The organism is Roseateles sp. 22389 (assembly GCF_052044995.1).
GTDB lineage: Bacteria > Pseudomonadota > Gammaproteobacteria > Burkholderiales > Burkholderiaceae_C > Roseateles.
Window position 1 is genome coordinate 1 of record NZ_JBQEOF010000011.1, and the last position, 52,159, is coordinate 52,159.

Here is a 52,159-nt window from a genome sequence, read left to right on the forward strand (position 1 = left end):
AAGTTTGAACGTACCAAGCCGCACGTGAACGTGGGCACGATTGGTCACGTTGACCACGGCAAGACGACGCTGACGGCCGCGATCGCGACCGTGCTGGCGGCCAAGTTCGGCGGCGAAGCCAAGGCCTACGACCAGATCGACGCGGCGCCGGAAGAAAAGGCCCGCGGCATCACGATCAACACCGCGCACGTCGAGTACGAGACGGCCAACCGCCACTACGCGCACGTTGACTGCCCGGGCCACGCCGACTATGTGAAGAACATGATCACGGGCGCGGCGCAGATGGACGGCGCGATCCTGGTGTGCTCGGCCGCTGACGGCCCGATGCCCCAGACCCGCGAGCACATCCTGCTGGCTCGTCAGGTTGGCGTGAAGTACATCATCGTCTTCCTGAACAAGTGCGACATGGTGGACGACGCCGAGCTGCTGGAGCTGGTGGAAATGGAAGTCCGCGAGCTGCTGAGCAAGTACGACTTCCCGGGCGACGACACCCCGATCATCAAGGGTTCGGCCAAGCTGGCGCTGGAAGGCGACAAGGGCGACCTGGGCGAGCAGGCGATCATGCGCCTGGCCGACGCGCTGGACAGCTACATCCCCACGCCTGAGCGCGCGGTGGACGGTGCGTTCCTGCTGCCGGTGGAAGACGTGTTCTCGATCTCGGGTCGTGGCACGGTGGTGACCGGTCGCGTCGAGCGCGGCATCATCAAGGTCGGCGAGGAAATCGAGATCGTGGGCATCCGCGATCTGCAGAAGACCACCGTCACCGGCGTGGAAATGTTCCGCAAGCTGCTGGACCAGGGCCAGGCGGGCGACAACGTGGGCATCCTGCTGCGCGGCACCAAGCGCGAGGACGTCGAGCGCGGCCAAGTGCTGGCCAAGCCGGGCACGATCAAGCCGCACACGCACTTCACTGCTGAGATCTACGTGCTGAGCAAGGAAGAAGGCGGCCGTCACACCCCGTTCTTCAACAACTACCGTCCCCAGTTCTACTTCCGCACGACGGACGTGACTGGTGCCGTGGAGCTGCCGAAGGACAAGGAAATGGTCATGCCGGGCGACAACGTCAGCATCACCGTGAAGCTGATCGCCCCGATCGCCATGGAAGAAGGTCTGCGCTTCGCCATCCGTGAAGGCGGTCGTACCGTCGGCTCGGGCGTCGTGGCCACCATCATCGAGTAAATCTTTTGCTGGTACCCGCTGGGTGCCGGTGAAGGGCGCCGCCAGCTTCGGCGAGCGGCGCGCTCGGTGCTCGGCGGCGCCAATGCTGCCTCCGCGATGCCTGTGGCATTGCGTCGCTCTTTGAAGGAAAAGTCATGTCTACCAAGCAAAAGATCCGCATCCGGCTGAAGGCCTTCGATTACAAGCTGATCGACCAATCGGCGCTGGAAATCGTGGACACCGCCAAGCGCACCGGCGCGATCGTCAAGGGCCCCGTGCCCCTGCCGACCCGCAAGGAGCGTTTCGACATCCTGCGTTCGCCGCACGTCAACAAGACGTCGCGCGACCAGTTTGAAATCCGCACCCACCAGCGTCTGATGGACATCGTCGATCCGACCGACAAGACGGTCGACGCGCTGATGAAGCTGGACCTGCCGGCTGGCGTGGACGTCGAGATCAAGCTGCAGTAATGCGGCCAGGCCGCCGGAGCGATCCGGCCGCCCTCAGGAAGGCGACCTTCGGGTCGCCTTTTTCTTTGGAGCGCGAAGCGGCTCGCTTGCGGTGCGATCAGGGTTGACGCTATACTCCGCAGCTTTTCCGCGCCGGGGTTTCCTGGTGCGGCTTCGTCGCATCGCCGTCGGAGGGGTGTCGGGGCCTTTACCCCTGTCCTCAACGAAGGAGCGGTGCTTGTCGGCCCGGCCAATCGATGTCGGGTGTGTGAAATGACTTCAGGCGCGGGGCGGTGTCTCCGTCGGCGCGTTCGGGGTCAGGAGAAAACCATGAGTCTTAGCAATCGTCTCGGATTGCTGGGCCGCAAGGTGGGCATGATGCGTGTGTTCACGGTCGACGGCGATACCGTCCCCGTGACCGTGCTGGACGTGTCCAACAACCGCGTGACCCAGATCAAGACCGAAGAGTCCGACGGCTACAGCGCCATTCAAGTGACCTACGGCGCGCGCAAGGCGTCCCGTGTCACGAAGCCGGAAGCGGGTCACCTCGCCAAGGCTGGCGTCGAAGCCGGTGAAATCATCAAGGAATTCCGCGTGGATGCCGCGGTCGCCGCCGAATACAAGGCCGGCGCTCAAGTCCCCGTGACGCTGTTCGCCGCCGGCCAACTGGTCGACGTGCAGGGCACCTCGATCGGCAAGGGCTTCGCAGGCACCATCAAGCGCCACAACTTCGGTTCGCAGCGCGCTTCGCACGGTAACAGCCGCTCGCACAACGTTCCTGGCTCCATCTCGATGGCGCAGGATCCGGGCCGCGTGTTCCCGGGCAAGAAGATGTCCGGCCACCTCGGCGACGTCACCGTGACCGTCCAGAACCTGGACGTGGTCCGTATCGACGAAGCCCGCCAGCTGGTGCTGGTCCGTGGTGCCGTTCCTGGCGCGAAGGAAGGATTCGTCGTGATCCGTCCGGCCGTCAAGGTCAAGGTCAAGAAGGGAGCCAACTGATGCAACTCGAGCTCCTGAATGAGCAGGGTCAGGCGACGTCGAAGGTCGACGCTCCCGACACCCTTTTCGCTCGTGATTACAACGAAGCCCTGGTGCACCAGGTGGTCGTGGCTTATCAGGCCAACGCCCGTCAAGGCACCCGCGCTCAGCTGACCCGCGCTGAAGTCCGTCACTCGACGAAGAAGCCGTTCCGTCAGAAGGGCACTGGCAACGCGCGTGCTGGTATGACGTCCTCGCCGCTGTGGCGTGGGGGCGGTCGCATCTTCCCGAACAAGCCGGACGAGAACTTCTCGCACAAGCTGAACAAGAAGATGTACCGCGCCGGCATGGCCGCGATCCTGTCGCAACTGGCCCGCGAAGGCCGCCTGGCTGTCGTGGATTCGATCTCGATCGAAGCCCCGAAGACCAAGCTGCTGGCAGCCAAGCTCAAGGGCATGGGTCTGGACCACGTCATGGTCATCTCCGATCAGGTCGATGACAACCTGCTGCTGGCTTCGCGCAACCTGGCCAACGTGCTGGTCGTCGAGCCGCGCTATGTCGATCCGCTGTCCCTGGTCTTCTACAAGAAGGTCCTGGTGACGAAGGCCGCGATCGAGCAACTGAAGGAGATGCTGGCATGAGCGCGCCCAAGTTTGCTGACGGCCGTCTGGCCAAGGTGCTGCTCGCTCCGATCGTGTCCGAGAAGGCCACGATGGCTGGCGAAAAGCACAACCAAGTCCTGTTCAAGGTCCTGCGCGACGCGACGAAGCCTGAAGTCAAGGCCGCCGTTGAACTGATGTTCAAGGTTGAAGTCGAGGCGGTGAACATCGTCAACGTCAAGGGCAAGACCAAGCGCTTCGGTGGCTGTCTGGGCCGTCGTGACCACGTCAAGAAGGCGTATGTGTCGCTGAAGGCTGGCCAGGAGCTCAACTTCTCCGGGGAGGCTGCGTAATGGCCGTCGTTAAAGTCAAGCCGACTTCGCCAGGCCGTCGTGGCGTGGTGAAGGTGGTGCACAAGCACCTGCACAAGGGCGCTCCCGAGGCTTCGCTGCTCGAGCCCCAGAAGCAAAAGTCTGGCCGTAACAACAACGGTCACATCACGATGCGCCACAAGGGCGGTGGTCACAAGCACCACTACCGCGTGGTGGACTTCCGTCGCAACAAGGACGGCATCCCGGCGAAGGTCGAGCGCATCGAGTACGACCCGAACCGCACGGCTCACATCGCCCTGGTGTGCTATGCCGACGGCGAGCGTCGCTACATCATCGCCCCGCGCAACCTGGAAGTCGGTTCTTCGATCCTGAGCGGCGCGGAAGCCCCGATCAAGGTCGGCAACACGCTGCCCATCCGCAACATTCCCGTGGGTTCGACGATCCACTGCGTGGAACTGCTGCCGAGCAAGGGTGCCCAGATCGCTCGTTCCGCCGGTACGTCGGTCGTGCTGATGGCCCGTGACGGCATGTACGCCCAGATCCGTCTGCGCTCCGGCGAAGTCCGCCGCGTGCACATCGACTGCCGCGCCACCATCGGTGAAGTGAGCAACGAAGAGCACAGCCTGCGCCAGTACGGCAAGGCCGGCGCCATCCGCTGGAAGGGCATCCGCCCGACCGTGCGTGGTACCGCCATGAACCCGGTCGACCACCCGCACGGTGGTGGTGAGGGTCGTACGGGTGAAGGTCAGGCCCCTGTGTCGCCGTGGAACACCCTGACGAAGGGCTACCGCACTCGCAACAACAAGCGCACGCAGACCTTCATCGTCTCGCGTCGCAAGAAGTAAGGGGTTGACCACATGACTCGTTCCCTCAAGAAGGGTCCCTTCGTGGATCACCACCTGATGGCCAAGGTCGACAAGGCCGTTGCCATCAAGGACAAGAAGCCCATCAAGACCTGGTCGCGTCGCTCGACGATCCTGCCCGAGTTCATCGGTCTGACGATCGCCGTGCACAACGGCAAGCAGCACGTGCCGGTCTACGTGTCTGACCAGATGGTCGGCCACAAGCTGGGTGAATTCGCTCTGACCCGCACCTTCAAGGGCCACCCGGCCGACAAGAAGGCCGGTAAGAAGTAAGGATGACGACGATGGAAACCAAAGCAATCGTTCGTGGCGTCCGCCTGTCGTTCGATAAGGGCCGCCTGGTGGCGGACCTGATCCGTGGCAAGAAGGTGGATCAAGCGCTGAACATCCTGGAGTTCACCCAGAAGAAGGCCGCGCTGATCATCAAGAAGGCGCTGGAATCGGCCATCGCCAATGCCGAGCACAACGACGGTGCCGACATTGACGAGCTGAAGGTCACTTCGATCTACGTGGAGCAGGGCACCACGCTGAAGCGGTTCTCCGCGCGCGCCAAGGGCCGCGGCAATCGCATCAGCAAGCCGACCTGCCATATCTACGTGACCGTCGGCAACTGAGCCTGAAGGAAGACTATGGGACAGAAAATTCATCCGACTGGCTTCCGCCTGCCCGTCACCCGTAACTGGGCGTCGCGCTGGTACGCGAACAACCAGAACTTCGCCAGCATGCTGGCCGAAGATCTGCAAGTGCGCGACTTCCTGAAGGCCAAGCTGAAGAACGCCGCCGTTTCGCGCATCCTGATCGAGCGTCCTGCGAAGAACGCCCGCATCACGATCTTCTCGGCCCGTCCGGGCGTGGTGATCGGCAAGAAGGGCGAGGACATCGAGAACCTGAAGGCCGAGCTGGCCAAGCGTCTGGGCGTGCCCGTCGCGGTCAACATCGAAGAAGTGCGCAAGCCCGAGATCGATGCCCAGCTGATCGCCGACTCGATCACCCAGCAGCTCGAGAAGCGCATCATGTTCCGCCGCGCGATGAAGCGCGCGATGCAGAACGCGATGCGCCTGGGCGCGCAGGGCATCAAGATCATGTCCGCCGGCCGTCTGAACGGCATCGAAATCGCTCGTACCGAGTGGTATCGCGAAGGTCGTGTGCCGCTGCACACCCTGAAGGCCGACATCGATTACGGCTTCTCCGAAGCCAAGACCACCTACGGCGTGATCGGCGTCAAGGTGTGGGTGTACCGCGGCGACCGCCTGGCCAATGGCGAGGCTCCCGTGATCAACACCCCCCCGGGTGCCGAAGATGATCGTCGTCCCCGTCGCAATGCCCGTCCGGGCGCGCCGGGTGGCCGTGGTCGTGGCGACAAGCCTGCCGAAGGCGGCGACAAGCCTGCTGCGAAGCGTGTGGTGCGCAAGCCCGCCGCTGACGGCGGCCAGGCGTAAGGAGAACTCAACATGCTGCAACCCGCTCGTCGCAAATATCGCAAGGAGCAAAAGGGCCGCAACACTGGTGTTGCGACCCGCGGCGCGACCGTCGCTTTCGGTGACTTCGGCCTGAAGGCCACCGAGCGCGGCCGCATCACGGCCCGCCAGATCGAAGCGGCTCGCCGTGCCATCTCGCGTCACATCAAGCGCGGTGGCCGGATCTTCATCCGCATCTTCCCGGACAAGCCGATCTCGCAAAAGCCTGCCGAAGTCCGTATGGGTAACGGCAAGGGCAACCCGGAGTACTACGTGGCTGAGATCCAGCCCGGCAAGGTGCTCTACGAGGTCAATGGCGTGCCTGAGGCTCTGGCGCGCGAAGCGTTCACGCTGGCCGCTGCCAAGCTGCCCCTGCGCTGCACCTTCGTGACCCGCCAGCTCGGCGCCTGATTGGAGAACACCCCATGAAAGCATCTGAACTGCGCGCGAAGGACGTGGCTGCCCTGAAGAAGGAAGTCACCGATCTGCTGAAGGCCCACTTTGGTCTGCGCATGCAAAAGGCGACGCAACAACTGACCAACACCTCGGTGCTGGGCAAGACGCGTCGTGACATCGCCCGCGCCAAGACCATCCTGGCCGAGAAGAAGGGAGCCGCGAAATGACGCAAGCTCAAGAGAAGAACACCCGCACCCTGATCGGTCGCGTCGTCAGCGACAAGCGCGCCAAGACCGTCACCGTGCTGGTCGAGCGCCGTGCCAAGCACGAGCTCTACGGCAAGATCGTGGCTCGTTCCCGCAAGTACCACGCCCATGACGAAAAGGGCGAGTACAAGATGGGTGACGTGGTCGAGATCGCCGAAGGCCGTCCGCTGTCCAAGACCAAGAGCTGGGTGGTGACCCGCCTGGTCGAGAAGGCTCAGCTGGTCTGATCGCCTGCGCCGCCGTCGTGGCGGTGCCTGCCGGGAGCGCCCCGTTCTCTGGCACATGAATGGCTGTACGCCGGTAATCCCGGTGTGCAGCCATTTTTCATTTTTCGCGGCACACTCTGCCGCTTTCCTTTTCTTCACAACATCTACCAGGAGTGCGTCATGCTGAAAGTGGGCGATCGACTGCCGGCCGGCAATCTGCAGGAATTCATCGAAGTCGAGGGCGAGGGCTGCTCGCTCGGTCCGAACAGCTTTGACATCGAGAAGCTGACCGCAGGCAAGACCGTGGCGATCTTCGCGCTGCCGGGTGCTTTCACGCCGACATGCTCCGCGCAGCACGTTCCGGGCTATGTGGCCCAAGCCGACGCATTCAAGGCCGCGGGCGTCGACGAGGTCTGGTGCATCTCGGTGAATGACGCATTCGTGATGGGCGCTTGGGGCCGCGAACAGAAGACAGCGGGCAAGGTTCGCATGATGGCTGACGGCAGCGCGGCTTTCACGCAGGCCACGGGTCTGACGCTGGACCTGGTCGCCCGCGGCATGGGCCTGCGCTCGCAGCGCTACTCGATGCTGGTCAAGGACGGCGTCGTCAAGACGCTGAACATCGAGGCGCCCGGCAAGTTCGAGGTCAGTGACGCCGGCACGCTGCTCAAGCAGGCGCAGGCGCTCTGACAGCTATATCCGTCAGTTGACAGGCGGATTGTGCTTCGCGCATAATCCGCAGCTTCGCCGAATGGTGGCTCCGTTGCTCAACGGGGTTTCGGGGCCCGCTCCTGAAACGCGCCGCCTTCGGTTCTAGGTTTCTTGCCCATTTAGGCCAGACGCGGGTCGCCGCAAGGTGACAGGTGATTGGCTTACGGGCCCAAGACTGACCGCTCTCTGGATGGCTGCGATGGTCGCAGTTGCCTGAGCGGGAAAAGTTGGGGACAGACATGATCCAAATGCAATCGCGACTCGACGTCGCGGACAACACTGGCGCCAAGTCCGTCATGTGCATCAAGGTGCTTGGTGGTTCCAAGCGTCGCTATGCGCATATTGGCGACATCATCAAGGTCAGCATCAAGGAAGCTGCTCCGCGCGGCCGCGTCAAGAAGGGCGAGGTCTACAACGCGGTGGTCGTGCGCACTGCCAAGGGTGTGCGCCGCCAGGACGGCTCCCTGGTCAAGTTCGACGGCAATGCCGCCGTGCTGCTGAACGCCAAGCTGGAGCCCATCGGCACCCGCATCTTCGGCCCGGTCACGCGTGAACTGCGTACCGAGCGCTTCATGAAGATCGTGTCGCTGGCGCCTGAGGTGCTCTAAGCCCCGCTCAGACAAAGGTATTGCCATGAACAAGATTCGCACAGGCGACGAGGTCATCGTCCTGACCGGCCGCGACAAGGGTAAGCGCGGAACCGTGACGCTGCGCGTCGATGCCGACCATGTCGTCGTCGAAGGCATCAACGTCGTCAAGAAGCACGTCAAGCCGAACCCGCTGAAGGGCACGACTGGCGGCATCGTCGACAAGTCCATGCCCATCCATCAATCCAACGTGGCGATCTTCAACGCCGCTGCCGGCAAGGCCGATCGCGTGGGCATCAAGCTCGGCGCGGATGGCAAGCGGGTGCGCGTGTTCAAGTCGACCGGCGAAGAGATCAAGGCCTAAGGGGTAAGACATGGCTCGTTTGCAAGAGTTCTATCGCGAGAAGGTCGTCCCGGGTCTGACCGAGAAGTTCGGCTACAAGTCCGTCATGGAAGTGCCGCGCATCACCAAGATCACGCTGAACATGGGCGTGAGCGAGGCGGTCGCCGACAAGAAGGTCATGGACCACGCCGTGGGCGACCTGACCAAGATCGCCGGCCAGAAGCCTGTCGTCACCAAGTCGAAGAAGGCGATCGCCGGCTTCAAGATCCGTGACGGTGTGCCCATCGGCTGCATGGTGACCCTGCGTGGCGCCACGATGTACGAATTCCTGGACCGTTTCGTCACCGTGGCCCTGCCGCGCGTGCGTGACTTCCGCGGTATCTCCGGTCGCTCGTTCGACGGTCGCGGCAACTACAACATCGGCGTCAAGGAACAGATCATCTTCCCCGAAATCGAGTACGACAAGGTGGATGCTCTGCGTGGTCTGAACATCAGCATCACGACGACGGCCAAGACGGACGACGAAGCCAAGGCTCTGCTGGCTGCGTTCAAGTTCCCGTTCAAGAACTGAGGTGACCCGTGGCAAAACTCTCGATCAAGCAACGTGAGCTGAAGCGCGCCCAACTGGTCGCCAAGTACGCCAAGAAGTACGCGGAACTGAAGGCCATCATCGACGACAGCAAGAAGTCGGACGAAGAGCGCTATCTGGCCCGTCTGGAGCTGCAGAAGCTGCCCCGGAATGCCAACCCGACCCGCCAGCGCAACCGCTGTGAACTGACCGGCCGCCCCCGTGGCACGTTCCGCAAGTTCGGCCTGGCTCGTAACAAGATTCGTGAGCTGGCCTTCAAGGGCGACATCCCCGGTGTCGTCAAGGCCAGCTGGTAATCGGCAGGTTTAGGAGATTTCGTATGAGCATGAGTGATCCTATCGCCGATATGCTGACCCGCATTCGCAACGCCCAGAGCGTTGAGAAGGCCAGCGTCGTGATGCCTTCGTCGAAGCTGAAGGTCGCGATCGCCAAGGTCCTGAAGGATGAAGGCTATATCGACGATTTCGCGGTGCGTGGCGATGCTGCCCGCCCCGAGCTCGAGATCGCGCTGAAGTATTACGCCGGTCGTCCGGTGATCGAGCGCATCGAGCGCGTGAGCCGTCCCGGCCTGCGCATCTACAAGGGCCGCCACGACATTCCCCAGGTCATGAATGGCCTGGGCGTGGCGATCGTCACGACCCCGAAGGGCGTGATGACCGACCGCAAGGCACGTCAAGCCGGTGTCGGCGGCGAAGTGCTTTGCTACGTCGCCTAAGCCAAGGAGAGACAGACAATGTCCCGCGTTGGAAAAATGCCGGTCGTCCTCCCGCAAGGCGTGGAAGCGACGATCGCCGCTGAGAAGATCAGCGTCAAGGGTGCCCAGGGCACCCTGTTCGTGGCCGCGAATCCGCTGGTCACGGTCAAGCTGGAAGGCGGCAAGCTGACTTTCGTCCCGGTCAACGAATCGGCTGAAGCCGATGCGATGAGCGGCACGATGCGCGCGCTGCTGAACAACATGGTCAACGGCGTCAGCAAGGGCTTCGAGAAGAAGCTGAACCTGGTTGGCGTGGGCTTCCGTGCCCAGGCCCAAGGCCAGAAGCTGAACCTGCAGATCGGTTTCTCGCATCCGGTGGTCAAGGACATGCCGGCTGGTATCAAGGTCGAGTGCCCGACCCAGACGGAAATCCTGATCAAGGGTGCGGATCGCCAGGTCGTCGGCCAGATCGCTGCCGAAGTGCGCGCGATCCGTCCGCCGGAGCCCTACAAGGGCAAGGGCATCCGTTACGCCGACGAGAAGGTCTCCCTCAAAGAGACCAAGAAGAAGTAAGGAGCCGCGCCATGCTGAACAAGAAGGAACAACGCCTGCGTCGTTCGCGTCAAACGCGTGCCCGCATCGCCCTGCAGCGCGTGGCCCGTCTGACGGTCTTCCGCTCGAACCTGCACATCTACGCCTCGGTCATCTCCGAAGACGGTCAGCGCGTGCTGGCTTCCGCTTCGACCGCCGAGAAGGAAGTGCGCACGCAGCTGTCCGGCAAGGGCGGCAACGTGGCCGCCGCGAGCCTGATCGGCAAGCGCATCGCCGAGAAGGCGAAGGCCGCTGGCGTCGAGAAGGTGGCTTTCGACCGTTCGGGCTTCGCCTACCACGGCCGTGTCAAGGCCCTGGCTGAAGCCGCTCGCGAAGCCGGCCTGCAGTTCTGACGCTCAAAGGATTAGGAAATGGCAAAGTTTCAACCCCGCGCTCAGACCGAAGGCAACGACGACGGCCTGAAGGAAAAGATGATCGCGGTCAACCGCGTCACGAAAGTTGTGAAGGGCGGCCGCACGCTGTCCTTCGCTGCGCTGACCGTGGTCGGTGACGGCGATGGCCGCATCGGCATGGGCAAGGGCAAGGCCAAGGAAGTGCCCGTCGCCGTGCAGAAGGCGATGGAATCGGCCCGCCGCAACATGATCAAGGTCGCCCTGAAGAACGGCACCATCCAGCACAACGTGGTGGGTGAGCACGGCGCGGCGCACGTGATCATGGCTCCGGCTCCCGCCGGTACCGGCGTGATCGCTGGCGGCCCGATGCGCGCTGTCTTCGAGGTGATGGGCGTGACCGACATCGTGACCAAGAGCCACGGTTCGACCAACCCCTACAACATGGTTCGTGCCACGCTGGACGCGCTCAAGCGCTGTTCCACGCCCGCCCAAGTGGCGGCCAAGCGCGGCAAGACGGTTGAAGAAATCTTCAACTGAGCGCCAGGAGATCGAGATGTCTGACAAGAAAACGCTCACGGTCAAGCTGGTCCGCAGCCCGATCGGCTGCCGCGCCGACCATCGCGCGACGGTCGTCGGCCTGGGTCTTCGCAAGCTGAACAGCACGAAGACGCTGGAAGACACGCCCGCGGTGCGCGGCATGATCAACAAGATCGCCTACCTGGTGCAGGTGCTGTAAGCACAGCATCGACGAGGAATAGAAGATGCAACTCAATACCATCAAGCCCGCCGCTGGTGCCAAGCACGCCAAGCGTCGCGTGGGCCGTGGCATCGGCTCGGGTCTGGGTAAGACCGCCGGCCGTGGTCACAAGGGTCAGAAGTCGCGCGCCGGTGGCTTCCACAAGGTCGGCTTCGAAGGCGGCCAGATGCCGCTGCAGCGTCGCCTGCCCAAGCGTGGTTTCAAGTCCCTGGCTCGTCCGTTCAACGCGGAAGTGACGCTGTCGGAACTGAACCAGCTGACCGGCGACGAAATCGACCTGCTGACGCTGAAGGCTGTCGGCCTGGTGTCGGAGCTGGCGAAGTCGGTGAAGGTCATCAAGTCCGGCGAGATCACCCGCAAGGTGTCGATCAAGGGTCTGGGCGTGACGGCCGGCGCGAAGGCGGCGATCGAAGCCGCCGGCGGCTCCGTCGCTTAATCAGCCAAGCACAGGACTAGGCGGCAGTGGCAAGCAACGCATCCCAGTTGGCCAAGAGCGGCAAGTTCGGCGACCTGCGTCGCCGGCTGGTGTTCCTGGTCCTCGCGCTGGTGGTTTACCGCATCGGGGCGCACATCCCCGTGCCCGGTATCGATCCTGCGCAGCTTCAGCAGCTGTTCAAGGGCCAGCAGGGCGGGATCCTGAGCCTGTTCAACATGTTCTCGGGCGGTGCGCTGTCGCGCTTCACCGTCTTCGCGCTGGGCATCATGCCCTACATCTCGGCCTCGATCGTCATGCAGCTCATGACCTACGTGGTGCCGAGCCTGGAAGCGCTGAAGAAGGAAGGCGAGGCGGGGCGTCGCAAGATCACGCAGTACACGCGCTACGGCACGCTGGGCCTGGCGATCTTCCAGAGTCTGAGCATCGCGTTCGCTCTGGAGAGCTCTCCGGGGCTGGTGTTGAGCCCGGGCTTCGGGTTCCGCATCACTGCGGTGACCAGTCTGGTGGCCGGCACGATGTTCCTGATGTGGCTGGGTGAGCAGATCACCGAGCGCGGTCTGGGCAACGGCATCTCGATCCTGATCTTCGGCGGCATCGCCGCTGGTCTGCCAGGCGCCATCGGCGGCCTGCTCGAGCTGGTTCGTACCGGTGCGATGAGCGTGTTCTCGTGCCTGATCGTGATCGTGATCGTGGCCGCGGTGACTTACCTGGTCGTGTTCGTCGAACGTGGCCAGCGCAAGATCCTGGTGAACTACGCGAAGCGTCAGGTCGGGAACAAGGTCTACGGCGGCCAGAGTTCGCATCTGCCGCTGAAGCTGAACATGTCGGGTGTGATTCCGCCGATCTTCGCGTCGTCGATCATCTTGCTGCCCACCACGCTGGTGAGCTGGTTCGCGACTGGCGACAGCATGCGCTGGCTGAAGGACATCGCGGATGCGCTGCGTCCGGGACAACCGATCTATGTGCTGCTGTATTCGGCTGCGATCGTGTTCTTCTGCTTCTTCTACACGGCGCTGGTGTTCAACAGCCGTGAGACCGCAGACAACCTGAAGAAGAGCGGTGCGTTCATCCCCGGGATCCGTCCCGGTGACCAGACGGCTCGGCACATCGACAAGATCCTGTCCCGGCTGACGCTGGCCGGGGCGGTGTACATCACCGGCGTGTGCCTGCTGCCTGAGTTCCTGACGCTGAAGTACAACGTCCCGTTCTATTTCGGTGGCACGTCGCTGTTGATCATCGTGGTCGTCACGATGGACTTCTGGGCCCAGGTCCAGTCCTATGTGATGAGCCAGCAGTATGAGTCCCTGCTGAAGAAGGCCAGCTTCAAGGCCAACTGATGCACCAGGCTAGGTAAACATTCAGACCCAATTCGGCAAGTATCGAAGGTATGGCGAAAGACGACGTCATTCAGATGCAAGGCGAGATTCTCGAGAACCTCCCGAATGCAACCTTCCGAGTCAAGCTGGAGAACGGTCACGTCGTTCTCGGTCACATTTCCGGGAAGATGCGGATGCACTACATCCGAATCCTCCCAGGCGACAAGGTGACTGTGGAATTGACGCCGTACGATTTGAGTCGTGCTCGCATCGTGTTCCGGGCGAAGTGAGCTTTTTAGCAACCCCCCGGATTAACGCTGATTGAGCGAACAGAGTAGGTCAAGGAGCAGACCATGAAAGTTTCGGCATCCGTCAAGAAGATGTGCCGCAATTGCAAGATCATCCGTCGTAATGGCGTGGTGCGTGTGATCTGTACCGATCCCCGCCACAAGCAGCGCCAAGGCTGATTGGCCTCACGACTGCAAGCGAATTAGAGGACGCACATGGCACGTATTGCTGGTATCAACATTCCGCCGCACAAGCACACCGAGATCGGTCTGACCTCGATCTACGGCATTGGCCGTACGACCGCGCAGAAGATCTGCAACAGCTGCGGCATTCCGCTGGACAAGAAGGTCAAGGACCTGACCGACTCCGATCTGGAAAAGATCCGTGAGGAAGTGGGCCGCCTGACCATCGAAGGCGACCTGCGTCGCGAGATGTCCATCAACATCAAGCGCCTGATGGACCTGGGTTGCTATCGTGGCTTCCGCCATCGCCGTGGCCTGCCGGTGCGCGGCCAGCGTACCCGCACGAACGCCCGTACCCGCAAGGGTCCGCGCAAGTCGGCGGCGACCGGCAAGAAGTAATCGGCGGCATCTGAAGAAAGCAAACCATGGCAAAAGCACCCAATAACTCGGCTGCCCAGCGCGTTCGCAAGAAGGTTCGGAAGAACGTTGCCGACGGCATCGCCCACGTGCACGCGTCGTTCAACAACACCATCATCACGATCACCGATCGTCAAGGTGGTGCGCTGTCCTGGGCCTCCTCGGGCGGCCAGGGCTTCAAGGGCTCGCGCAAGTCGACTCCTTTCGCGGCCCAGGTGGCTGCCGAAGTGGCCGGCCGTGCCGCTCAGGAGCAGGGCATCAAGAACCTGGACGTCAAGATCAAGGGCCCCGGCCCGGGTCGCGAATCCTCGGTGCGTGCCCTGGCCGCGCTGGGCATCCGCATCAACTCGATCTCCGACGTGACGCCGGTGCCGCACAACGGCTGCCGTCCGCAGAAGCGTCGCCGCATCTAAGCGCTTGCGCAGAGCGATCGCAATCAGTGCGATAATCGCTGATTCGATCAGATCCAGCCGGCTGGCGCGTCAGTGCCAGCCGGCCGTTTTGCTGAGGATGGTGGAAACGCCCCTCAGCCGAAGTCTTCGACTTCTTGAAGCCCACCGTCCGAGCCTACAAAAACACTGGCCGGACTCGCGCGCAGCCTGGAATGTCTCCGGGCGCGCGTCAGATTGATGAAGGACACGCAAAGTGGCACGTTACCTCGGCCCGAAGGCCAAACTTTCCCGCCGTGAAGGCACCGACCTGTTCCTGAAGAGCGCCCGCCGCGCCATCAGCGACAAGGCCAAGTTCGACACCAAGCCCGGCCAGCACGGCCGTACTTCGGGCCAGCGCACCTCCGACTTCGGTCTGCAGCTGCGCGAGAAGCAGAAGGTCAAGCGCATGTACGGCGTGCTGGAGCGCCAGTTCCGCCGCTACTTCGCCGAAGCCGAGCGCCGCAAGGGCTCGACCGGTGTGAACCTGCTGGTCCTGCTGGAATCGCGCCTGGACAACGTCGTCTATCGCATGGGCTTCGGCTCGACGCGCGCGGAAGCCCGCCAGCTGGTCTCGCACAAGAGCATCACGGTGAACGGCGAGGTCGTGAACATCGCTTCCTACCTGGTGAAGGCCGGCGACGTCGTCGCCGTGCGCGAGAAGGCCAAGAAGCAGCTGCGCATCGTCGACAGCCTGAAGCTGGCCGAGTCGATCGGCCTGCCGGCCTGGGTGGCCGTCGACGCCACCAAGATGGAAGGCGTCTTCAAGAAGACGCCGGATCGCGACGAGTTCGGCGCCGAGATCAACGAATCGCTGATCGTTGAGTTGTACTCGCGTTAATTCTTTCGTGCCTGCCGAGCGGCCCCGCAGGGGCCTGCTCGGCTTTTCCTCGTCCGGGCGTCGTCAGCTGTATTGGGCGCGCCTGGTTGGTCCCTCAGCCTTATCGGTGTAACGAACCGAGGGTATTGAAAGAAAGACCTCATGCAAACGAATCTGCTCAAACCCAAATCCATCACTGTGGAGCCCCTGGGCGGTCATCGCGCCAAGGTGATCCTGGAGCCGTTCGAACGCGGCTATGGCCACACCCTGGGCAACGCCCTGCGCCGTGTGCTGCTGTCCTCGATGGTGGGTTATGCGCCGACGGAAGTGACGATCGCGGGCGTGCTGCACGAGTACTCCGCCATCGACGGCGTTCAGGAAGATGTGGTCCACATCATGCTGAACCTGAAGGGCGTGGTGTTCCGCCTGCACAACCGTGAGGAAGTGACGCTGGTCCTGCGCAAGGAAGGCGAAGGCCCCGTCACCGCCGCTGACATCCAGACCCCGCACGACGTCGAGATCATCAACCCTGAGCACGTCATCGCCCACCTGTCGCAAGGCGGCAAGCTGGACATGCAGATCAAGGTCGAAAAGGGCCGCGGCTACGTGCCTGGCAACATGCGCCGCTACGGCGACGAGCCGACCAAGGCCATCGGTCGCATCGTGCTGGACGCCTCGTTCAGCCCGGTCAAGCGCGTCAGCTATGCCGTCGAGAACGCCCGCGTCGAGCAGCGTACCGACCTGGACAAGCTGGTCATGGAGATCGAGACCAACGGCGCGATCAGCCCGGAAGAAGCGATCCGCGCCTCGGCCAAGATCCTGGTCGAGCAGATGGCCGTCTTCGCCCAGCTGCAAGGCACCGATCTGGTCGACGTCTTCGACCAGGCGCCGGCCGCCCGTTCCAGCAGCTTCGATCCGATCCTGCTGCGTCCGGTCGACGAGCTCGAGCTGACCGTGCGCTCGGCCAACTGCCTGAAGGCCGAGAACATCTATTACATCGGTGACCTGATCCAGCGCACCGAGACCGAGCTGCTGAAGACCCCGAACCTGGGTCGCAAGTCGCTCAACGAGATCAAGGAAGTGCTCGCCTCGCGCGGCCTGACCCTGGGCTCGCGTCTCGAGAACTGGCCGCCCCAAGGTCTCGACAAGCGTTGATTTTTTGAAAGAGGGCGGGTCTGAGGACCCGTCCGGTGCCCCTGGCAGTACCTGATCCGGCTGCCGGCAATAACTGAAGGAAAGGAAAGCACCATGCGCCACCGTAACGGCCTCCGCAAACTGAACCGTACCAGCGAACACCGCGCCGCGATGTTCCGCAACATGGCGGTCTCGCTGCTGCAACACGAAGCGATCAAGACCACGCTGCCCAAGGCGAAGGAACTGCGTCGCATCGTCGAGCCGCTGATCACCCTGGCCAAGGAACCGACCGTCGCCAACCGTCGCCTGGCGTTCAACCGCCTGCGTGACCGCGACATCGTCGTCAAGCTGTTCAACGAGCTGGGCCCCCGTTTCGCCACCCGTCCGGGCGGCTACACCCGCATCCTGAAGATGGGCTTCCGTGTCGGCGACAACGCTCCGATGGCGTACGTCGAACTGGTTGATCGTCCGGAAGCGGCTGAAGGCGACGCCGCTGAATAATCAGCGACCCGCCCAAGCGCATGAAGGCCAGCAGCAATGCTGGCCTTTTTTCTTGTGTATCCGCGATACGCGCAGCGCAGGCCGGACATGGCGCCGGTCCAACGACAGGGCGTGCCGCTTGGCGCTAAGCTTCGCGCCTTTCCGATCTCTCGACGACGCGGTCCACGAAGCCGCACGCGTCCCGCGTTCATGACCCCTCTTGCCTTGATGCGACGCCTGATGCCGGCGCTGGTCCTGTTGCTGACCCTGGCCTCGGCGCTGCTCGCCGTCCCGGCCCGCGCCGACGATTTCCTCGACCCGGACCAGGCCTTCAAGGTCGACGTGCAGTTGACCGGCGATCGCGAGTTCCAGCTGAACTTCACGATCGCGCCCGGCTATTACATGTACCGCGACCAGTTCAAGCTGGAACCGGCGGGCGCGACGCTGGGCGACATCGCCTGGCCGACGCCCAAGCGCAAGTTCGATGAGACCTTCCAGAAGGAAGTCGAGACCTACCGCGACCGGCTGAGCATCAAGGTGCCGGTGACGGCGCTGCAGGCGGCGCCGCTGAAGCTGGTGCTGACCGGCCAAGGCTGCGCGGACAAGGGCTTGTGCTATCCGCCGATGAAGAGCGAGCTGACGCTGGGCCTGAAGGGCTTCGGCGGCGACGGCGGCGTGAAGATCGGTGCGGCGCCGGACGCGCTGAGCGGTTTCGGCGTATCGAACGCAGTGGCATCGACGCCGGCCGCCGCGGCGACCGGCAACGCCGAAGGCGCGGTCGCAGGCGCCGCGGCGTCTCGTTCGAGCTCGCCGCTGGACGAGGTGCTGGCTTCCGGCCGCCTGTGGCTGGTCATCGGCGCGTTCTTCGCGGCCGGCGTGCTGTTGTCGCTGACGCCGTGCGTGCTGCCGATGCTCCCCATCCTGTCGTCGATCATCGTCGGCCAAGGCGGCACGCCGTCGCGGGCGCGCGGCTTCTTCCTGGCCTTCAGCTACTCGCTGGGCATGGCGCTGCTGTACACGGCGCTGGGCGTCGCGGCGGGCCTCGCGGGTGGCGGCCTGGCGGCTTACCTCCAGAAACCCTGGGTACTGACGCTGTTCGCGCTGCTCCTGATCGGCTTCTCGCTGTCGATGTTCGGGGTCTACGAGATCCAGTTGCCGAGCCGCTTCACCGGCGGCGTGTCCGATGCGACCCAGCGCTTGCCCGCCGGTAAGTTCTTCAGCGTCTTCGTGATGGGGGCGCTGTCCGCGCTGATCGTGAGCCCCTGCGTCGCGGCGCCGCTGGCCGGCGCGCTGCTCTACATCAGCCAGACCGGCAATGTGGCGGTCGGCGGCCTGGCGCTGTTCGCGCTGGCCTGGGGCATGAGCGTCCCGCTGCTGCTGCTCGGCCTGTCGGCGGGCACGCTCCTGCCGCGCGCCGGGCCCTGGATGGAAACGGTCAAGTATTTCTTCGGGCTGCTGCTGCTGTCGGTCGCGCTGTGGATCGTGCAGCCGGTGCTGCCTGCGGTCGTCGCGCAGCTGCTCTGGGGGGCGCTGTTGATCGCGCTGGCCGCGCTGCTGGGGCTTTTCCAGCGCGTCGAGGCCAACACGCCCCGCGTGTGGCTGCGCAAGAGCGCCGCCGTCGCGGCGATGGTGTTCGGCGTGTCGCAGTTCATTGGCGTCGCGGCTGGAGGCACCGACACGCTGAAGCCCTTGGCGGGTGTCGTGGGCGCGGGCAAGGGCGCAGCGGCGGCGGTGTCCGCTGGCGAGCCGGTCGCGGTGAACTTCCACAAGGTCAAGAGCGTCGCCGAGCTCGACGAGGCGCTGCGCACCGCCGGCAAGCCGGTGATGCTGGATTTCTACGCCGACTGGTGTGTGTCCTGCAAGGAGATGGAGCGCTTCACCTTCACCGATGCGCGCGTGCAGGCGAAGCTCGCCGGCGCGCTGTTGCTGAAGGCTGATGTCACGGCGAACAACGCCGAAGACCGCGAACTGCTCAAGCGCTTCAAGCTGTTCGGTCCCCCCGGCACGATCTTTTTCGACCCCAAGGGGGAGGAACTGGCTGGCGCGCGAGTCATCGGCTTCCAGGACGCTGATCGCTTCCTCCAGTCGTTGCAGGCGGCCGGCCTTTGAATCTTGCGAAGACTGTCGTCAGAAGTTGAGACGACGGTCGGTTCCGTGCTACACTCTCTTTCTTCGATCGCGGGGTGGAGCAGTCTGGTAGCTCGTTGGGCTCATAACCCAAAGGTCGTAGGTTCAAATCCTGCCCCCGCAACCAATCGAACAAGGGCCCTCATGCGAGGGCCCTTTGTTCTTTTCAGCGCCGTTCAGGTCACGCGCAGCTTCGGACCTTCTCCCGATGCCGTGACGCGGCCGATGACCGCCGCCGCGTCGAACCCGTGACGCGCGAAGACGGCGAGTACCGCGTCCACCGCAGCCGGTGCGCACGACACGAGCAAGCCACCGCTGGTCTGCGGATCGCTCAGGAGCGCTTGCGCCTGCGAGGGCAGCGAGCCGGCCAAGGCCACCTCCGCGCCGTAGGCGGCCCAGTTGCGGCCCGATGCGCCGGTCACGAAGCCATCGCCCGCCAGCGAGGGCACGCCTTCGAGCAGCGGTACCGCCCGCCAATCGATCTCCACCGCGCAGCCCGATCCGCGCGCGATCTCCAAGGCGTGCCCTGCCAAACCAAAGCCGGTGACGTCGGTGAGCGCATGGACGCCGTCGAGCGCGGCCAGCTCCGGCCCGGGCGTGTTCAGCTTGGTCGTGGTCGCGAGCATCCGCTGATAGGCCGCGTCGTCGAGCTTCCCCTTCTTGAGCGCTGCCGACATCACGCCGACGCCCAGCGCCTTGCCCAGCACCAGCACATCGCCGGCGCGGGCATCCGCGTTGCGCTTCACCCGGGAGGGATGCACCAGTCCCAACGCCACCAGGCCATAGATCGGCTCGACCGAATCGATCGTGTGTCCGCCCGCGATCGGGATGCCCGCCTCGCGACAGACCGACGCACCGCCTTCGAGGATCCTGCCGATGGTCGCCGTGCTCAGGACCGCGACCGGCATGCCGACCAGGGCCAGCGCCATGATGGGCTTGCCGCCCATGGCATAGACGTCGCTGATCGCGTTGGTCGCGGCGATGCGACCGAAGTCATTCGGGTCGTCGACGATCGGCATGAAGAAGTCGGTGGTGGCGATCAGCGCCTGTTCGTCGTTGAGCCGATAGACGGCAGCGTCGTCCGCCGTCTCTATCCCGACGAGCAGTTCGCGGGGGACGGGTAGGGCACTCGTCCCCTGGAGGATTTCCGAGAGCACGCCCGGCGCGATCTTGCAGCCGCAGCCGCCGCCGTGCGACAGCGAGGTGAGTCGGGGCTCGGAAGGGGGATTGGCGGGGGAGGAAGGATTCATGGCCGGGCAGCTTACCGCGCGCCGGCTCCACCGACCGGGGGAGCGCGCTCAGCCAGCCCTTGCTGAAGGGCGATGAATGCGTCCATGGCGGCCCAGAGGGGTGCGTAGCGCGACTCGTCGCCGTCGAGCTGTGCCAACGCGAGGGCGCTGGCCTCGAGCGTGCTGCGTTGCGATGCCGCGTGCGCGCGCCGGATGGCGTAGCGCGAAGGCGGCGGCGCATCGAGCGCCATCCGTGGGAGCGCCTGCAGCCAGGGGTTCTCATGAAGCAGCCGTCGACTGCGGCGCCAGGTCCCGTCCAGGACAACCAGGGTGGTGAGCGGCGGCGTACCAGCGAGCGGATATCCATGGCGCGCCTCACCGTGGCGCGCAGGCGCTGGTTCCACGGTCGCGGCGTTGCCGGGCGCCGCCGGATAAAGCAACACGAGCCCGGCGGTCGAGGCCGGCGGATCGAATCGTTCGCCGATACGCAGTTCGACGCGAGACAGGCAGCGCGCCAGCAGGCTCGCCGTGCCCTTGGCCTGTCCGGCCTCGTCGCGGTCCTGGAGGATCAGCAGCGGGGTGAGGTTGTCGACCGGCCGCACGCACGCGCACCAACAGCCGACCGACGGTCGGCTGCAGCCATCGCAATGCGCGCGGCGCCCGGCGCGTTCGCTGCGCGGCGGGCGCTCGTCGGCAACCATGGTGGGAGCGCGTCAGCGCGCGGTCAGCCGATCAGCGCGGTTGGCGCGGCGGCTTGCGGCCTTCGTTCGGGCGGCCATCACGGCGGGGTCCATCGCCGCGCGGTGCCTGGCCGGGACCGCCAGGTCGTTCTTCGCCACGAGGGCCACCACGACGATGCTCCTGGCCTCTGGGCGGCCGGTCATGGCGCTCCTGACGCGGCGGCTGTTGCGCCTCCTCCTCGCGCGCCAGCTTCAGCTGGGCATCGAGCTGTTCCTGCGTCAGGCCCTTGAGCGCACAGAAGTTGGCCGGCGTCAGCGTGGTGCGCGAGAAGTCGCGCAGCAACTGCGCGCGTTCCTGGCGTCCGCGGTCTTCCTCGGCGCGACGCGCCTCGGTGATGCCACGTCGGCGAGTCAGCTCTTCCTGGGCGGCGTTGCGGTGCTCGTCGCTCAGCTCGCCGGCGGGCTGGCCGTCCAGGTCGAAGCGGGTCTTGGCCCGAGTCAGCGCGATCAGATAGCCGGTGCCGCCGGTATAGCGGCGCAGGAAGGCCGACAGCTGGGCCTTCGTGAACTGGCCCGGGGCGCGCTGCTGGATGTCGGACTGGACCCGCAGCTTCAGCGGCTTCGCGCCGCCGCCGAACAGGGCCGGGAAGAGCTCCTTCAGCTTGGCGGCGACCGCCTGGACGTCGACGCGTCCGCCCTCGGCCGGCTTGGCCGGACTCGGCGCGGCGCTCGCGTCGGGCGGGCTGGCCTCGCCGGCGGCATCTCCCGCTTCCGGGGCAGGCGCGGCGTCGGCTTGCGGCGCCGTCAGCGCGGCATCAGTCGTCTCGGCGACGGGGGCCTTCGGGTCCGGGACTTCGGGGGAGGTCACTTCGCCTTGCGGCGGGGTGCTGGAGGACATGCATCAAGCGGCGCGGGGCCGGCCTTCGGGAAAAAGGGGGATTGTGCCCATAGCCGCGCGGGCGTGGCAATTCGCGCCGATCGACGGCGGCCGTCCGTCCTGCCTGAAGACGGCCGCCGGGAAGGGGAATCAGGTCTTGGGTTCGCAGGCGGGCTTGCAGACCAGTTCGGTCCGGCCCAGGATGCGCTTGGACTGCAGGCTGCTCGGAGGACGGTGCCGACCGCACTTGAAGCAGGAACGGGTCTGGCCGCTGCCCTGGAACGGCGACCCTCCCAGCTTGGAGGCGTAGCGCAGGCCGTCTTCCCGAACGGCGGTGCTGGTGTCTTTGCTCATGGTCTCGCTTCGCTTGGCGCTCTTGTTCGCACCGGCGGGGTCGTGTCCCGGCGGTGCATCGATTCCCTCGCAATCCATATTAGGTGGGGCGTATGACGCCCCGCTACATCGCTTGCCCGGGGGTGAAAGCACCGGCCGACGAACGGTCGCAATTGCACCGACAATCGCCCGCTGCCCGGCAGGACCGGGCGTGCAAGGACCATGGCCAAACTGTTTTTTCGCTACGCCGCGATGAATGCCGGCAAGTCCACCGCATTGCTGCAGGTGGCGCACAACTACGAGGAGCGCGGCCATGCGGTGCGCCTGTTCACCGCCGGGGTCGACGACCGCTACGGCAAGGGATTCATCACCTCGCGGCTGGGGCCGCAGCGCGTGGCGGAGGTGTTCACCGCCGAGACGGACTTCCGCGCGCTGATCACGCAGTCGCCGGGCATCGCCTGCATCCTGCTGGACGAGGCGCAGTTCCTCACGCAGGACCAGGTCTGGTCGCTCCACGAGATCGCGCACATGCGCCATGTGCCCGTGATCTGCTACGGGCTGCGGACCGACTTCCGCGGCGCCTTGTTCACCGGTTCGGCGGCGCTGCTGGCGCTGGCCGACGAGATGGACGAGATGAAGACCATCTGCGACTGCGGCCGCAAGGCGACGATGAACATGCGCGTCGACGCCGCCGGCCGAAAGCTGACCGAAGGCGCGCAGGTCGAGATCGGCGGCAACTCCCGTTACCGCGCGGTCTGTGGACGCTGCTTCAGGGCGTCTTGAGGGCGCCCGGTAAGCCTGGGCTTACTTCTTGGTTGCCAGCTGCTCTTCCAGTTCCTTGCAGGACGGAGCGCAGACGGGTTGGGACTTGCCCAGCAACTTGCGGGACTTCAGCAGCGCGCGGGGGCGATGCTTACCGCAAAGGAAGCACGACATGGTTGCCGCGCCAAACGAAGAGGTCGCCGCGAAGGGCGAGCCGGGAGCTTTAGAGCGATAGCGCAGACCATCGGCTTCGATGGTCGTCTTGGTCGTATCCTTGGCCACGCTGATCCTGATCCTGATAAGAGTTTGAAATGCCGCGCCGACCACCCCAAGTTCCCCCCAGGGGCGGACGGCGAAACCCGTATTTTCCTATAAGCCGGCCCCTCCCCGTACCGGGGCATCGCTAATGACCTCGCGCGAAGGTCGCCCGAATCGGTTGCAAGAGACATTCGCCGCACGGATGGGCCGGTAACACAGCCTCCCGGCGGCTTGGCAGCGTTTAGGGAAAACACCTAGAATGCCGCCCGCGCCGTTCACCGTGGCGTCAATGACAAGGACACATGAGGGAGCGAGCGCAACGATGGAAAGGATCGAGGGGCTGTTTGCCGCCATGCGGGCGGCCAGTCAGGAACTGGAATGGCCGGCGACCGAGGCCCGCGACAGCGGCCTGGACACCGCCGGCGAACTGGCCGAGCGCTACGCGCAGGCCATCAGCGAGGCCCTGTGCGGCCACTTCCGCAGTTCGCACGCCAGCCTGTGGCTGCTGGACGGCGAACCGGGCGCCTACCGCCTGCGCTGCCTCGGCGCCCATGCGATCGACGGACCGAGCCGCCAACCGCCGGTCTGCGAGCAGCGCGCCTATCCCGGTTATTTCGACACCTTGCTGTCCGAAGGCGTTTTCAACTGCGCCGATGCGCGCACCGATCCCCGTCTGAGCACCCTGCAGCCGCCGCCCACCTGGCGCGCGATGCTGGACGTCAGCGGCCAGATCAACGGCAGGACCTTTGGCGTGATCGCGCTGGGGGAGCGCGACCAGGCCCGCGTGTGGACCAAACGCGAGGAACTCGACCTGCGCCGCGCCACCGCGAAGGCTTGCCTGCACCTGCATGCCTGGCGCCACGAGCTGGAAACCGTCTGACCACCGCCTGACCTCGCCGGCGGCGGCCGTCCCCCTCATTCCCCGTCGTTCCCCCGTCGTTCCCTCTTCAGGGCGTGGATCAGCGGCCATTGAACCTGGGCGCGCGTTTCTCCTGCCAGGCGCGAACGCCTTCCGCCAGATCCTCCGACGCGTTCGACACCGCGATGTCCGCGCGCAGCGCCTCGGTGTCGAGCCGGCCGTTGGCGATCGCGTTCAGATGGCGCTTCATGCCGGCGAGCGCCAGCGGCGCGAAGCCGCAGAGCCGCTCGCACAGGGACTGCGCCGCCGCCTGGAGCGCCTCGCCGTCGTCCAGCAGGTGATCCAGGAAACCGCTGGCGTGCATCGCCTCGGCGTCCAGGGTCTCGCCGGCCAGCAGCACCCGCTTGGCCATCGACAGCCCCAGCCGGTTCACGTACCGCTCCATGCCGCCGCGATAGAAGTGCAGCCCCAATCGCGCGGCGGGCACGAACATCTCGCACTGCCGCACGCCGAGCCGGAAATCGCAGGCCAACGCGAGGTCCGTGGCGCCGCCGTAGACACCGCCCTGCAGGGCCGCGACCGTCACCGGCCGCGCCTGTTCCCAGGCGTCGGTGAGCGACTCGAACAAGGCGCCCGCGTCCACGCCGGGCACCGCGTCGATGTTGAAGCCGCTGCAGAAATGCCGGCCCTCGGCGCGGAGCAACAGCACGCGGACCGAGGGCGTGGCCTCGACCTCGCGCAGGTGGGCCTGCAGCGTCTGCAGGTCGATCAGCTCGAGGCGGTTGGCGACATGCGGCCGCCGCAGCGTCACGCGGGCGAGCGGTCCGTCGATCTCCAGCGCGGGGATGTGTTGAGGCATGGCGGCGCAGTCTAGCGAAGCGGCGCGTAGCACAAACCGTCCCAACGAGCCTCAACTTCGACCGACCGGTCGGATTAATCAATTGCGAAATGTCAATGCGGCATCCACTGACGGAGCGCCGAGGGCTTCCCGCTAGAGTCGGTCGCCACACGTCGCATGAACGACCAACCCCGGGCGATGGCCTTCGGAGCGTTCGCGACGCCGCCGGCACGCATCGGCGGCGCGCGATCAACGGCCCCGCCCGGCACCACGACAGGAGACAAGGTGGACGGGGCGATTGCAAGCATCCTGGTGCTGGACGGGGTGACCAACGGCGCGATCTACGCGCTGCTGGCACTGGCCCTGGTCCTCGTGTTCGCGGTCACGCGGGTGATCTTCATTCCTCAGGGGGAATTCGTCGCTTTCGGCGCGCTGACGCTGGCGGGACTGCAGCTCGGCCACACGCCGCTGACGATCCACTTCCTGATCGCGATGGCGCTGCTGGCGGCGGTGCTGGACCTGATCGCCGCCGCGCGCGCCGGACGCCTCGCGGCGGAACTGGTGCCGATCGCGCTGCGCGCCGTGCCCGGCGTCGCGATCGGGCTGTGCGCGCTCTGGCTGGCGCCGATGAAGCTGCCGCTGGTGGCGCAGGCGCTGCTGACGCTGGCGGTGGTCACGCCGATGGGCGGGCTGCTGTACCGCCTGGCCTACCAGTCGCTGGCCGACGCCTCGGTGCTGGTGCTGCTGATCGTCTCGGTCGGCGTGCACTTCGCGCTGACCGGGCTGGGCCTGGTGTTCTTCGGCGCGGAGGGCTCGCGCAATCCGAGCTTCTGGGACGCGAGCTACGCGGCCGGGCCGCTGATGTTCTCGGGCCAGACGCTGATCATCGTGATGGCCTCGGCCGCGCTGATCGTGGCGCTGTGGCTGTTCTTCGAGAAAAGCCTCTACGGCAAGGCGCTGCGCGCGACCGCGGTGAACCGGCTCGGCGCGCGGCTGATGGGCATCTCCAGCACCTCGGCCGGGCGGCTCTCGTTCACGCTGGCGGCCTTCATCGGCGCGCTGTCCGGCATCCTGATCAGCCCGACCACGACGATCTTCTACGACAGCGGTTTCCTCATCGGCCTGAAGGGCTTCGTGGCCGCGGTCTTCGCCGGGCTCTCCAGCTACCCCGGCGCGGCGCTGGGCGCGCTGCTCGTCGGCCTGATCGAGTCCTTCAGCTCCTTCTGGGCCAGCGCCTTCAAGGAGGTCATCGTCTTCACCACCATCCTGCCGGTGCTGCTGTGGCGCAGCTGGCGCGACCCGCACCATGAAGAGCATTGACGTGAGCTCCGACCGAGCCGCCATGAAGGCCTCGCCCCCCGTGCCCCCCGTGCCCGCCGCGGCGCGCCCATGGTCGCGCCGCCTCGCGCCGGCGCTGCTGCTGGCGGTGCTCGCGGTACTGCCGCTGCTGCCCGTGCCCGAGTTCTGGATCACGCAGCTGAACTACATCGGCATGTTCGCGCTGGTCGCGCTCGGCCTGGTGCTGCTGACTGGCGTCGGCGGCCTGACGTCCTTCGGCCAGGCCGCCTTCGTCGGGGTGGGGGCGTACACGACGGCGCTGCTCAGCGCGCGCTACGGCCTGTCGCCGTGGCTGGGCCTGGCCGCGGGCCTGGCGATCACGCTGGCGATCGCGCTGGTGCTGGCGCTGATCACGCTGCGCATGTCCGGCCATTACCTGCCGCTGGCCACCATCGCCTGGGCGCTGAGCCTGAACTTCTCGATCGCCAACATGGAGTCGCTGGGCAAGTACGACGGCCTGCTCGGCGTGCCGGCCATCGAGCTCTTCGGCATCAGCCTGGCCGACGGCCGCGCCATCTACTACCTGATCTGGCTGTTCGCGATCGTCGGCGCGATCGCCGTGCGCAACCTGCTGGACTCGAGGCCCGGGCGGGCGATCCGGGCGCTCGGCGGCGCGACGGTGATGGCCGAGGCCATGGGCGTCTCCACCTTCCGCTACAAGGTCGTGATCTTCCTGATCGCGGCGCTGCTGGCCTCGGTGTCGGGCTGGCTGTTCGCGCATGTCCAGCGCACGGTGAACCCCAGCCCCTTCGGCCTGAAGATGGGCATCGAATACCTGTTCATGGCCGTCGTCGGCGGCGTGTCCAGCGTCTGGGGCGCCTTCGTGGGCGCCGGGGTGTTCAAGATCATCGAGGACCAGCTCAAGGAGCTGCTGCCCGCGCTGCTGGGCAGCAACGGCAACTTCGAGATCATCGTGCTCGGCATCGTGCTGGTGCTCATGCTGAAGTACGCGCCCAAGGGGCTGTGGCCGTCGCTGCAGGGGCTGCTGTCGCGCTGGTGGCCGGCGGCCCCTCGGGAACGGGACTGGGAGGGCGCGGCCGCGCTCGCGTCGCGTCCCAAGCCGCCGGCCGGCTCGGTGCTGCTGCGGGTCGACAGGCTGCGCAAGCAGTTCGGCGGCCTGGTGGCGGTGAACGATGTCAGCTTCGAGCTGCGCGCCGGCGAGATCATGGGCTTGATCGGCCCCAATGGCGCCGGCAAGTCCACGACCTTCAACCTGGTCTCCGGCGTGCTGCCGGCGACCAGCGGCGAGCTGCGCTTCGCCGGCGAATCCATCACCGGGCTGCCTGCGCGCCAGATCGCGCGTCGCGGCCTCTCGCGCACCTTCCAGCACGTGAAGATGATCGCGGACATGACGGTGCTGGAGAACGTCGCGCTGGGCGGCTACCTGCGCTCGCACAGCGGCACGGCGAAGGCGATGCTGCGGCTGGACCGCGCCGAGGAGCGGCGCCTGTTCGCCGAGGCCGAATCGCAGCTGCGCCGCATCGGCATGCAGGACCACCTGCACGAGCTGGCCGGCAACCTGGCGCTGGGGCCGCAGCGGCTGATGGAGATCGCCCGGGCGCTGTGCGCGGACCCGTCGCTGCTGCTGCTCGACGAGCCGGCCGCCGGGCTGCGCCACAAGGAGAAGCAGGCGCTGGCCGCGGTGCTGCGGCAGCTGCGCGCCGAGGGAATGAGCATCCTGCTGGTCGAGCACGACATGGACTTCGTGATGGGCCTGACCGACCGCATCGTCGTGATGGAGTTCGGCACCAAGCTGATCGAGGGCACGCCCGCCGAGGTGCAGGCCAGCCCCGAGGTGCGCGCGGCCTACCTGGGAACGGAACACTGACATGAGCGAGTTGTTGAAGGTCAGCGGCCTGCACGCCGGCTACGGGCGCGCGGAGGTGCTCACCGGGCTGGACCTGCGGCTGCGCCAGGGCGAGGTGGTCACGGTGATCGGCCCCAACGGCGCCGGCAAGAGCACCACGCTCAATGCGCTGATGGGCGTGCTGCCCGCGCGCGGCCAGGTGCTGTTCGACGGCGAGGACGTCAACGGCCTGGGCCTGGAGGAGCGCGTGATGAAGGGTCTCGCGCTGGTACCGGAGAAGCGCGAGCTGTTCACGACGATGTCGGTCGAGGACAACCTGGTGCTCGGTGGCTTCCGGCCGATGCGCCTGGGCCAGAAGGACTGGCGCGATGAGCTGGAGCGCGTCTACGCGCTGTTCCCGCGCCTGAAGGAACGCCGCGCGCAGCTGGCGGGCACGCTGTCCGGCGGCGAGCGGCAGATGCTGGCCGTCGGGCGCGCGCTGATGGCGCGGCCCAAGCTGCTGATGCTCGACGAGCCCAGCCTCGGCCTGGCGCCGCTGATCGTCAAGGAGGTGTTCCGCATCGTCGCGCAGTTGCGCGAGGCCGGCGTATCCATCCTCCTCATCGAGCAGAACGCCCGCGCGGCGCTCGAGGTCGCCGACTACGGGTACGTGCTGGAGACCGGCGAGATCGCGCTCGAAGGCAAGGCCGCGGACCTGGCCAAGGATCCGCGGGTCATCGAGACCTACCTGGGCGCGAGTCGCCAGGCGCACTGAGCCAGCCGCACTGAGCCAGCCGCACTGAGCCAGCCGCACTGGGCCGGCACCGCGCGAGGCCGGTCGCGGCGCACGCCGACGGGGCGTCAGCCCGGCTGGCCCTCGGCGAACATCCGGGCCATGCGCGCCTTGAGCTCGGCCTCGGAGACATCCTCCTTGTGGGTGGCCAGCATCCACTTGTGGCCGAACGGATCCGCGATCACCCCCATGCGATCGCCCCAGAACTGGTCAGCCACCGGCATCTCCACCTTGGCGCCGGCGCCCTCGGCGGTCTTCACCGTCGCGTCGACGTCGGGCACGTAGAGCACCACCGTCGTGGCGCTGCCGTTCAGGCTCAAGGGGCTGAGCGCGCCGCAGTGCGAGCGCTCCTCGGTCAACATGAACTTCGCGCCGCCCACGCTCAGCTCGGCATGCATCACGCCGTCCGGCGCGTCGAGCCGCAACTCGAGCTTGGCGCCGAAGGCGCGCTGGTAGAAATCGATCGCCGCGGCGGCGCCACGGATGGTGAGGTAGGGCGTCGCGCCGGTCGCGGGGGGGACGGCGGGTACGGAAGCAGTCATCGCAATCTCCTTCGGTCAAGGGTGGGTCACCTGCAGACGACGAACGGCGCCAGCCGGAATCGACACGGCGTCGACAGCCGGGCCGCGCCCACCCCGAATCGGGGGAGTGACGCGAGCTGGCCGGAACGCGCGCGGGCGGTGCCCACCATAATCCGCCGACTTCCCACCATGGCGCTCCTGTCCTCCCTCCGCAAACTGCTGTCCGGCTCCGGCGATGCCACGTCGGCCGGTCGGCCTGCTTCCTCCGCCGACGCGACCGCGCGGCCGGCGGCCCCGTCCGCCGCACCGGCGGGACCGGGCGCGGCCGCGTCACCGCCGTCGCAGCCGTTCGCGTCGGCGCACTCGCACGGGCCCAGCCAGGTGTCGACCCAGACGGCGGTCTACACCGGCGGCGAGATCGTCTTCCCCGCGCTCGAGGCCTCGCCGGAGTGGTTGCAGTTCAGCGCGCGGCTGTTGGGCCTGTCGCGGCTCAAGGACGTGCCGCCGTCCGCCGGCGAGCAGGGGCTGATGCAGCGCCTGCAGGGGCAGCGTGGCTCCCAGTGGGCCGACCAACTGCCGCGCCTGCCGGCGGTGTTGCCGCAGCTGATGCGGCTGGCGCGCCGACCGGATGTCGCGCGGGCGGAGCTGGTGCAGCTGCTGTCGCGCGATCCCAGCCTGGTCGGCGAGCTGATGCGGCTGGCCAATTCGCCGCGCTACCGGCCCGAGCGCGAGATCACCGACCTGTCGGGCGCGGTGACGGTGCTGGGTCAGCAGGGGCTGGATCAACTGGTGATGGGCGCCGCGATGCGGCCGATCTTCCATCAGGGCAAGGGCCGCTACGGCAGCCGGGCGGGCACGCTGCTCTGGGACCTGAGCGAACGCACCGCCTTCGCCACGCGGCGGCTGGCCAACGCCGGGGACGACGAGTTCGCCGCCTACCTGGCCGGGCTCAGCTCGCAGCTCGGCCTGATGGCCCTGCTGCGCGTGCTGGACGCGATGTCGGCGCCCTCGGTGCCGCCGCTGGATCGGGAGGGTCTGCATCGCCAACTGCTGCCGCTGACGGCCACCTGGTCGGCGCAGATCGTCGAGCACTGGGGGTTTCCGCCGCAGGTCGCCGAGGCGCTCGCGCCTCGCCCCGGGCGCGGCGCAGCGTCGGCGGTGCTGGCGGTGCTGGTGCGGCAAGCCCAGTCCGTCGCGCTGCGCCAGTTGATGCAGCCGGGCCTGCAGCCCGCGCAACTGGGCGACTGGTCCGCCGCGCAGCAGCGCTGTTATGCGGCCATGGACAGCGAGTTCGGCGCCGGCTCACCCGCTTGAGCGCCCGGCCTCGAGGCCATGCCGCCGACGGCGTCAGCCGCGCCGGCGTCTCGCCAGCCACCAGTTCATCGCGCCGAAGGTGGCCTCCAGCGCCAGCGCCAGCGCCGCCGCGGGCAGCGCGCCGGCGAGCAGCAGCGCCTGGTCGTTCAGCGCCAGGCCGGTGACGATGCGTTCGCCGTAGCCGCCGGCGCCGATGAAGGCGGCCATCGTCGCGGTACCGATGGAGAGGCTGGTGGCCGTGCGCAGGCCCGCCAGCATGACAGGCAGCGCGAGCGGCAGCTGGATCGAGCGCAGCACCTGGCCGCGAGTGAGGCCGAGCGCTCGCCCTGCGGTGGTGAGCCCCTGCGGCACCTCGCTGAGCCCGACGGTGCAGTTGCGCAGCACGGGCAGCAGCGCGTAGAGCGTCAGCGCGACCAGCGCCGGCACCGGCCCGATCCGGTCCATCGCCCAGATCAGCAGCGCGAGCATCGCCAGTGACGGCACCGTCTGCAGCAGCGCGCAGGCGGCCAGCAGCGCCTCGCGCCAGCGCGGCCACGGATGCAGCGCGACGGCGAGCGGCACGCCGACCAGCGCGGCCAGACCGACGGCGCCCAGCACCAGCGTCAGATGCTGCGCGGTGAGCCGGCCGAGGTCGGGCCCCGCGATGCGAGCCCACAGGCCGGACGTCGAGCGCGCGACGCCGGGCTCGAGCCTGGGCGAGGACCCCGATGCGGGCGTCGACGCCGATGCCGACGGCGATGCGGGTGTTGATGCCGCTACGGGTGTCGATGCCGACGCGGGTGCCGATCCCGATGCTGATGCCGACGCGGCGGCGGGCGCACCTACCGCCTGACTACGCGACTTGGCGAGGAAAGCTCGCGCGATCGCGTCGAACGGCTGCCGCTGGATCTCCGCTTGCGCGTTCATCGCGATCATCGCGGCCTCGTCGATGCGCCCGCGCAGCGTCTGCAGCGCTGCCCAGGCGCGCGGATGCCGGCGCGGCAGGTCGACGCGATACAGCAGCACGGCGTCGTAGCGCGGGAAGAAGCCGGCATCGTCGGCGAGCACCGTCAGGTCGAGCGCCGCGATCTGCGCATCGGTCGTGTAGACGTCGGTGACATCGATCTGGTCGTCGGCGAGCGCGCGGTACGCCAGCCCGTGATCGAGTCCGGTCGGCGTCTGCGGCAACGCGTAGCGCCGCGACAGCCCCGGCCAGCCGTCGGCACGTCCCAGGAACTCGTTGCTGAGGCCCAGCCGCAGCGCCGGCTGTCCCTTCAGCTGCGACACCGCCGTGAGCCCGAGCGCCCGCGCCCGTGCCGACCGCATCGCCAGCGCGTAGCCGTTGTTGAAGCCCAGCGGCACGCCGATCGCCAACCCCAGCGGCCGCAGCTCGGCCTGCAGCTGCGCCAGCGGCGCGCCGGTCGTCGCGTGACCGAGGATCTCCCGCTCGATCGTGCCGAGGTATTCGGCGTAGACATCGATGCTGCCGGCCTTCAGCGCTGCATGGACGATGGCCGTGTTGCCCAGCCCCTGCTTCAGCTCGACCGCGGCGGCGGGGTCCCCGGCCCGCGCCGTCTGCGCGAGGATCTCGGCCAGGATGTAGCTTTCGGTGAAGCGCTTCGAGCCGATCCTCAGCGGCTCGGCGGCCCAGGCGTGAGTCCCGGTCGCCAGCGCGACGCCGGCCAGCAGCAGGAAGAGGAGCGGCCGCAGCCCGCGGAGCAGCATCATCGGCGCAGCATAGTCGAGCCGCTGCGGCTGCGCGCCAGCGTGCGCAAGACCTGGCCCGCGAAGGCGTCCGCCGCCGCCGACCCGGCCGAGGCCTTGCTCCGCATCAGCACCACCGACATCGCCGGCAGCGAGGTGGCCGGCGGCATGCCATGGCGCTCGTCCAGCAACTCCATGCCGTCCGGCACGCTGCAGCGCGTGAACAGCGCGATCGCCAGGCCGCTTTCGACCGCCGCCAGCATGCCGGCCGGGCTCGCGCTGTCGCAGACGATGCGGTAGGGCCGCTTCAACGCGGCCAGCGCCGCCAGGGCCGCCTTGCGCGCGAGGCTGCCCGATTCGTAGACGGCCACCGGCAGCGGCGTCTGGCGCCAGGCCTCGAAGCGCGGTGCGCCGAACCACGCGAGCGGCTCCTCGAACAGCGGCTGCCCGCGCCCGGCGCGATCGCGCGTGACCACGGCGACATCGACTTCGCCACGCGCGAGCCGCGGGATCAGCACCGTCGACTGCTGGCAGACCAGCGTCAGTTCCACCGCGGTGTGGCGGCCGGCGAAGTCGCGCAGCACCGGCGTGAGGTAGGGCACCGCATAGTCCTCCGGCACGCCGATGGTGAGCCGTCCGTGCAGCGTCTCGCGCCGCAGCGCCTGCACCGCCTCGTCGTGCTGTGCGATCAGGCGCCGCGCATGGCCGAGCAGCTCGCGGCCGGCGGGCGTGAGGTCGAGCCGGCGCGGCGTGCGCACCAGCACCGGCTGTCCGACCGCGCGCTCCAGCTTCGCGATCTGCATGCTGAGCGCCGACTGCGAGCGATGCACCCACTGCCCGGCCGCCGTCAGCGAGCCCGCATCCACCGCCGCGACGAAGGCGCGCAGCCAGTCCAGTTGAAGGTCGGTCGACGACATCCCATCCTCCGCCGCCCGGGCGAGCATTCGAATCCGTGATGCTAAGCGTGAAAAGGATTCGCTTTGCTGCCGGTCTGTCGAGCCGCAGACTCGCCGCATGACTTCATTCGTCCCATCCCGCGTCGCCGTGACACCGGCCAGTGCCGACGCCACCGGGGCCCTGCCCGATTCCACGCCGAGCGCGATGCCCACCGTGGCGTCCGCGATGACGCCTGCGATGGGGCCCGCAATGGGACCCGCAATGGGACCCGCAATGGCGTCCGCGATGGCGCCGGCGATGACGCCCGGGACTGTCGCGAGTCCCGGGCCGGGGGCGCCCGTCAGGCGGTTGCGCGAAGGCCAACTGCTGATGATCGGCGGCGGCCTGCTGCTCGGCACCATCGGCGTCTTCGTCGAAGAGGCGGCGCAGGACTCGGCCACGACCGTGTGGTTTCGCTGCGTGTTCGGGCTGGCAGCGTTGCTGCTCTGGGGCGCCGCGCGCGGCCGGCTGGGGGAGCTCTTCCGGCTGCGGGGCCGGCCGCTGGTCGCCGTGATCGCTGTCGGCGCGCTGACGGTGCTGAACTGGGGGCTGTTCTTCGCGGCCATCCCGCGCTGCTCGATCGCCGTGTCCACCGTCGTCTTCCACGTGCAACCCTTCTGGCTGATGGCGATGGGCGCGTTCTGGCTGCGCGAGCGCGTGGACCGCGCCCAGTGGCTCGCCGCGGCGGTGGCGCTGTGCGGGCTGGCGTTGGCCACCGGCATCGCGGACGACGCCTTCGGCGCCACCGCCGGCGGGCGCGCGAGCGAGCTGCCCGGCTATGTCTCCGGCGTGCTGATGTGCCTGCTCGGATCGATCAGCTATGCGGCCGCCAGCTTCATCGCCAAGGTCGAGGCCGATCGCGCCGGCTCCTTCGCCTTGTCGGCGGGGCAGTGCGTCGTCGGCGCACTGGTGCTGTTGCCGTGGCCGCTGATGCACGGCTGGCCGGCCTGGGGCGCCGCCTGGGGGTGGCTGGCGGGGCTGGGCGTGCTGCACACCGGGCTGGCCTACGTCGTGCTCTACGCCGGCATGGCGCGCTTGGGCACGGGCCGCATCGCGGTGCTGCAGTTCGTCTATCCGGGCACGGCGGTGCTGGTCGACTGGCTCGTCTACGGCCGCGCGCTGGGGCCGGCGCAACTGGCGGGCGTCGGACTCATCGCGGCGGCGCTGTGGACGCTGCGCCGGCGCGGCTGAGCCCCGGCGGCGTGACGCGGGCCTCGCGTGGGCCTCCCATGGACCTCATGTGGACTTCGTGCGGGCATTCCTTCAGGGCTGCGCTTCGTCCCGCCGGTCATGCAGTCCGTCGCCGCGGGGACGCCGCGCGTCGCGTCGGTTCGTAGAGTGCGCCGCATTCAGCGAACCACGGAGCGCCCGATGTCCACCTCTTCCGACCGCCACGCCGCGCCCGGCCCCGCCGGCCGGCATCGTCGCAACGCGCTGCTGCTGTCGGCGATCACGCTGGCGCTCGGCGCCTGCGCTCAACCGGCGCCGCCACCGCCGCCGCCCTCGGAGGGCTTCAGCGCCGGCATCACCTTCGACGCGAAGGCCGATGGCGTCGACCTCGAGACGCCGCTGTATCCGGGCGCCGTGCCCTACAAGGACCGCGACGAGGACAAGTCCGGCGTGCGGATGAGCCTGTGGGGCGGCCTCTTCGGCATGCGCCTGGCCGCGGGCAAGTTCCAGAGCCAGGACGACGTGGACCGCGTCGGCCGCTTCTACCGCCGCGCGCTCGCGCGCTACGGCACGCCGCTCGACTGCGGCGCGGCCGATGCGCCGCGCGGCAAGCCCAGGGACGGCGGCCCGCTCACCTGCGACGACGACAAGCCCGACGCCGGCGGCCGGCTCTACAAGGTCGGCCTGCCCAAGGACTTCCGCGTCGTGGCGGTGAAGCCGCTGCCCGATGGCACGACGCAGATCAGCGTTGCCCGGGTGAGCCTGCGATGAGCCGCGCCGGCAAGACCGCCATCCGTCGCGGCCCGGGCCAGCTGTCCCACCGGATTCGGCCGCGGCCGGTTCAATCGCCGCCGACCGCGGCCGCGCCCGGCGATGCCGCCGCCGGCGCGCCCCAGGCCAGCGGATCGTCCGGCTCGGCGACCAGGGTGCCGTCGAAGAGGATGTGACCGCGGCCCTCGGGCGCCTCGAGCGCCGGATCGTCGAAGCGCACGCTGCCGTCCAGCGCGAAGCTCGCGGCGATCGTGCCCTCGGGCGTGTCCAGCCGCACCGGGCCCGGCCGCAGGCGACCCACATGCGCCAGCGCGGCGAGCACCGCGACCAGGCCGTCCGGCGTCGGCGCCACCGGGCCGGTGGCCGCCAGGAACAGCACGCCCACCAGGCTGCCGGGCCGCTCGGGCTCGGTCAGCAACGCGGCCTGCGTGCCGGGCGCGCTGCGCGGCGCACCGGTCAGCGCGCTCCGCCAGGCATCGTGGCCGGCGTTGAAGGTCGCCAGCCGCTCGGTCATCGACGTGCCAGCCAGCGCGGGGCCGCCGCTGACGACGATGCGGGTCAGCACGCCGCGGACATGCGCGTCGACGAGCCGGGCCGGGGTGGGCAGGACATTCATGCGATCACCTGTTGCGTGAAGTTGCGCAAGTGCGCCATCAGGGCGTCGGAGGCCTCGGCGGCCGCCTCGCCGTCCCCGCTGGCGATGGTCTCGGCCAGGCGCTGGTGGGCCCGGGCGCCGCTGGCGACGTCGCCCAGGTGCCGGTACGCGTACCAGAAGCGCCGGCACTGGATGATCATCGGCAGCACCGCCGCCACCGCGTAGCGGTTGCGGCAGGCCGCATGGTTGACGCGGTCGAGCTGCTGGTCGACCCGCATGTAGGCCTCCAGGTCCTGGCGCTCGGCCGCCTCGGCCATGCGCCCGGCGCAGGCCAGCAACGCCGAGCGCTGCGCCGGCGAGGCCCGCCGCGCCGAGCAGCAGGCGATCAGCCGCTCCAGCGGCCGGCGCGCCTCCAGCAGGTCCAGGTGCTCGGCCAGCGGGATGTCGCTGACCAGCAGGCCGCGGCGCGGCTGCTGCGCGATCAGGCCGCTGGCGACCAGCCGCATCAGCGCCTCGCGCGTGGGCGTGCGCCCCAGGCCAATGCGGGCGATCAGCTCCGACTCCACCACCGGCGCCCCCGGGCGCAACTGCAGCGTCGCGATCAGGGTCTCGATCGCGTCATAGGCCTGGTCCGCCTGGCGGCGTTTCTCGACGTCCTGCAGTTCGAGGGTGTCCGAAGTCATGGGTGCGGATCATCGCAGGTCCACCCGGCGGGCTTCCCGGGACGGTATTGGATTGACTTTGCGCAGGTCAACCCCAGTTAAATCCGCGTCCGGCGGGCGCCGGGCCGGCCGGACGGGCCGCATACAATCACCGGTTCTTCCGTACGTCCGGGCCTCGCGCCCGGCGGCGCGCCGGCCACCGGGCTCGCGCCAACGCCTTTCCTGAGGGATATCGACGTGTTTATTTCCAACGCTTTTGCCCAGACCGCGGGCGCCGCCTCGGCCGACCCGACCAGCGGCTTCCTGCAGATGCTGCCCCTGGTGGCCGTGTTCGTCGTCATGTACTTCGTGATGATCCGTCCCCAGATGAAGCGCCAGAAGGAGCACAAGGCGATGGTCGAGGCCTTGTCCAAGGGCGACGAGGTCATCACCGCCGGCGGCATGCTCGGCAAGGTCAGCAAGATCGGCGAGCAGTACCTGAGCGTCGAGATCGCCTCCGGCGTCGAGATCCAGGTCCAGCGCACCTCGGTCGTGCAGGTCCTGCCCAAGGGCACCGTCTCGAAGTAATCCGACAACCCGACCCGGGGCGGCCCGCGCGATCCGCTCGATCCGCGTGACCGCTCCCTGACGACCCGGCCCGTGCCCCGCACCGGCCGGGTCCGCTTTCAGTGGCGCCCGCCGGCCCGACGCCGAGCGCGGAAGGGCGAGGCGCCTGGTTTTCAGAGGATCTCCTCATGAACCGTTATCCGCTGTGGAAGTACGCGCTGCTCGTCGTGGCGCTGCTCGTGGGCCTGATCTACACGCTGCCCAACCTGTTCGGCGAAGCGCCGGCGGTGCAGGTGTCCAGCGCCAAGGTCACCGTCAAGGTCGACGACGCCATCCGGCAGCGCGTCGAGCAGGCGATCCAGCAGGTCGGCGTCACGCCCGACTTCGTGCACCTGGAAGCCGGCTCCGTGCGCGCCCGCTTCCATGACACCGACGCCCAGATCAAGGCCAAGGACGCGATCGCCAAGGCCCTCAACGGCAACGAGACCTCCGACCCGACCTTCATCGTCGCGCTCAACCTGGTCTCGCGCAGCCCCGACTGGCTGACCTCGCTGCATGCGTTCCCGATGTACCTGGGCCTGGACCTGCGCGGCGGCGTCCACTTCCTGATGCAGGTCGACATGAAGGCCGCGCTGACGAAGAAGGCCGAATCGATGGCCTCCGACGTCCGCACCATGCTGCGCGACAAGAACATCCGCCACGCCGGCATCACCCGCGAAGGCAACGACGTCGCCATCAACTTCCGCGACGAGGCCACCCGCACGCAGGCGCTGAACCTGCTGCGCGAGCAGGTGCCCGACTTCGCCTGGACCGCCACCGGCGCCGGCACCGAGCTGCGCCTGAGCGGCTCGCTCACGCCCAAGGCCGAGATCGCCGTCCAGGACGCCGCGATCAAGCAGAACATCACCACGCTGCACAACCGGGTCAACGAACTGGGCGTGGCCGAGCCGGTGATCCTGCAGCAGGGCCGCGACCGCGTCGTCGTGCAGCTGCCGGGCGTGCAGGACACGGCCAAGGCCAAGGACATCATCGGCCGCACCGCGACGCTGGAGCTGCGCATGGTCGACGACAGCGCCGAGGCGCAGGCCGCGCTGGCCGGCACCGGCCCGGTGCCCTTCGGCACCGAGCGCTTCACCGAAAGAGATGGCGCCCCGATCATCGTCAAGCGCCAGGTGGTGCTGACCGGCGACAACCTCAACGACGCCCAGCCCGGCTTCGACGAGAACCACCAGCCCTCCGTCAACCTGAAGGTGGACGCCAAGGGCGCCCGCATCATGAAGGACGTGTCGCGCGAGAGCATCGGCAAGCGCATGGCCATCATCCTGTTCGAGAAGGGCAAGGGCCAGGTCGTGACCGCGCCGGTCATCCGCGGCGAGCTGGGCAACAGCTTCTCGATCACCGGCGGCAACATGTCCGCGCAGGAAGCCAGCGACAGCGCGCTGCTGCTGCGCGCCGGCTCGCTGGCCGCGCCGATGGAGATCATCGAGGAACGCACCATCGGCCCGTCGCTGGGCAAGGACAACATCGACAAGGGCATCGCGTCGGTCACCTGGGGCTTCGTCGCCGTGGCGATCTTCATGTGCCTGTACTACATGATGTTCGGTGTGTTCTCGGCGGTGGCGCTGGGCTTCAACCTGCTGCTGCTGCTGGCGGTGCTGTCGATGCTGCAGGCCACGCTGAGCCTGCCCGGCATCGCGGCCATCGCGCTGGTGCTGGGCATGGCCATCGACGCCAACGTGCTGATCAACGAGCGGGTGCGCGAGGAACTGCGCGCCGGCATGGCGCCGCAGCAGGCGATCCACGCCGGCTATGAGCGCGCCTGGGCCACCATCCTGGACTCCAACGTCACGACGCTGATCGCGGGCCTGGCGCTGCTGGCCTTCGGCTCCGGCCCGATCAAGGGCTTCGCGGTCGTGCACTGCCTGGGCATCATCACCTCGATGATCTCGTCGGTGATGTTCTCGCGCGCGCTGGTCAACCTCTGGTACGGCCGCCGCAAGCGCCTGAAGTCCGTGTCCATCGGCACCGTCTGGAAGCCGGACGCCACCCCCGGCACGCCGGACGGCGACGCCCCGGCCGCCGAGGCGCGCTGAGCGCCGGCCCCCCGCAGAGAAGAGAGCGCACAACGCCATGGAATTCTTCCGAATCAAACGGGACATCCCGTTCATGAAGCACGCGTTGATCCTCAACGCCGTGTCCTTCCTCACCTTCGTCGCCGCGGTGTTCTTCCTGGTCACCAAGGGCCTGCACTTCTCGATCGAGTTCACCGGCGGCACGGTGATCCAGGTCCAGTACGCGCAGGCGGCGGACGTCAACCGGACCCGTCACATCGTCGAGCAGATGGGCTTCGGCGAGATCCAGGTGACCAACTTCGGCACCTCGCGCGACGTGCTGATCCGCCTGCCGGTGAAGCCCGACGTCAAGCAGACCGAGCTGGTCGACCGCGTCTTCGGCGAGCTGTGCAAGGCGGAGCAGGGCAAGGTCGTGGCCCACCAGGAAGTCACCCCGCAAGGGGAGTCGGTGAGCAAGCAGGCTTGCGCGGTCAACGGCGCCGAGCCGCTGAAGCTGACCAGCAGCGAGGTCGTCGGCCCGTCCGTCGGCGCGGAGCTGGCCCACGACGCCGCGATGGCGCTGGGCTTCACCGTGATCGGCATCATGCTGTACCTGGCCTTCCGCTTCGAGTGGAAGTTCGCCGTGGCCGGCATCATCGCCAACCTGCACGACGTGGTGATCATCCTGGGCTTCTTCGCCTACTTCCAGTGGGAGTTCTCGCTGGCGGTGCTGGCGGCGATCCTGGCGGTGTTGGGTTACTCGGTGAACGAGTCGGTGGTCATCTTCGACCGGATCCGCGAGGCCTTCCGCAAGTACCGCAAGCTCAACACGCACGAGGTCATCGACCACGCGATCACGTCCACGATCAGCCGCACGATCATCACGCACGGCTCGACGCAGATGATGGTGCTGTCGATGCTGCTGTTCGGCGGCCCGACGCTGCACTACTTCGCGGTCGCGCTGACCATCGGCATCCTGTTCGGCATCTACTCGTCGGTCTTCGTCGCGGCGGCGATCGCGATGTGGCTGGGCGTCAAGCGTGAGGACCTGGTCAAGGCCGGCCCCGCCAAGCAGGGCGATCCGGACGACCCCAACGCCGGCGCGGTCGTGTAGTAGAGTCGTCCGCACTCCTCAACCTCACGCTCGATGACCGCCGCCGACGCAAGATCCCAGGCCCTGGCTTCGCAAGCGCGGCGCGTCCACACGGAGGTGCTGCTGCGAGGGCTGCCCGCCATGATGGCGGTCCTGACCACGGCGGTGCAGGACCTGCTCTCGCAGCCGGCCGAACACTCGCTGCAGATGGCCCGCCGCGATGCCTACGACGCCTGGCAGCGCGCCTCGACGCCCTGGCATGCGCGGCTGGGCAAGTCGCTGCGGCATGCGTACCACCACGGCGCCGGCGATTCGCGCTCGGCGTCGCTCTCCTCCCGCCCCCAGAACCTGTCCCTGGTCAGCGACGACACGATCGAGCGCGAGATCATCGCCTCGCGACTCGCGCTGGCCATGATGGACAAGGCCAGCTGGGAGTTCAGCGACCTGCGCAACCGCATGCAGTCGCTGGAGCGCGTCGAGGACCTGGCCCAGCAGGACTTGCTGCGCGCGCAGGTCCTGTCGAGGCTGGTGCTCGATGCCTGGTTCGAGGCGGGGCTGAGCAGTTCCGTCTGGCAGATGCTGCAGCGCTGGCTGCACCACGAGTTCTCCCAGCTGCTGAACGAGGCCTATCACGAAGCCAACCACTGGCTGATCCAGCAGGGCGTGATGCCCGAGGTGGACCTGCGCCCCTTCATCCGGCGCAACGCGCCGGCCGGCGGGATGACGCAGGCCGCGCCGCTGGGGCCGGCCACCGCGCATGGCGGCATCGCGCCGCAGGCCACGGCCCATGGCGCCCCGCTGGGCGCGCAGGCCGGCGGCCCGGCGGTGCCCGTCGGCACCCCGGCCAGCCAGTCGGCCCAGCAGGTGATGGCGCAGCTGCAGCGGGTGCTCGCGCGCCACGTGCCCGAACTGGCGCAGGCGCCGGCGCGGTCCGGCATGCCGATGCCCGGACCGGCGACCCGCAGCGGCCTGCCGGCGGCGCCGATCGGTGCGTCGGGCGTGTCGGGCGCAGGCCCGATCACCCGGGGCGGTTCACCGCGCCTGAGCGCCGCGATCAATCACGCCCAGGAAGCGGTACAGCGCCGCGCCGACCAGGTCGCCACGGTGGACCAGCAACTGACGGCGCCGCAGGCGCTCGACGAGATCCGCCATCGCAACCAGGCGCTGAAGCAGGTCCTCAAGAGCGCCGCCGACACGCCGGCCGAGCGCGCGACCATCGAGCTGGTCGCCTTGCTCTTCCAGGCCATCCTGCAGGAAGAGCGCATCCCGCCGGCGATCCGGGTCTGGTTCGCGCGGCTGCAGATGCCGGTGCTGCGGGTGGCCGTGGGCGAGCCGGACTTCTTCGCCACCGACGACCATCCCGCGCGGCGCCTGATCGACCGGATGGGCTCCTGCGTCATGGGCTTCAGCACGTCCACCGCCGAGATCGGCGACGCGCTGGAGCGCGAGATCAAGCGCGTCGTGCAGGTGGTCGAGGCCTATCCCGACACCGGCCGGCGCGTGTTCCAGACGGTGCTGACCGAGTTCGAGAAATTCCTCGACCACTACTTCGAGCAGGAGAACGAGGTCTCGAAGAAGGGCGTGTCGCTGGCGCAGCAGGTGGAGCAGCGCGAGACGCTGGCGATCCAGTACACGATCGAGCTGCGCAAGATGCTGTCCGAGGTGCCGGTGCAGGACGGCGTGCGCGACTTCCTGTTCCAGGTCTGGGCCGACGTGCTGGCGGTGACCGGTGTGCGCTACGGGCCGCAGGCCGAACAGACCAAGGCGATGAAGCGCGCCGCGGCCGACCTGATCTGGTCGGCCAGCGCGAAGGTGTCGCGCGAGGACCGGGCCGAGGTGATCCGGCGCCTGCCGCCGCTGCTCAAGACGCTGCGCGACGGCATGGGCCACGCGGGCATGGGCCATGAGCGCCAGGATGAGCACATCCGTTCGCTGAACAATGCGCTGGCGGCGGCCTTCACCGCCAAGACCGCGGCGATCCCGCGCGAGCGCCTGGACGACCTGATGAGCCAGCTCGAGACGCTGGAGGCGATGCTGCCGTCGCCCGAGGCGGGCGAGATCAACGAGACGCTGGTGCGCGACCTGTCCAGCCACGAGTGCGACGGACTGGAAGTGGTGGCCGAAGGCGGCGCCGCGCCGACGCCGGCGATGCTGGCCTGGGCGCGCGAGCTGCAGGTGGGCAGCTGGTACATGCTGGACTACCGGGGCCGGGTGGAACCGGTCCAGCTGGTCTGGCGCGGGCTGCGGCACCATCTGATCCTGTTCGTCTCGCCGCAGGGGCGGGGCGTGCTGTTCCAGCTGAGCCGCCTGGCGGCTTTCCTGCAGGCCGGGCTGATGCTGCCCGCCCAGGATGAATCGCTGACCGTCAAGGCGACGCGGAACGCGCTGGCCAAGCTCGAGGTCGATCCGAGCCGGCTGCTCGCCTGAGGGCGGGTGAGGGGAGGGTGAGGGCGGGGCGCTGTTGCCGGCGCCCCAATGAAAAAACCGGCGCCGCGCGATGCGGGGCCGGTTTCTTTTTGAGCGCTGGCGCCCGGTTCAGTGGATCAGGCGTTCTTCCGGCGCGACGAACAGTTCGTCGAGGATCAGCGCGTCGGGCTCCTCGCCCAGGCTCCAGAACACCATCAGCACGATGATCTTCAGGTCCTCGAGGTCCAGCGGGCCGCCGGGGATCGCCATCGCGCGGTCGATCACCATTTCCCGCATCGCGGTCGGCAGCACGCCGGCTGAGGCCAGGAAACTGATGAAGCCGACGGAGCTTTCGCCCAGGTGCTCCTGCTCCTCGCGGGTATAGATGCGCAGGCTGCGCTCGCCAGGCTCGCCGTGGTGCGATTGGGCCGAGGCGGCCAGGCCGTCCAGCCAGGACAGCGCGTCGCGGATTTCGTCATCCTCGAAGCCGACTGCCGACAATTTCCGGGTCAGCTGGGCGTGATCCGGGCAGGCGTCGGGCCGCCAGTAGGTTTCGTACAGATAGACGAGCACGTCGAACATGGCGGGCACTATAACCGACCGCCCGAAAGCCCTTCCGGCCGAAATGAGCCCCGGCGGAGGTCGACATCCACGGCGCTTCAGGCCCGGCGACGGCGCTGGAACAGCGCGCCGGGGAGGCGGGCGACGAGGCCCTCGAGCTCCAGGTCCAGCAGGGTGGCGTTCAGCTCATCCTGCGGCCAGCCGCTGCGCTGCGACAGCTGCTCGAGCGAGACGGTGTCCCGGCCGATGGCCCGGAGCAGCGGGTGGTCGTCCTGGGCTGCGGAGGGTTCTGGCGTGGCCTCGGCGTCCGCTTCCGGCTCGGGATCAATCGCTGCCTCGCGTGGCGAACCCCGCGCCGGCAACTCGGCGAGCAGGTCGTCCAGCTCCTGGACCAGGCAGGCCCCCTGCTTGAGCAGGTGGTGGCAGCCCTTGGACTGGGGAGCATGGATCGGTCCGGGGATCGCGAATACCTCGCGGCCCGCTTCCGAGGCCTGCCGCGCGGTGATCAGCGAACCGGACTTCAGCGCCGCCTCCACGACCAGGCAGCCTTCCGACAGGCCCGCGATGATGCGATTGCGTTGCGGGAAATTCGGCGCCATTGGCGGCGTGCCGACGAAATACTCGCTGACCAGCAGTCCGCGGCGGGCGATGTGGCGGGAAAGTTCGGCGTGACCGAGCGGGTAGACCTGGTCCGGCCCGGTGCCGAGCACGGCGATCGTGCCGCCGGGCGTGTGCAGCGCCGCCTCATGGGCCGCGCCATCGATGCCCTGCGCGAGCCCGGACACGACGCAGAAGCCGGCTTCTCCCAGGCCCGCGGCGAAGTGGCGCGCGTTCTCGTCGCCCTGGGGGCTGGGTCGGCGGCTGCCGACCACGGCGACGCAGCGCTGCCCCAGCAGCTCGCGTCGGCCGTCGAGGTACAGCATCAGCGGCGGGTCCGCCGTATTGAGCAGCGCGAACGGGTAATCGGTGTCGCTGAGCAGCAGGATCGAGCGTCGCTCGCCGCCGGACAGCCACGCCTGGGTCCGGCGCACGAGGCGGTCCAGCTCGGTGGGCGCGCTGCGCAGCCGCTCAGCTTCCTCGGCCGAGAGCGCCTGCCCCCAGCCGGCCTGACCGGCCGCCAGGACGGCACCGGGACCGCCATGGCGCGCCAGCAGCCGGCGCGCGGCGCCGCGTGAGACGCAGGACAGCAGCCGGAGCCAGTCGCGCAGATCGTCTGGGCTCATCCGTTCGGTCCTGACTGCGACCTGGTCCGGAGAGCCGCACGATCACGGCTGGGTGAAGCGGTCGCCCGGGACGACCGGTTCCTGGACCGACAGGATCAGCGCGTACGACACCCGGTCGAAGACCTGGAAGACGAACAGCTGGCCGTGACGCTCGTCGGGGAGCTTCACTTCCTCGCGGCGGGGCGTCGTCGGGTCGCGCACGACGCGGCCGCTGTGCCAGAGTGCCAGCACGTGGCCGCGCTCCAGGCCATCGCGGCTGCCCTTGTTGAGCGCGACGATCTGGTTCTGGCCGGCGGTGATCGCGTCGCCGTAGATGGAAACGATGTAGCCATCGATCGCGCCAGCCGGCGCGTGCGGCACATAGCTCGTGTAGGAGCGCGGCGGAATCGGCGCGATCCGGTCGCCGGGCTGCGCTTCCAGGCGGTTCAGCGTCAGCGTCAGCGTCGCGGGGACTTCCTTGGTGCTGGCCGTCGCGGGCGCGCCGGCGCGGGTCAGGTCCGCGGTGCCGACGTAGACGGCCTCGTAGCCCAGCACTTCCTTGGACACCGGGTCGCGCAGCGGGCGCGGCTCGCGGAACACGCGGTAGGCGTCGATGTCGGGCGTCAGGTCGCCGCGCACATAGGCCCGGTCGCCCTTGGTCATCCAGACGCGGTTTTCCTGCGCCGAAACGATGCGGGGGGCCGTCGCCAGTTCGTTGCCGTTCAGGACGACCGCCTCGTTGAGGAAGGGCTCGATCAGGTGCTGCGGGATCGCGGCGATGGAGCCGTCGTACAGCGACTCGGCACGCACGCGCGGCGAGAGCTTGACCGTGCCGCCGGCCGCGCCGCCGACATCGCGACCCACCTGCAGCCGCGCGCGGCCGTCGGACTTGATCAGCATCAGCACCTGGCCCGGGTAGATCAGGTGGGGGTTGCGGATCTGGTCGGTGTTCATGCCCCAGAGCTCGGGCCAGCGCCACGGGCTCTTCAGGAACAGGCCGGAGATGGCCCAGAGCGTGTCGCCCGACTTGACGGTGTAGGTGTCGGGCGCGTTGGGCGCCAGCTCCGACAACGGCACACCGGCCTGCGCGACCTGCTGGGCGGTCTGGCGCTGGTCGGGCGTGATGGGGTAGTTGCCTGCCGCGAAGGACGTAGTGGCGGCAGAGGCCGCCAGCAGGGCTGCAGAAATCGTCGTCAAGCCCAGCGGCCGCCTTTGCGTCATTACTTGTTCTCCCGCGCCGAGATCGAAGGCCCCTCGTGGCCAATGGCGCTTTTGTGACGAGGGCCGTGCAGTCCGCCAAATCGGCGAAAATCGACCTTCTCGCTGGCGGCGATTCTGCCCCGGTTCAGGGGCACCCGCAATGAAGGTGCCCGCCGTCCCTTGCAAGCCCTTACAAACAGGCGTTGTGCGCCGTCCACAGCGGTCCACCACCCTCCGCGTCCCCACCATGGCGAAACTTTCCATTCTTCGATACCCCGATCCGCGCCTGCACACTGTCGCCAAGCCGATCACCGCCGTCGACGACCGCATCCGCGCGCTGGCCGACGACATGCTGGAGACGATGTACGACGCTGACGGCGTCGGCCTCGCCGCCACGCAGGTGGACGTGCACGAGCGCCTGCTGGTGATGGACGTCTCCGAGGAACGCAACCAGCCGCTGGTGCTGATCAACCCGGAACTGGTCGCGCGCAGCGAGGAAATGATGGAAGGCGAGGAGGGCTGCCTCTCGGTGCCCACCATCTACGACAAGGTCATGCGTCACAAGAAGGTCACCGTGCAGGCGCTGGACCGCGACGGCCACACCTTCCAGTTCGACGCCGAGGGCCTGCTGGCCGTCTGCGTGCAGCACGAGATGGACCACCTGGCCGGCAAGGTGTTCGTCGAATACCTGAGCCCGCTCAAGCGCGAGCGCATCAAGACCAAGCTGGTGAAGAAGGCCCGCGAGGACGCCAAGCGCTGATGGCCGACGCCCCGACCCCCGGCGGCCTGCGCGTCGCCTTCGCCGGCACGCCCGAGTTCGCGGCCGTCGCGCTGCAGGCGCTGCTCGACGCCCGCTTCGAGGTGCCGCTGGTGCTGAGCCAGCCCGACCGCCCCGCCGGTCGTGGCATGAAGCTGCAGGCCTCGCCGGTGAAGCAGCTGGCGGTGGCGCACGGCTTGGCGGTCGCGCAGCCGCGCAGCCTGAGGCTGGACGGCAAGTTTCCCGACGAAGCCCAGGCCGGCCGCGAGGCCTTGCTGGCGGCCCGGCCCGACGTGCTGGTGGTGGCCGCCTACGGGCTCATCCTGCCGCAGTGGGTGCTGGACCTGCCGCGCCTGGGCTGCCTGAACATCCACGGCTCGATCCTGCCGCGCTGGCGCGGCGCGGCGCCCATCCACCGCGCGATCGAGGCCGGCGACACCGAGACCGGCATCACCATCATGCAGATGGACGAGGGCCTGGACACCGGCGACATGCTGCTGATCGAGCGGCTGCCGATCGCCGCGGCGGACACGACCGCCACGCTGCACGACAAGCTGGCGACGCTCGGCGGCCGCATGATCGTCGAGGCGCTGGAACTCGCCGCCTGCGGCGGTTTCCGGCCGGTGAAGCAGCCCGAGGCCGGCGTCACCTACGCCCACAAGATCGAGAAGGCCGAGAGCCAGATCCGCTGGTCCGACGACGCCGCGCAGATCGCGCGGCGACTGCGCGCCTTCGATCCGTTCCCCGGCGGCGTCGCCCAACTGGACAGTGAGCCGCTCAAGGTCTGGCGCGCCGAAGTCGTCGACACCGACGGCGTGCGCGGCGAACCGGGGCGGGTGCTGGCGGTGTCGGCCGATGGGCCGGTCGTGGCCTGTGGGAGCGGCAGCGTTCGCTTGACGGAGCTCCAGCGTGCCGGCGGCAAGCGGCTGCCCGCAGCAGCCTTCCTCCAGGCGCGGCCGCTCCAGGTTGGTGAATCGCTCGGGTGAGCTTCGCCGCCGCGGCGACCGAGCAACTCGCGGGCAATGCCCATGCCCCTTTCCGCTCAATCGCCTCCGCACGCTCGGCATTCGCTTCAAGGGGCATGGGCATCGCCCGCGAGCGAGACACCGAGACGGGGCTGGCGGCGGGGCGAGTGCCGGTTCGCTTATTTCTGGCTGAAGGGGTGGGGAAACCGGCTTGAATGCGCCGACCCCGCCGTCAGGTGGGACGACCTGGACGGTGTACCGTTCAGACTGATTTCCGATCGCGGCTCCGGCCGCAGTTCTCCGAGGAGTGATTGCATGTTCAACCTGATGAAGACCGCCATCCTGATGGCCGCCATCACCGCGCTGTTCATGGCGATCGGCTCCGTGCTGGGCGGCCAGACGGGCATGCTGATCGCGCTGGTGGTCGCGGTGGGCATGAACTTCTTCAGCTACTGGTTCTCCGACAAGCTGGTGCTGAAGATGTACAACGCCCAGGAAGTCGACGAGCGCAGCGCGCCGCAGTTCTACAACATGGTCAAGGAACTGGCCCAGCGCGCCCAGCTCCCCATGCCCAAGGTCTACCTGATCCAGGAAGACGCCCCCAACGCCTTCGCCACCGGCCGCAACCCGGACCACGCCGCGGTCGCGGCGACGACCGGCATCCTGCGCGTGCTGTCGGAGCGCGAGCTGCGCGGCGTGATGGCGCACGAGCTGGCCCACGTGAAGCACCGCGACATCCTGATCTCCACGGTCAGCGCGACGATGGCTGGCGCGATCTCGATGCTGGCCAACTTCGCGATGTTCTTCAGCCCGCGCGACAGCGAAGGCCGGCCGGCCAACCCGATCGTCGGACTGCTGGTGGCGATCCTGGCGCCGATCGCGGCCTCGCTGATCCAGATGGCGATCAGCCGCGCCCGTGAGTTCGAGGCGGACCGCGGCGGCGCGGAGATCTCCGGCGACCCGCAGGCGCTGGCCTCGGCGCTGGACAAGATCCACCGCTACGCCCAGGGCATCCCGCTGGAGACGGCGGAGCGCCATCCGGAGACGGCCCAGATGATGATCATGAACCCGCTGTCCGGCGGCGGCCTGCGCGGCCTGTTCAGCACCCATCCGTCGACCGAGGAACGCATTGAGCGCCTGATGGCGATGTCCCGCCGCTGAACGCGGGACCCGCGGCTCGGCCGGGCGATCCGGCGCGCCGGCCAGACGAAACACCGCCTCCGGGCGGTGTTTTTCATTCGACCGGGGCGGGCGGAGGCGACGGCACAATGGCCCGTTCCGCCGGCCTGCCTGATTCAAGCGTTCGCCCCGGCGGCCGATAAAGGACAGCATGAAGGCTTCCCTCCGCTCCCTGACCGCCTCGGCGGCGCTGCTCGGCGCCGTCGCGCAGCTGGCCGGCTGCGACCAGCTCGGCATCGAGGACCCCGCCAAGGTGGCGGCGGCCAAGCAGGCCGAGGGCAAGGCCATCGGCGGCGCCTGCCGCAACGCGCTGCGCGCCATCGAGGACTGCTACGCCCTGAACCCCAAGGCCCAGAAGGCCGCGGTGTACGACGGCTGGCGCGAGATGGACGAGTACATGCGCGAGAACAAGCTCGAGGGCACCCGCCCGCTGGTGGCGAATCCGCAGGCCAGCCGGCCGGCCGCCGCTGAGGAGGAGGAACCGTCGCCGCGCTCCGCCAAGGGGCAGGTGGGCTCGTCGGACAAGGCGGCGGAGAAGAGCTCGGAGAAGGGCGCCGAGAAGGGCTCGGACAAGGACAAGGCCGGCGAGAAGGGTGGCCACTGAGCCCGGCTCGGTTCGGTCGGGCCATCGGACCGCCGCGCAGTTGATCCCCCGGAGGGTGCAGTTCGTCTTGCGCCGGTCGCCGGCGCGGGTCGTCGCGACGAAGATGCGATCATCCGAAAGATCAGGAGATCGTCCATGACCACTTCGTCCTTCCGTGCTTCCCGTCGTCTGTTCGCCGTCGCCGCGCTGGGCCTGGCCGCCGCCGCGACGGTCGGCACCGCCCACGCCTGGTCGCTGAGCTTCGGCAGCTCGCAGCGCATCGAGGGCAACGGCGAGGTCGCCGCCGAGGCGCGCGACGTCGGCGCCTTCGACGCGGTGGCGCTGTCGGGCGATTTCAAGGTCTTCGTGCGGTCGGGCGCGTCCGACAAGGTCGAGGTGAAGACCGACCGCAACCTGCTCGCCTACATCGAGACCAAGGTCGTCGACGGCAGCAAGGGCCGCACGCTGGAGATCTCGCCCAAGCGCGGCTACAGCCTGAACGCCAAGGGCTCGCCGGTGATCACGCTGGACATGCGCCAGCTGCGCGGCCTGTCGATCGCCGGCTCCGGCGACATCCGCGTCGAGCCGATGAAGACGAGCAACCTGGAGGCCAGCATCGCCGGCAGCGGTGACCTGCGCATGCAGGGCCTGGAGGCCGACCATGTGACGCTGCGCGTCGCCGGCAGCGGCGACATGCAGGTCCACGGCAAGGCCAATGCGCTGTCCGTGTCGGTGGCCGGCAGCGGCGACGTCAAGACCCGCGAGCTGGTCGTGGACGAGGCCAAGGTCAGCATCTCCGGCAGCGGCGACGTCACCGTGGCGCCGACCCGCAAGCTGGACGTGCGGATCGCCGGCTCCGGCGACGTCGGCTACGTCGGCAGCCCCGAGATCAGCCTGTCCAACGCCGGATCGGGCTCGGTCCGCAAGCTGAAGTAAGCCCCCGGGCGCCGGCTGCGCCGGGCGCTCTGTGGACGCCCCTCGCCGCGGCAGCGGCCGAGGGGCGCTTCGTTTCCGGACCACGCCGACGACAATCGCGGCCATGGTGGAAGGACTCGCGGCGCTGGTGCGCCATCCGGAATTCAAGCGCGGCTCGCGCGACATGCTCGGCATCACGCTGGGCATCTCGGCCTGGGGGCTGGTGACCGGCGTGGCCATGGTCAAGAGCGGCCTGGGCGTGGGGCTGTCGCTGCTGATGAGCCTGGTGGTCTTCGCCGGCAGCTCGCAGCTGGCGTCGCTGCCGCTGCTGGCCAGCGGCGCGCCGCTGTGGGTGCTGTGGGCCACCGCCTTCTGCGTGAACCTGCGCTTCGTCATCTTCAGCGCCCAGTGGCGCCTGTACTTCGAGCCGCTGCCGCGCGCGCAGCGGCTGTTCATCGGCTACTTCGCGGCCGACCTGAACTACGTCGCCTTCCTCAAGCGCTTCCCGGACCTGAAACCCGATCCCGCGAACCAGCTGCCGTACTTCTGGGGCGGCGTCGCGACCAACTGGGTCGCCTGGCAGGCGCCGGCCATCGCCGGCATCCTGCTGGCCGACACCATCCCCACCACCTGGGGCCTGGGCTTCGCCGGCGTGCTGGCGCTGCTGGGGCTGAGCTACTCGCTGCTGAAGGACCGCAACACCTGGGTCTCCGGCGCGGTGGCCGGCTGCGCGGCCGTGGCCGCGTATGCGCTGCCGCTGCGGCTCAACATCCTGGTGGCGATCGCCGCCGCGGTGGCCGTGGGCCTGCTGATGGAGAAATGGCTGCCGCCTCCGGCCCCGGCCACCGGCGGGAGGTCGGCATGAGCGTCTGGGAAGCGGTGCTGGGCATCCTCGGCATGGGCGCGATCACGGTGATCACACGCAGCTTCTTCATGATCCCGGACCGCGAGATCCCGCTGCCGCAGTGGGTGCGCGACGGCCTGCGCTACGCGCCGCTGGCCGCGCTCGCGGCGGTGATCGTGCCGGAGATCGTCATGACGCAGGGCGAGCTGATCCACACCTGGAAGGACGCCCGGCTGTATGCGACGGCCGTCGGCACCGCCTATTTCTTCTGGCGGCGCGGCATCCTGGGCACCATCGTCAGCGGCACGGCGGTGATGCTGGCGCTGCGGGTCGGCCTGGGCTGGTAGGTCCGGCCGGGCCCGTCCTGACGCCGGTTTCAGCGGCGTTCCGTAACTGTCCCGGACAAGGCCGCGCGCGGCCGGCTGGTAAGCTGCGCCCCGATTCGCCGGGCCCGCCCGCGGTGCCCGGCCCCCCGCTTTCCAACTACTCGAAGCTCATCCCATGAACGTCCTGCGATTCGCCGATCTGATCGCCGCCGGCAAGGTGGCCGACCAGCGCGTGTTCATCCGCGCCGACCTGAACGTGCCGCTCAACGACGCCGGCCAGATCACCGAGGACACCCGCGTGCGCGCCTCCATCCCCGCGATCGAGATGGCGCTGAAGGCCGGTGCCGCGGTGATGGTGACCTCGCACCTGGGCCGCCCGACCGAGGGCGAGTTCAAGCCCGAGGATTCGCTCGCGCCGGTCGCCAAGCGCATGGGCGAGCTGCTGGGCCGCGAGGTGCCGCTGGTGGCGAACTGGGTCGATGGCGTCGACGTGGAGCCGGGCCAGGTGGTGCTGCTCGAGAACTGCCGCGTCAACAAGGGCGAGAAGAAGAACAGCGAGGAGCTGGCCAAGAAGATGGCCGCGCTGTGCGACATCTTCGTGCACGACGCCTTCGGCACCGCGCACCGGGCCGAGGCCTCGACCTATGGCATCGCGCAGTTCGCCAAGGTCGCCTGCGCCGGCCCGTTGCTGGCGGCCGAGATCGACGCCATCAGCAAGGCGCTGGCCAACCCGAAGCGCCCGCTGGTGGCGATCGTGGCGGGCTCCAAGGTGTCGACCAAGCTGACCATCCTGCAGTCGCTGTCCAGGAACGTCGATGGCCTGATCGTCGGCGGCGGCATTGCCAACACCTTCATGCTGGCGGCCGGCCTGAAGATCGGCAAGTCGCTGGCGGAGCCGGACCTGCTCGGCGAAGCCAAGGCGGTGATCGAGTCGATGAAGGCGCGCGGCGCCGCGGTGCCGATCCCGGTGGACGTGGTAACGGCCAAGGCCTTCGCGGCCGACTCGCCGGCGACGGTGAAGGCCGCCACCGAGGTGGCCGATGACGACCTGATCCTGGACATCGGCCCGAAGACCGCGGCGCTGCTGGCCGAGCAGCTGAAGGCGGCCGGCACCATCGTCTGGAACGGCCCGGTGGGCGTGTTCGAGTTCGACGCCTTCGCGCACG

General features: G+C 68.1%; 66 protein-coding genes and 1 tRNA gene (1 of these 67 cut by a window edge). 53 read left to right on the forward strand and 14 right to left on the reverse strand.

Going from position 1 to position 52,159, the window contains the following annotated elements; genetic code table 11:
• The 33 genes from tuf to ACTJKJ_RS16065 all read left to right on the forward strand — a co-directional run.
• Positions 1-1,179, forward strand: a 1,179-nt coding sequence (tuf, locus tag ACTJKJ_RS15905; protein WP_440821023.1) for an elongation factor Tu, incomplete at its 5' end; no start/stop codon positions are given.
• Positions 1,180-1,313: 134 nt separating this feature from the next.
• Complete coding sequence (gene rpsJ / locus ACTJKJ_RS15910) at positions 1,314-1,628, forward strand: 30S ribosomal protein S10 (RefSeq protein ID WP_067065169.1); 315 nt, start codon at positions 1,314-1,316, stop codon at positions 1,626-1,628.
• Positions 1,629-1,937: 309 nt separating this feature from the next.
• Positions 1,938-2,609 carry a 50S ribosomal protein L3 gene (gene rplC, locus ACTJKJ_RS15915; RefSeq protein WP_091728085.1) on the forward strand — a complete coding sequence of 224 codons (672 nt, stop codon included), beginning with the start codon at positions 1,938-1,940 and terminating at the stop codon, positions 2,607-2,609.
• Complete coding sequence (rplD, locus tag ACTJKJ_RS15920) at positions 2,609-3,229, forward strand: 50S ribosomal protein L4 (protein WP_091728080.1); 621 nt, start codon at positions 2,609-2,611, stop codon at positions 3,227-3,229. The genes rplC and rplD overlap by 1 nt, the downstream gene beginning before the upstream one ends.
• A complete protein-coding gene (rplW, locus tag ACTJKJ_RS15925) occupies positions 3,226-3,540 on the forward strand; it encodes a 50S ribosomal protein L23 (protein ID WP_440821024.1) in 315 nt (104 codons plus the stop codon). The genes rplD and rplW overlap by 4 nt, the downstream gene beginning before the upstream one ends.
• A complete protein-coding gene (gene rplB / locus ACTJKJ_RS15930) occupies positions 3,540-4,364 on the forward strand; it encodes a 50S ribosomal protein L2 (protein ID WP_091728072.1) in 825 nt (274 codons plus the stop codon). The genes rplW and rplB overlap by 1 nt, the downstream gene beginning before the upstream one ends.
• 12 nt (positions 4,365-4,376) lie before the next feature.
• Positions 4,377-4,655 (forward strand): 30S ribosomal protein S19, encoded by a 279-nt coding sequence (rpsS, locus tag ACTJKJ_RS15935; RefSeq protein WP_056194250.1) that lies wholly within the window; start codon positions 4,377-4,379, stop codon positions 4,653-4,655.
• Between the two features lie 11 nt (positions 4,656-4,666).
• Complete coding sequence (gene rplV / locus ACTJKJ_RS15940) at positions 4,667-4,996, forward strand: 50S ribosomal protein L22 (RefSeq protein WP_058937144.1); 330 nt, start codon at positions 4,667-4,669, stop codon at positions 4,994-4,996.
• Positions 4,997-5,011: 15 nt separating this feature from the next.
• Positions 5,012-5,821 carry a 30S ribosomal protein S3 gene (gene rpsC, locus ACTJKJ_RS15945; RefSeq protein ID WP_067065181.1) on the forward strand — a complete coding sequence of 270 codons (810 nt, stop codon included), beginning with the start codon at positions 5,012-5,014 and terminating at the stop codon, positions 5,819-5,821.
• Positions 5,822-5,833: 12 nt separating this feature from the next.
• Positions 5,834-6,250 (forward strand): 50S ribosomal protein L16, encoded by a 417-nt coding sequence (gene rplP / locus ACTJKJ_RS15950; protein ID WP_067065182.1) that lies wholly within the window; start codon positions 5,834-5,836, stop codon positions 6,248-6,250.
• A gap of 14 nt (positions 6,251-6,264) precedes the next feature.
• A complete protein-coding gene (gene rpmC / locus ACTJKJ_RS15955) occupies positions 6,265-6,462 on the forward strand; it encodes a 50S ribosomal protein L29 (RefSeq protein WP_091728069.1) in 198 nt (65 codons plus the stop codon).
• Positions 6,459-6,728, forward strand: coding sequence for a 30S ribosomal protein S17 (gene rpsQ, locus ACTJKJ_RS15960; RefSeq protein WP_091728066.1), 270 nt, complete (start codon positions 6,459-6,461; stop codon positions 6,726-6,728). The genes rpmC and rpsQ overlap by 4 nt, the downstream gene beginning before the upstream one ends.
• Before the next feature lie 159 nt (positions 6,729-6,887).
• Entirely contained in the window at positions 6,888-7,397 is a 510-nt protein-coding gene (locus ACTJKJ_RS15965) for a peroxiredoxin (RefSeq protein ID WP_147240227.1), read from the forward strand.
• A gap of 260 nt (positions 7,398-7,657) precedes the next feature.
• Positions 7,658-8,026 (forward strand): 50S ribosomal protein L14, encoded by a 369-nt coding sequence (gene rplN, locus ACTJKJ_RS15970; protein ID WP_058933605.1) that lies wholly within the window; start codon positions 7,658-7,660, stop codon positions 8,024-8,026.
• Between the two features lie 25 nt (positions 8,027-8,051).
• A complete protein-coding gene (gene rplX, locus ACTJKJ_RS15975; protein WP_091728061.1) occupies positions 8,052-8,369 on the forward strand; it encodes a 50S ribosomal protein L24 in 318 nt (105 codons plus the stop codon).
• 10 nt (positions 8,370-8,379) lie between these two features.
• Positions 8,380-8,919: a 50S ribosomal protein L5 gene (gene rplE, locus ACTJKJ_RS15980; RefSeq protein WP_067278833.1), complete on the forward strand. Its 540-nt coding sequence runs from the start codon at positions 8,380-8,382 to the stop codon at positions 8,917-8,919.
• A gap of 8 nt (positions 8,920-8,927) precedes the next feature.
• On the forward strand, positions 8,928-9,233 hold the full coding sequence (gene rpsN / locus ACTJKJ_RS15985; protein ID WP_067065192.1) for a 30S ribosomal protein S14: 306 nt from the start codon (positions 8,928-8,930) through the stop codon (positions 9,231-9,233).
• 23 nt (positions 9,234-9,256) lie between these two features.
• Entirely contained in the window at positions 9,257-9,652 is a 396-nt protein-coding gene (gene rpsH, locus ACTJKJ_RS15990) for a 30S ribosomal protein S8 (RefSeq protein WP_058933609.1), read from the forward strand.
• A gap of 18 nt (positions 9,653-9,670) precedes the next feature.
• Positions 9,671-10,204, forward strand: a complete 534-nt coding sequence (rplF, locus tag ACTJKJ_RS15995) for a 50S ribosomal protein L6 (RefSeq protein ID WP_091728059.1) — start codon at positions 9,671-9,673, stop codon at positions 10,202-10,204.
• Positions 10,205-10,215: 11 nt separating this feature from the next.
• Positions 10,216-10,575: a 50S ribosomal protein L18 gene (rplR, locus tag ACTJKJ_RS16000; RefSeq protein WP_067278827.1), complete on the forward strand. Its 360-nt coding sequence runs from the start codon at positions 10,216-10,218 to the stop codon at positions 10,573-10,575.
• A gap of 18 nt (positions 10,576-10,593) precedes the next feature.
• The gene (gene rpsE, locus ACTJKJ_RS16005; protein WP_091728057.1) at positions 10,594-11,112 is read left to right on the forward strand and encodes a 30S ribosomal protein S5; all 519 of its coding nucleotides are present in this window, start codon (positions 10,594-10,596) and stop codon (positions 11,110-11,112) included.
• Positions 11,113-11,128: 16 nt separating this feature from the next.
• Positions 11,129-11,311, forward strand: coding sequence for a 50S ribosomal protein L30 (rpmD, locus tag ACTJKJ_RS16010; protein WP_067065198.1), 183 nt, complete (start codon positions 11,129-11,131; stop codon positions 11,309-11,311).
• A gap of 25 nt (positions 11,312-11,336) precedes the next feature.
• Positions 11,337-11,768 (forward strand): 50S ribosomal protein L15, encoded by a 432-nt coding sequence (gene rplO / locus ACTJKJ_RS16015; RefSeq protein WP_091728055.1) that lies wholly within the window; start codon positions 11,337-11,339, stop codon positions 11,766-11,768.
• Positions 11,769-11,794: 26 nt separating this feature from the next.
• The gene (gene secY / locus ACTJKJ_RS16020) at positions 11,795-13,105 is read left to right on the forward strand and encodes a preprotein translocase subunit SecY (RefSeq protein WP_091728053.1); all 1,311 of its coding nucleotides are present in this window, start codon (positions 11,795-11,797) and stop codon (positions 13,103-13,105) included.
• 50 nt (positions 13,106-13,155) lie between these two features.
• A complete protein-coding gene (gene infA / locus ACTJKJ_RS16025; protein ID WP_009855680.1) occupies positions 13,156-13,374 on the forward strand; it encodes a translation initiation factor IF-1 in 219 nt (72 codons plus the stop codon).
• A 63-nt stretch (positions 13,375-13,437) separates the two neighbouring features.
• On the forward strand, positions 13,438-13,551 hold the full coding sequence (gene rpmJ / locus ACTJKJ_RS16030) for a 50S ribosomal protein L36 (RefSeq protein ID WP_058933616.1): 114 nt from the start codon (positions 13,438-13,440) through the stop codon (positions 13,549-13,551).
• 36 nt (positions 13,552-13,587) lie between these two features.
• Positions 13,588-13,953, forward strand: a complete 366-nt coding sequence (rpsM, locus tag ACTJKJ_RS16035) for a 30S ribosomal protein S13 (RefSeq protein WP_091728051.1) — start codon at positions 13,588-13,590, stop codon at positions 13,951-13,953.
• A 26-nt stretch (positions 13,954-13,979) separates the two neighbouring features.
• Entirely contained in the window at positions 13,980-14,384 is a 405-nt protein-coding gene (gene rpsK / locus ACTJKJ_RS16040; protein ID WP_056194196.1) for a 30S ribosomal protein S11, read from the forward strand.
• Between the two features lie 232 nt (positions 14,385-14,616).
• The gene (gene rpsD, locus ACTJKJ_RS16045; RefSeq protein WP_091728049.1) at positions 14,617-15,240 is read left to right on the forward strand and encodes a 30S ribosomal protein S4; all 624 of its coding nucleotides are present in this window, start codon (positions 14,617-14,619) and stop codon (positions 15,238-15,240) included.
• A gap of 141 nt (positions 15,241-15,381) precedes the next feature.
• Positions 15,382-16,374, forward strand: coding sequence for a DNA-directed RNA polymerase subunit alpha (locus tag ACTJKJ_RS16050; RefSeq protein ID WP_067065206.1), 993 nt, complete (start codon positions 15,382-15,384; stop codon positions 16,372-16,374).
• Positions 16,375-16,467: 93 nt separating this feature from the next.
• Positions 16,468-16,854, forward strand: a complete 387-nt coding sequence (gene rplQ / locus ACTJKJ_RS16055) for a 50S ribosomal protein L17 (RefSeq protein WP_091728047.1) — start codon at positions 16,468-16,470, stop codon at positions 16,852-16,854.
• A 189-nt stretch (positions 16,855-17,043) separates the two neighbouring features.
• The gene (gene dsbD / locus ACTJKJ_RS16060) at positions 17,044-18,942 is read left to right on the forward strand and encodes a protein-disulfide reductase DsbD (RefSeq protein WP_440821025.1); all 1,899 of its coding nucleotides are present in this window, start codon (positions 17,044-17,046) and stop codon (positions 18,940-18,942) included.
• A 68-nt stretch (positions 18,943-19,010) separates the two neighbouring features.
• A tRNA-Met gene (locus ACTJKJ_RS16065) sits at positions 19,011-19,087 on the forward strand.
• 49 nt (positions 19,088-19,136) lie between these two features.
• On the opposite strand, the gene selD is transcribed toward ACTJKJ_RS16065, so the two are convergent.
• The 4 genes from selD to ACTJKJ_RS16085 form a co-directional block, all read right to left on the reverse strand.
• Positions 19,137-20,210 (reverse strand): selenide, water dikinase SelD, encoded by a 1,074-nt coding sequence (gene selD, locus ACTJKJ_RS16070; protein ID WP_440821026.1) that lies wholly within the window; start codon positions 20,208-20,210, stop codon positions 19,137-19,139.
• 11 nt (positions 20,211-20,221) lie between these two features.
• Positions 20,222-20,890 carry a tRNA-uridine aminocarboxypropyltransferase gene (locus ACTJKJ_RS16075; protein WP_440821027.1) on the reverse strand — a complete coding sequence of 223 codons (669 nt, stop codon included), beginning with the start codon at positions 20,888-20,890 and terminating at the stop codon, positions 20,222-20,224.
• Positions 20,891-20,921: 31 nt separating this feature from the next.
• Positions 20,922-21,767, reverse strand: a complete 846-nt coding sequence (locus ACTJKJ_RS16080) for a ProQ/FINO family protein (protein ID WP_440821028.1) — start codon at positions 21,765-21,767, stop codon at positions 20,922-20,924.
• A 129-nt stretch (positions 21,768-21,896) separates the two neighbouring features.
• Positions 21,897-22,100, reverse strand: a complete 204-nt coding sequence (locus ACTJKJ_RS16085) for a hypothetical protein (protein WP_091728034.1) — start codon at positions 22,098-22,100, stop codon at positions 21,897-21,899.
• A 201-nt stretch (positions 22,101-22,301) separates the two neighbouring features.
• Between ACTJKJ_RS16085 and ACTJKJ_RS16090 the strand changes: the two genes are divergently transcribed.
• On the forward strand, positions 22,302-22,862 hold the full coding sequence (locus tag ACTJKJ_RS16090; RefSeq protein WP_099860285.1) for a thymidine kinase: 561 nt from the start codon (positions 22,302-22,304) through the stop codon (positions 22,860-22,862).
• Positions 22,863-22,883: 21 nt separating this feature from the next.
• Here ACTJKJ_RS16090 and ACTJKJ_RS16095 read toward each other — a convergent pair whose 3' ends face one another.
• Positions 22,884-23,123 (reverse strand): hypothetical protein, encoded by a 240-nt coding sequence (locus ACTJKJ_RS16095; protein WP_091728029.1) that lies wholly within the window; start codon positions 23,121-23,123, stop codon positions 22,884-22,886.
• 298 nt (positions 23,124-23,421) lie between these two features.
• On the opposite strand from ACTJKJ_RS16095, the gene ACTJKJ_RS16100 reads away from it, so the two are divergent.
• The gene (locus tag ACTJKJ_RS16100; protein ID WP_440821029.1) at positions 23,422-23,979 is read left to right on the forward strand and encodes a GAF domain-containing protein; all 558 of its coding nucleotides are present in this window, start codon (positions 23,422-23,424) and stop codon (positions 23,977-23,979) included.
• 79 nt (positions 23,980-24,058) lie between these two features.
• Here the strand turns inward: ACTJKJ_RS16100 and ACTJKJ_RS16105 are convergent, their stop codons facing one another.
• Positions 24,059-24,817 (reverse strand): enoyl-CoA hydratase/isomerase family protein, encoded by a 759-nt coding sequence (locus tag ACTJKJ_RS16105; protein WP_440821030.1) that lies wholly within the window; start codon positions 24,815-24,817, stop codon positions 24,059-24,061.
• A gap of 264 nt (positions 24,818-25,081) precedes the next feature.
• On the opposite strand from ACTJKJ_RS16105, the gene ACTJKJ_RS16110 reads away from it, so the two are divergent.
• The 3 genes from ACTJKJ_RS16110 to ACTJKJ_RS16120 are packed head-to-tail and all read left to right on the forward strand — an operon-like array spanning position 25,082 to position 28,695.
• Positions 25,082-26,116 carry a branched-chain amino acid ABC transporter permease gene (locus ACTJKJ_RS16110; protein WP_440821147.1) on the forward strand — a complete coding sequence of 345 codons (1,035 nt, stop codon included), beginning with the start codon at positions 25,082-25,084 and terminating at the stop codon, positions 26,114-26,116.
• Positions 26,117-26,138: 22 nt separating this feature from the next.
• Entirely contained in the window at positions 26,139-27,962 is a 1,824-nt protein-coding gene (locus tag ACTJKJ_RS16115; protein ID WP_091728014.1) for a branched-chain amino acid ABC transporter ATP-binding protein/permease, read from the forward strand.
• Between the two features lies 1 nt (position 27,963).
• Positions 27,964-28,695 carry an ABC transporter ATP-binding protein gene (locus ACTJKJ_RS16120; RefSeq protein WP_147242312.1) on the forward strand — a complete coding sequence of 244 codons (732 nt, stop codon included), beginning with the start codon at positions 27,964-27,966 and terminating at the stop codon, positions 28,693-28,695.
• Between the two features lie 86 nt (positions 28,696-28,781).
• Here the strand turns inward: ACTJKJ_RS16120 and ACTJKJ_RS16125 are convergent, their stop codons facing one another.
• On the reverse strand, positions 28,782-29,255 hold the full coding sequence (locus ACTJKJ_RS16125) for a VOC family protein (RefSeq protein WP_440821031.1): 474 nt from the start codon (positions 29,253-29,255) through the stop codon (positions 28,782-28,784).
• Positions 29,256-29,423: 168 nt separating this feature from the next.
• Here ACTJKJ_RS16125 and ACTJKJ_RS16130 point away from each other — a divergent pair, with 168 nt between their 5' ends.
• On the forward strand, positions 29,424-30,548 hold the full coding sequence (locus tag ACTJKJ_RS16130) for an HDOD domain-containing protein (protein ID WP_297382969.1): 1,125 nt from the start codon (positions 29,424-29,426) through the stop codon (positions 30,546-30,548).
• A gap of 33 nt (positions 30,549-30,581) precedes the next feature.
• On the opposite strand, the gene ACTJKJ_RS16135 is transcribed toward ACTJKJ_RS16130, so the two are convergent.
• Complete coding sequence (locus tag ACTJKJ_RS16135; protein ID WP_440821032.1) at positions 30,582-32,255, reverse strand: glycine betaine ABC transporter substrate-binding protein; 1,674 nt, start codon at positions 32,253-32,255, stop codon at positions 30,582-30,584.
• A complete protein-coding gene (locus ACTJKJ_RS16140; RefSeq protein ID WP_147242263.1) occupies positions 32,252-33,148 on the reverse strand; it encodes a LysR family transcriptional regulator in 897 nt (298 codons plus the stop codon). The genes ACTJKJ_RS16135 and ACTJKJ_RS16140 overlap by 4 nt, the downstream gene beginning before the upstream one ends.
• A gap of 328 nt (positions 33,149-33,476) precedes the next feature.
• On the opposite strand from ACTJKJ_RS16140, the gene ACTJKJ_RS16145 reads away from it, so the two are divergent.
• The gene (locus ACTJKJ_RS16145; protein WP_440821033.1) at positions 33,477-34,358 is read left to right on the forward strand and encodes a DMT family transporter; all 882 of its coding nucleotides are present in this window, start codon (positions 33,477-33,479) and stop codon (positions 34,356-34,358) included.
• 180 nt (positions 34,359-34,538) lie between these two features.
• Positions 34,539-35,108: a hypothetical protein gene (locus ACTJKJ_RS16150; RefSeq protein WP_343607050.1), complete on the forward strand. Its 570-nt coding sequence runs from the start codon at positions 34,539-34,541 to the stop codon at positions 35,106-35,108.
• 70 nt (positions 35,109-35,178) lie between these two features.
• On the opposite strand, the gene ACTJKJ_RS16155 is transcribed toward ACTJKJ_RS16150, so the two are convergent.
• Positions 35,179-35,724, reverse strand: coding sequence for a proline racemase family protein (locus ACTJKJ_RS16155; protein WP_440821034.1), 546 nt, complete (start codon positions 35,722-35,724; stop codon positions 35,179-35,181).
• Positions 35,721-36,386: a GntR family transcriptional regulator gene (locus ACTJKJ_RS16160; RefSeq protein WP_091727985.1), complete on the reverse strand. Its 666-nt coding sequence runs from the start codon at positions 36,384-36,386 to the stop codon at positions 35,721-35,723. The genes ACTJKJ_RS16155 and ACTJKJ_RS16160 overlap by 4 nt, the downstream gene beginning before the upstream one ends.
• Positions 36,387-36,602: 216 nt before the next feature.
• Between ACTJKJ_RS16160 and yajC the strand changes: the two genes are divergently transcribed.
• From yajC to ACTJKJ_RS16180, 4 genes are all read left to right on the forward strand, one after another.
• Positions 36,603-36,932 (forward strand): preprotein translocase subunit YajC, encoded by a 330-nt coding sequence (yajC, locus tag ACTJKJ_RS16165; RefSeq protein WP_091727982.1) that lies wholly within the window; start codon positions 36,603-36,605, stop codon positions 36,930-36,932.
• Between the two features lie 167 nt (positions 36,933-37,099).
• The gene (gene secD / locus ACTJKJ_RS16170; protein WP_440821035.1) at positions 37,100-39,004 is read left to right on the forward strand and encodes a protein translocase subunit SecD; all 1,905 of its coding nucleotides are present in this window, start codon (positions 37,100-37,102) and stop codon (positions 39,002-39,004) included.
• Positions 39,005-39,041: 37 nt separating this feature from the next.
• Positions 39,042-40,076 (forward strand): protein translocase subunit SecF, encoded by a 1,035-nt coding sequence (gene secF, locus ACTJKJ_RS16175; RefSeq protein ID WP_091727976.1) that lies wholly within the window; start codon positions 39,042-39,044, stop codon positions 40,074-40,076.
• 33 nt (positions 40,077-40,109) lie between these two features.
• Complete coding sequence (locus tag ACTJKJ_RS16180) at positions 40,110-42,482, forward strand: DUF1631 family protein (RefSeq protein WP_440821036.1); 2,373 nt, start codon at positions 40,110-40,112, stop codon at positions 42,480-42,482.
• 108 nt (positions 42,483-42,590) lie between these two features.
• Here ACTJKJ_RS16180 and ACTJKJ_RS16185 read toward each other — a convergent pair whose 3' ends face one another.
• The 3 genes from ACTJKJ_RS16185 to ACTJKJ_RS16195 all read right to left on the reverse strand — a co-directional run bounded on the left by ACTJKJ_RS16185 (position 42,591) and on the right by ACTJKJ_RS16195 (position 45,445).
• Positions 42,591-43,043, reverse strand: coding sequence for a DUF494 family protein (locus ACTJKJ_RS16185; protein WP_091727970.1), 453 nt, complete (start codon positions 43,041-43,043; stop codon positions 42,591-42,593).
• A 77-nt stretch (positions 43,044-43,120) separates the two neighbouring features.
• Positions 43,121-44,245: a DNA-processing protein DprA gene (gene dprA / locus ACTJKJ_RS16190; protein ID WP_440821037.1), complete on the reverse strand. Its 1,125-nt coding sequence runs from the start codon at positions 44,243-44,245 to the stop codon at positions 43,121-43,123.
• A gap of 42 nt (positions 44,246-44,287) precedes the next feature.
• Positions 44,288-45,445 carry a LysM peptidoglycan-binding domain-containing protein gene (locus ACTJKJ_RS16195; protein WP_297382962.1) on the reverse strand — a complete coding sequence of 386 codons (1,158 nt, stop codon included), beginning with the start codon at positions 45,443-45,445 and terminating at the stop codon, positions 44,288-44,290.
• Between the two features lie 226 nt (positions 45,446-45,671).
• Here ACTJKJ_RS16195 and def point away from each other — a divergent pair, with 226 nt between their 5' ends.
• The 8 genes from def to ACTJKJ_RS16235 form a co-directional block, all read left to right on the forward strand.
• Positions 45,672-46,184 (forward strand): peptide deformylase, encoded by a 513-nt coding sequence (def, locus tag ACTJKJ_RS16200; RefSeq protein WP_091727960.1) that lies wholly within the window; start codon positions 45,672-45,674, stop codon positions 46,182-46,184.
• A gap of 26 nt (positions 46,185-46,210) precedes the next feature.
• On the forward strand, positions 46,211-47,167 hold the full coding sequence (fmt, locus tag ACTJKJ_RS16205) for a methionyl-tRNA formyltransferase (protein ID WP_440821148.1): 957 nt from the start codon (positions 46,211-46,213) through the stop codon (positions 47,165-47,167).
• 294 nt (positions 47,168-47,461) lie between these two features.
• Positions 47,462-48,307: a zinc metalloprotease HtpX gene (gene htpX / locus ACTJKJ_RS16210; RefSeq protein WP_343607037.1), complete on the forward strand. Its 846-nt coding sequence runs from the start codon at positions 47,462-47,464 to the stop codon at positions 48,305-48,307.
• Positions 48,308-48,476: 169 nt separating this feature from the next.
• Positions 48,477-48,929, forward strand: coding sequence for a hypothetical protein (locus ACTJKJ_RS16215; protein WP_440821039.1), 453 nt, complete (start codon positions 48,477-48,479; stop codon positions 48,927-48,929).
• Positions 48,930-49,064: 135 nt separating this feature from the next.
• Complete coding sequence (locus ACTJKJ_RS16220; protein ID WP_297382959.1) at positions 49,065-49,844, forward strand: head GIN domain-containing protein; 780 nt, start codon at positions 49,065-49,067, stop codon at positions 49,842-49,844.
• A 103-nt stretch (positions 49,845-49,947) separates the two neighbouring features.
• Complete coding sequence (locus tag ACTJKJ_RS16225) at positions 49,948-50,688, forward strand: AzlC family ABC transporter permease (protein ID WP_440821040.1); 741 nt, start codon at positions 49,948-49,950, stop codon at positions 50,686-50,688.
• On the forward strand, positions 50,685-51,014 hold the full coding sequence (locus ACTJKJ_RS16230; protein ID WP_440821042.1) for an AzlD domain-containing protein: 330 nt from the start codon (positions 50,685-50,687) through the stop codon (positions 51,012-51,014). The genes ACTJKJ_RS16225 and ACTJKJ_RS16230 overlap by 4 nt, the downstream gene beginning before the upstream one ends.
• A 154-nt stretch (positions 51,015-51,168) precedes the next feature.
• Positions 51,169-52,159, forward strand: the 5' portion of a protein-coding gene (locus tag ACTJKJ_RS16235; RefSeq protein ID WP_440821043.1) for a phosphoglycerate kinase. It continues 203 nt past the right edge of the window; only the first 991 of its 1,194 coding nucleotides appear in the window; its start codon is at positions 51,169-51,171; its stop codon lies off the right edge, out of view.

Excerpts from the sequence above, each read along its gene's own strand:
- rpsJ (WP_067065169.1), top strand. The coding sequence starts at position 1,314 with ATGTCTACCAAGCAAAAGATCCGCATCCGGCTGAAGGCCTTCGATTAC.
- rplC (WP_091728085.1), top strand. The coding sequence starts at position 1,938 with ATGAGTCTTAGCAATCGTCTCGGATTGCTGGGCCGCAAGGTGGGCATG.
- rplD (WP_091728080.1), top strand. The coding sequence starts at position 2,609 with ATGCAACTCGAGCTCCTGAATGAGCAGGGTCAGGCGACGTCGAAGGTC.
- rplW (WP_440821024.1), top strand. The coding sequence starts at position 3,226 with ATGAGCGCGCCCAAGTTTGCTGACGGCCGTCTGGCCAAGGTGCTGCTC.
- rplB (WP_091728072.1), top strand. The coding sequence starts at position 3,540 with ATGGCCGTCGTTAAAGTCAAGCCGACTTCGCCAGGCCGTCGTGGCGTG.
- rpsS (WP_056194250.1), top strand. The coding sequence starts at position 4,377 with ATGACTCGTTCCCTCAAGAAGGGTCCCTTCGTGGATCACCACCTGATG.
- rplV (WP_058937144.1), top strand. The coding sequence starts at position 4,667 with ATGGAAACCAAAGCAATCGTTCGTGGCGTCCGCCTGTCGTTCGATAAG.
- rpsC (WP_067065181.1), top strand. The coding sequence starts at position 5,012 with ATGGGACAGAAAATTCATCCGACTGGCTTCCGCCTGCCCGTCACCCGT.
- rplP (WP_067065182.1), top strand. The coding sequence starts at position 5,834 with ATGCTGCAACCCGCTCGTCGCAAATATCGCAAGGAGCAAAAGGGCCGC.
- rpmC (WP_091728069.1), top strand. The coding sequence starts at position 6,265 with ATGAAAGCATCTGAACTGCGCGCGAAGGACGTGGCTGCCCTGAAGAAG.
- rpsQ (WP_091728066.1), top strand. The coding sequence starts at position 6,459 with ATGACGCAAGCTCAAGAGAAGAACACCCGCACCCTGATCGGTCGCGTC.
- ACTJKJ_RS15965 (WP_147240227.1), top strand. The coding sequence starts at position 6,888 with ATGCTGAAAGTGGGCGATCGACTGCCGGCCGGCAATCTGCAGGAATTC.
- rplN (WP_058933605.1), top strand. The coding sequence starts at position 7,658 with ATGATCCAAATGCAATCGCGACTCGACGTCGCGGACAACACTGGCGCC.
- rplX (WP_091728061.1), top strand. The coding sequence starts at position 8,052 with ATGAACAAGATTCGCACAGGCGACGAGGTCATCGTCCTGACCGGCCGC.
- rplE (WP_067278833.1), top strand. The coding sequence starts at position 8,380 with ATGGCTCGTTTGCAAGAGTTCTATCGCGAGAAGGTCGTCCCGGGTCTG.
- rpsH (WP_058933609.1), top strand. The coding sequence starts at position 9,257 with ATGAGCATGAGTGATCCTATCGCCGATATGCTGACCCGCATTCGCAAC.
- rplF (WP_091728059.1), top strand. The coding sequence starts at position 9,671 with ATGTCCCGCGTTGGAAAAATGCCGGTCGTCCTCCCGCAAGGCGTGGAA.
- rplR (WP_067278827.1), top strand. The coding sequence starts at position 10,216 with ATGCTGAACAAGAAGGAACAACGCCTGCGTCGTTCGCGTCAAACGCGT.
- rpsE (WP_091728057.1), top strand. The coding sequence starts at position 10,594 with ATGGCAAAGTTTCAACCCCGCGCTCAGACCGAAGGCAACGACGACGGC.
- rpmD (WP_067065198.1), top strand. The coding sequence starts at position 11,129 with ATGTCTGACAAGAAAACGCTCACGGTCAAGCTGGTCCGCAGCCCGATC.
- rplO (WP_091728055.1), top strand. The coding sequence starts at position 11,337 with ATGCAACTCAATACCATCAAGCCCGCCGCTGGTGCCAAGCACGCCAAG.
- infA (WP_009855680.1), top strand. The coding sequence starts at position 13,156 with ATGGCGAAAGACGACGTCATTCAGATGCAAGGCGAGATTCTCGAGAAC.
- rpmJ (WP_058933616.1), top strand. The coding sequence starts at position 13,438 with ATGAAAGTTTCGGCATCCGTCAAGAAGATGTGCCGCAATTGCAAGATC.
- rpsM (WP_091728051.1), top strand. The coding sequence starts at position 13,588 with ATGGCACGTATTGCTGGTATCAACATTCCGCCGCACAAGCACACCGAG.
- rpsK (WP_056194196.1), top strand. The coding sequence starts at position 13,980 with ATGGCAAAAGCACCCAATAACTCGGCTGCCCAGCGCGTTCGCAAGAAG.
- ACTJKJ_RS16050 (WP_067065206.1), top strand. The coding sequence starts at position 15,382 with ATGCAAACGAATCTGCTCAAACCCAAATCCATCACTGTGGAGCCCCTG.
- rplQ (WP_091728047.1), top strand. The coding sequence starts at position 16,468 with ATGCGCCACCGTAACGGCCTCCGCAAACTGAACCGTACCAGCGAACAC.
- dsbD (WP_440821025.1), top strand. The coding sequence starts at position 17,044 with ATGACCCCTCTTGCCTTGATGCGACGCCTGATGCCGGCGCTGGTCCTG.
- selD (WP_440821026.1), bottom strand. The coding sequence starts at position 20,210 with ATGAATCCTTCCTCCCCCGCCAATCCCCCTTCCGAGCCCCGACTCACC.
- ACTJKJ_RS16075 (WP_440821027.1), bottom strand. The coding sequence starts at position 20,890 with ATGGTTGCCGACGAGCGCCCGCCGCGCAGCGAACGCGCCGGGCGCCGC.
- ACTJKJ_RS16080 (WP_440821028.1), bottom strand. The coding sequence starts at position 21,767 with ATGTCCTCCAGCACCCCGCCGCAAGGCGAAGTGACCTCCCCCGAAGTC.
- ACTJKJ_RS16085 (WP_091728034.1), bottom strand. The coding sequence starts at position 22,100 with ATGAGCAAAGACACCAGCACCGCCGTTCGGGAAGACGGCCTGCGCTAC.
- ACTJKJ_RS16090 (WP_099860285.1), top strand. The coding sequence starts at position 22,302 with ATGGCCAAACTGTTTTTTCGCTACGCCGCGATGAATGCCGGCAAGTCC.
- ACTJKJ_RS16100 (WP_440821029.1), top strand. The coding sequence starts at position 23,422 with ATGGAAAGGATCGAGGGGCTGTTTGCCGCCATGCGGGCGGCCAGTCAG.
- ACTJKJ_RS16105 (WP_440821030.1), bottom strand. The coding sequence starts at position 24,817 with ATGCCTCAACACATCCCCGCGCTGGAGATCGACGGACCGCTCGCCCGC.
- ACTJKJ_RS16115 (WP_091728014.1), top strand. The coding sequence starts at position 26,139 with ATGAAGGCCTCGCCCCCCGTGCCCCCCGTGCCCGCCGCGGCGCGCCCA.
- ACTJKJ_RS16120 (WP_147242312.1), top strand. The coding sequence starts at position 27,964 with ATGAGCGAGTTGTTGAAGGTCAGCGGCCTGCACGCCGGCTACGGGCGC.
- ACTJKJ_RS16125 (WP_440821031.1), bottom strand. The coding sequence starts at position 29,255 with ATGACTGCTTCCGTACCCGCCGTCCCCCCCGCGACCGGCGCGACGCCC.
- ACTJKJ_RS16130 (WP_297382969.1), top strand. The coding sequence starts at position 29,424 with ATGGCGCTCCTGTCCTCCCTCCGCAAACTGCTGTCCGGCTCCGGCGAT.
- ACTJKJ_RS16135 (WP_440821032.1), bottom strand. The coding sequence starts at position 32,255 with ATGATGCTGCTCCGCGGGCTGCGGCCGCTCCTCTTCCTGCTGCTGGCC.
- ACTJKJ_RS16140 (WP_147242263.1), bottom strand. The coding sequence starts at position 33,148 with ATGTCGTCGACCGACCTTCAACTGGACTGGCTGCGCGCCTTCGTCGCG.
- ACTJKJ_RS16150 (WP_343607050.1), top strand. The coding sequence starts at position 34,539 with ATGTCCACCTCTTCCGACCGCCACGCCGCGCCCGGCCCCGCCGGCCGG.
- ACTJKJ_RS16155 (WP_440821034.1), bottom strand. The coding sequence starts at position 35,724 with ATGAATGTCCTGCCCACCCCGGCCCGGCTCGTCGACGCGCATGTCCGC.
- ACTJKJ_RS16160 (WP_091727985.1), bottom strand. The coding sequence starts at position 36,386 with ATGACTTCGGACACCCTCGAACTGCAGGACGTCGAGAAACGCCGCCAG.
- secD (WP_440821035.1), top strand. The coding sequence starts at position 37,100 with ATGAACCGTTATCCGCTGTGGAAGTACGCGCTGCTCGTCGTGGCGCTG.
- secF (WP_091727976.1), top strand. The coding sequence starts at position 39,042 with ATGGAATTCTTCCGAATCAAACGGGACATCCCGTTCATGAAGCACGCG.
- ACTJKJ_RS16180 (WP_440821036.1), top strand. The coding sequence starts at position 40,110 with ATGACCGCCGCCGACGCAAGATCCCAGGCCCTGGCTTCGCAAGCGCGG.
- ACTJKJ_RS16185 (WP_091727970.1), bottom strand. The coding sequence starts at position 43,043 with ATGTTCGACGTGCTCGTCTATCTGTACGAAACCTACTGGCGGCCCGAC.
- dprA (WP_440821037.1), bottom strand. The coding sequence starts at position 44,245 with ATGAGCCCAGACGATCTGCGCGACTGGCTCCGGCTGCTGTCCTGCGTC.
- ACTJKJ_RS16195 (WP_297382962.1), bottom strand. The coding sequence starts at position 45,445 with ATGACGCAAAGGCGGCCGCTGGGCTTGACGACGATTTCTGCAGCCCTG.
- def (WP_091727960.1), top strand. The coding sequence starts at position 45,672 with ATGGCGAAACTTTCCATTCTTCGATACCCCGATCCGCGCCTGCACACT.
- htpX (WP_343607037.1), top strand. The coding sequence starts at position 47,462 with ATGTTCAACCTGATGAAGACCGCCATCCTGATGGCCGCCATCACCGCG.
- ACTJKJ_RS16215 (WP_440821039.1), top strand. The coding sequence starts at position 48,477 with ATGAAGGCTTCCCTCCGCTCCCTGACCGCCTCGGCGGCGCTGCTCGGC.
- ACTJKJ_RS16220 (WP_297382959.1), top strand. The coding sequence starts at position 49,065 with ATGACCACTTCGTCCTTCCGTGCTTCCCGTCGTCTGTTCGCCGTCGCC.
- ACTJKJ_RS16225 (WP_440821040.1), top strand. The coding sequence starts at position 49,948 with ATGGTGGAAGGACTCGCGGCGCTGGTGCGCCATCCGGAATTCAAGCGC.
- ACTJKJ_RS16230 (WP_440821042.1), top strand. The coding sequence starts at position 50,685 with ATGAGCGTCTGGGAAGCGGTGCTGGGCATCCTCGGCATGGGCGCGATC.